A 57671-nucleotide genomic window follows, 5' to 3' on the forward strand; every position below is an offset into this window, starting at 1 on the left:
TGAGATGAAAAAGAACCAAGAAGTTCGAGGAAGCGAAGCTTTGAGGAGCGGAATGAAGTTTAATCCTTCATGAGCACCGGAAAAGCAAAGCTGACGAAGAAATTCGCCGGTTAATTTTTATCGAGTAGTTTGGTGATGATGGCGAAGAGGTCACACCCGTTCCCATTCCGAACACGGAAGTTAAGCTCTTCAGCGCCGATGGTAGTTGGGACTTTGTCCCTGTGAGAGTAGGACGTTGCCAAGCAAACAAACAAAAAAAGTAGCTAATTCTAGCTGCTTTTTTTTGTGTTATCTATTTTCGTGGAATTACGTTGTCAAAGTGTGAAATACACAAGAAAATCGTGAAATAATTAATTTTTTCGTGGAAATATCAATAAAAAGTTGGAATAACGTTTATTTTTGTGGAATTACTAAAAGTGGAAAGAAACTTCTTCTGATACAAGGCAGGATTAGACCGCAGATAACTTAATCTCAAGCTGAACAGCGATAAAATAGGTCTCAAAACATCAAAAATGTAATAAATGTAGCTCATTTTGTTAGTAGATAGCAGATAGTTTAGGATTTAGGATAAAATCTAACTAATTACGCGCCAAGCATAACCTCTAAACAAATCTAAACCCCACACTCCCTAAGTCTATCGCAAACATCCTACACTAAAACCTATCTAGAAAAGCAACAACAACATACTAAGAAAGAATTTATTAAAATTACCGATTACTACACTAAAATGCCTAAAGCATCGTCTAGCCTAATGATGCTCTAAGCTTTTCTTTTTACCACAAATAATATAAACAGTAAACCAACCAAAAACACAGCCGTGAGAATAATCCATGTTGCATATGGTGATTGGGTCTGGTTATTTACTTCAACACTGTCACTTAGTGGTTGCTTACCTTCACCGAGTACTACTAAATCCGCTGAGGCCTGACTTAAATCCTTTGTTAATGAGCAGATACCCGTTCTAAGTTTTCCTCCATTTTCTGTCGCGTAAACTAAGTAACTGACGCCTTGCATGAATTCAAATCCACATGCTTCTGAATCCCTAGCCGTGTAAATTGTAATTTCAGACTTGTTTTCACCCTTCCAAATCTCACTCACTTTAAAGGTAACCTTATTTGGTTTGTAATCCGGTGAAGGATCTGTTTCAATGGAGAGTACTTCTCCTGAGAATACAGACTGTACTGATTTTAATTCTTCCTTAACCGGAAGAGAAGGTATACAGGAACAAGCATAGGCTGGAACTGGGTTTGTCAGAAAGACTAGTGCGAATAGGAGAACTAAAGTAGACAGAATTATAGTTAATCTCATAAAAATCACCCCTTCAATCCTATAGACGAGGGGTAGTCAAATTAGTTACAACTGTATCTCATTAATCTTCAATTTTTTTAATTTTGACTTTGTTTTTTTTGCCGTCAGCAGGAATCAGCTTGTGTAGGTGAATCATGAGAAGTCCGTGCTTGTAGCTTGCTTCCATGCGATCTTCTCTTACTTGATAGGGAAGTTCAATTTCACGTTTAAACTTTCCCTGAAAGATTCCCTCCTGTACGAGCTTAAATCCTTTAAAGTTCAGATTAATTTTTCCTTCAACTTCTAGTGTATTTTGGTTTACAAACAAGTCGATATCATCAAGTTGGTCAATACCTGGAATATTAATGACACATAGAAGCTCATTGTCTCCTTGATATAAGTTGTACTGGGTTAGGTGATTTTGAAAGATACCATCGAAGTTTTTCCAAAAATCGTCACCAAAAAAACCATGAAACTGATCTTTCCAGTTTGCAAAATCCTTTAAGTACGGATGATCATTTAGCATGACACACACCTCCTAGATATAGCATGCATGGTTGGGAGTTTACCTCCTCGAGAAATAGGTAAAACACACTTATATCATATGATTTTGTGATGGTTATGTGTCTATAAGTAGAAGCCTGTCCTGAGAGTGAAATCTTTGATACAATATGAGGAATACAAATGGGTATAGTATTAGTAATAGATTAGAGGTGAGTGGAATGTTAGAAAGCGGTATTATGATGATTGTGATTATATTATTAATTAATATAGTTTATGTTTCTTTTTTCACGATACGGATGATCTTAACATTAAAGGGACAGCGTTATTTAGCGGCCTTCCTTAGTATGATTGAGGTTGTCATATATGTTGTAGGTCTTGGTTTAGTATTAGAAAACTTAGATCAAATACAAAACCTAGTGGCCTATGCTGTTGGTTATGGAATTGGTGTTATTGTAGGGATGAAAATAGAAGAAAAGTTAGCCTTAGGTTATATAACGGTCAATGTCATTACAAAGGAATATCAAACGGAATTACCTAAGCGGCTTCGTGATAGAGGTTATGGGGTTACTACCTGGGAGGCGCATGGACTTGAAGGTGACCGAATGTCTATGCAAATTTTAACACCAAGAAAGTATGAGCTTTCGTTATACACGACGATTAAAGAGATTGATCCTGGTGCATTTATTATCTCTTATGAACCTAAGTCTATTTATGGAGGATTCTGGGTTAAGAATGTCAAGAAAGGAAAGTTGAAAAATGGATAAAAAACCATCAAAGAAAAAATTTCATGTTGGTGAAAATGAAACCATTGACCAATGCTTGGCAAGAATGGAGCAGGAAGGATACCAGCCAGTAAGGCGTATGGAAGAGCCTGTATTTCAAGAAACAGAAACAAACGGAATTAAAGATATACAACCGTTTGGAAGAATAATCGTTTTTGAAGGTAAATTCTCCGGAAAAACCGAACATTAATTGTGAACTTTATATTAATGTTCGAATTTTTAATTGCAACTTATGCTTTCAGCTGATATCATAAAGTAGGAAATTAAAATCACACATAAAAATGAATGATTAGCTTGCCTCATATAATTTTGGGATTATGGCCCATAAGTTTCTACCCAATAACCGTTATTTATTGGACTATGAGGGAAAGTGATACGGGGAGCTCCATTTAATTTGGAGTATGATAAGTGCCCAAGTAAATTGCTTTCTCGTTATAGGGAGGAATTTACTTTGGGCACTTTTTTTCGTCCATACAGGTAAAGGGGGATTATTAGTGAAGCCGATGGTTGGAGTCATTATGGGAAGTTCATCTGACTGGGAGACGATGAAACATGCTTGTGACATACTAGATGAGTTAGAAATTTCTTATGATAAGCAGGTTGTTTCCGCGCATCGTACGCCAGATTTAATGTTTGAATATGCAGATCAGGCAAGAGAAAGAGGCATAAATGTAATTATTGCTGGTGCTGGTGGAGCGGCGCATCTGCCTGGAATGGTAGCTGCAAAGACAACACTCCCAGTCATTGGAGTGCCCGTACAATCTAAAGCACTAAATGGTCTAGATTCATTATTATCTATTGTACAAATGCCAGGAGGCGTTCCTGTTGCTACAGTAGCAATTGGTAAAGCTGGAGCAACGAATGCTGGATTACTTGCTGGACAAATTTTAAGTATTTCTCATAAAGAAATCGCCATGCGACTTCAAGAACGAAGAGAAAAAATGAAGCAAATGGCATTAGAAATGAGTGAGCAACTTGTATAAGACAATAGTACCAGGAAGTACAATTGGTATCATTGGTGGGGGACAACTAGGGAGAATGATGGCTTTGTCAGCAAGAGAAATGGGGTATCGAATCGCGGTTTTAGATCCGACTCCTGATAGTCCTTGTGGACAAGTGGCAGACGTTGAAATTACGGCAGCCTATCATGATATTAATGCGATACAAAAGCTTGCCAGTGTAAGTGATGTTATTACTTATGAATTTGAAAATATAGATCACGATGCGTTAACGTGGTTACATGAACATACTTATTTGCCACAAGGTACAGAGTTATTACGGATTACACAGGACCGTGAAACTGAGAAAACATCCATTCAAACACTAGGGGTTCCAGTTGCTCCTTTTCAAATAGTTACGGAAGAAGCAGAGTTAGATCAAGCCGTACAGAGTATTGGCATTCCTTGTGTCGTTAAGACATGTAGAGGTGGTTACGACGGAAAAGGACAGCAGGTCATTAGAAATACTGAAGATGTAAAAGCGGCTTATCCATTACTACAAGCAGGAAAATGTATTGTGGAGGGCTGGGTACCATTTGAGAAAGAGTTATCTGTTATTATCTCAAGAAATCCAAATGGAGAAACAAAGACACTACCACTTGCTGAGAATATCCATGTGGATAATATTCTTCACCAAACGATTGTGCCAGCCAGGGTGAATCAAGAGGTAGTTGAACAGGCATATTCGGTTGCAAAGATCATTGCTGATGGACTGGGATTGATTGGGACACTGGCGGTTGAAATGTTCTTAGTAGGCGATGAGATCTTTGTAAATGAGCTTGCACCAAGGCCACATAATTCGGGACATTATTCAATTGAGGGCTGTGTTACTTCTCAATTTGAACAGCATATTCGAGCAGTATGTAATCTTCCTTTAGGAGATACAACATTATTAACGCCAACTGTTATGGTGAACTTGCTAGGAGAGCATGTAGAGCCAACTTTGGAACAATATGAGCTGATTTTATCAGGTAAAGTTCATTTATATGGAAAGAAAGAGGCAAAACTAAAAAGAAAAATGGGACATATCACCTTTTTAGGGGAAGATGTTGAAGAGATCTTACAGGATCTTTCAAAGTTAACGATATGGAATGAAAAAGCGGAGGTAAAAGGATGATTGAACGTTACACACGACCAGAAATGGGAGCTATTTGGACAGAGGAAAATCGTTATAATGCTTGGCTAGAGGTTGAGATTTTAGCATGTGAGGCTTGGGCTGAGCTCGGAGATATTCCTAAGGAGGATGTAGCGTTAATTCGTCAAAACGCATCATTTAGTATTCCTCGAATTTTAGAAATCGAAGAGGAAACAAGACATGATGTGGTGGCATTTACTCGTGCCGTTTCTGAAACACTTGGCGAAGAAAAGAAGTGGGTTCACTACGGTTTAACTTCTACTGATGTGGTAGATACGGCGTTATCATACCTGTTAAAACAAGCAAATGACATTTTAAAGCAAGATCTTTCTCGCTTTGTAGATATCTTAAAGGAAAAAGCACAAGAGCATAAGTACACAGTCATGATGGGTAGAACACATGGAGTACATGCAGAACCAACGACATTCGGATTAAAGCTTGCCCTTTGGTATGAGGAAATGAAGCGAAATGTGGAGCGTTTTGAAGCAGCTTCTAAGGGTATAGAATTCGGTAAGATTTCTGGTGCAGTTGGAACATATGCAAATATTGATCCATTTGTAGAGAAGTATGTTTGTGAAAAGCTTGGTTTACAGGCCGCACCAATTTCTACTCAAACGTTACAGCGTGACCGCCATGCACACTACGTTTCAACACTTGCTTTAATCGCAACATCTATTGAAAAGTTTGCAACAGAGATCCGTGGTCTTCAAAAGAGCGAGACGCGTGAAGTAGAGGAGTTCTTTGCAAAAGGTCAAAAAGGATCATCTGCTATGCCGCATAAGCGTAACCCAATTGGCTCAGAGAACATGACAGGTCTTGCAAGAGTCATTCGTGGACATATGCTAACAGCTTATGAAAATGTTTCTTTATGGCATGAGCGCGATATTTCTCATTCATCGGCAGAGCGCATTATCCTTCCTGATGCAACGATCGCATTAAACTACATGTTAAATCGCTTTGGTAATATCGTGAAAAACTTAACGGTGTTCCCAGAGAATATGAAGCGCAACATGGATCGCACGTTTGGATTAATTTATTCACAACGAGTGCTATTAGCTCTTATTGATACTGGAATGTCTCGTGAGGAAGCATATGACACGGTTCAACCTAAAGCAATGGAAGCTTGGGAAAAACAAACTTCCTTTAAAGAAATTGTAATGGCAGAAGAAAAGATTACGTCTAGATTGAGTCAGGAACAAATTGATGATTGCTTTGACTATAACTACCATCTGTCACAGGTAGATACTATTTTTGAGCGAGTTGGATTATAAGATATATTCAAAGGCTCTAACCAAAAGAGCCTTTTAAAAAAAGATTGTCTTCTACAAGGGGGATTTAGAGTGGAAAAACTAGGGTTGTTGTATGAAGGTAAAGCAAAGAGGATCTACCAAACGGAAGCTTCAGAGATTGTTTGGGTAGAGTACAAGGATAGTGCCACAGCCTTTAACGGTGAGAAAAAAGCGACCATTACAGGAAAAGGCAGACTAAATAATACGATTACTTGTCTATTATTTGACATGCTTCATGAAAAAGGAATCCCTACTCACCTAGTTAAAAAGCTTTCTGAAACAGAACAGCTTGTGAAAAAAGTAAGTATTATTCCTTTAGAAGTAGTGGTGCGAAATGTTGCTGCTGGCTCACTTGCTAAGCGTTTAGGATTTGAAGAAGGGCAAATACTTCCTTTTCCAATTATTGAGCTTTACTACAAAAATGACGACCTTGGTGATCCACTCATTAATGAGGACCATATTAAGGTGTTGAACCTTGCAACTGCTGAACAGGTGGCAGAATTAAAGGAAAAGGCACTTGGTGTAAACGAGGTGCTTGTCCCTTATTTTGATGAACGAAATGTGAGATTAATAGATTTTAAGCTTGAGTTTGGTGTAACAAGTGAAGGAACGATATTATTGGCAGATGAAATTTCTCCTGACACTTGTCGACTATGGGATAAGGATACAAATGAAAAGCTTGATAAAGATGTGTTCAGAAGGAATTTAGGAAATTTAACAGACGCATATGAAAAACTATTAGAGCGATTAGGGGGAGCATCACATGTATAAAGTTAAGGTATTCGTTACGTTAAGAGAAAGTGTTTTAGATCCACAAGGAACGGCCGTAAAGGGTTCACTTCATAGCTTGTCTTATACAGAAGTTCAAGATGTTCGTATTGGAAAGTTTCTAGAATTAACGATTGAGAAGAGTGAACGTTCTATTGATGAGCTTGTGAAAGAAATGTGTGAGCGTCTATTAACGAATACTGTAATTGAAGATTTCACCTATGAGGTGGAGGAGGTCGTGGCACAGTGAAATTTGCTGTAATTGTCTTCCCAGGATCAAACTGTGATGTGGATATGTTTCATGCGATTAAAGATGAGCTAGGTGAAGAAGTAGATTATGTTTGGCATGATACAGAATCACTAGATTCATATGATGCTATTCTCTTACCTGGTGGTTTTTCATATGGCGATTACTTACGTTGTGGAGCAATTGCGCGCTTCTCGAAAGTAATGGGAGCTGTGGTTAAGGCTGCTGAAGCTGGTAAGCCTGTAATGGGAGTTTGTAACGGATTTCAAATACTGTTAGAAGCTGGGTTATTACCTGGTGCTCTTAGAAGAAATAAAGATTTAAAGTTTATCTGTCAACCTGTCAATCTTGTAGTTGAAAATGTAGAGACTATGTTTACTTCTGGCTATGTAGCTAGTGAAGTGATTAGTATTCCAGTAGCTCATGGAGAAGGTAACTATTATTGTGATGAACAGACATTACAGAAGCTAGAAGAAGGAAACCAAATTGTGTTCCGTTATCAAGATGACTTAAACGGAAGTCTTTCTAATATTGCTGGAATTGTAAATGAAACAGGAAATGTATTAGGAATGATGCCTCACCCTGAAAGAGCGGTTGATTCACTTTTAGGTAGTGAAGATGGACTAAAGCTATTCCGATCGATTTTAAAGAACTGGAGGAACTCTCATGTCGTTACTGCTTGAACCAACATCAGAACAAATTAAAAGTGAAAAAATCTACCGTGAAATGGGACTGAGTGACGAAGAGTTTGCACTAGTTGAAGAGATTATTGGACGTTTACCTAATTATACAGAATTAGGACTATTCTCTGTTATGTGGTCTGAGCATTGTAGCTATAAAAATTCTAAGCCTGTGCTACGTAAATTCCCTACTAAGGGAGAGCGTGTTCTTCAAGGACCTGGTGAAGGTGCAGGAATTGTGGATATTGGTGATGAACAAGCGGTTGTGTTTAAGATGGAGAGTCATAATCATCCATCAGCGATTGAACCCTATCAAGGAGCGGCTACTGGTGTCGGTGGAATCATTCGTGATGTATTTTCAATGGGGGCACGTCCAGTTGCTCTATTAAACTCTTTACGTTTTGGAGAGTTGACAACGCCTCGTATGAGATATTTATTTGAAAATGTTGTAGCGGGTATTGCTGGATACGGAAACTGTGTTGGAATTCCAACGGTAGGGGGAGAAATTCAATTTGATCCTTCTTATGATGGAAACCCACTTGTTAACGCGATGTGTGTAGGGTTAATTGACCATAAGGATATTAAAAAAGGTGTAGCTACTGGTATTGGTAATACCGTTATGTATGTTGGAGCGAAAACGGGTCGTGACGGAATTCATGGCGCAACTTTTGCTTCTGAGGAGCTATCTGAGGAATCTGAAGCAAAGCGTCCGGCTGTTCAAGTAGGAGATCCGTTCATGGAAAAGCTTTTACTAGAGGCTAGTTTAGAGATTATCAAAAGTGACGCGCTTGTTGGAATTCAGGATATGGGTGCTGCTGGTCTAACATCGTCTTCAGCTGAGATGGCAAGTAAGGGTGGATCTGGTATTGAGATGAATCTTGATCTTATTCCTCAACGTGAAACAGGCATGACTGCATATGAGATGATGCTTTCTGAATCTCAAGAGCGTATGCTAATTGTGGTTCAAAAAGGTAGAGAACAAGAAATTCGAGATATCGTTGAAAAGTATGGGTTAGAAGCTGTAGCTGTTGGTGTTGTAACAGACGATAAGAGATTACGCCTTGTTCATAAAGGGGAAGTAGTGGCTGATGTTCCGGTTGATGCGTTAGCTGAGGACGCTCCAGTTTATCATAAGCCTTCAAAAGAGCCTGCTTATTATCGTGAGTTCCAAGCAATGGACAATGATATTCCTGCTGTTGACGATGTACAGGAAACATTAGTGAAGCTATTATCTCAGCCGACCATTGCAAGTAAGGAATGGGTTTATAATCAATACGATTATATGGTGAGAACAAATACAGTTGTATCACCGGGTTCTGATGCGGCAGTAGTTCGTATCCGTGGTACTAGAAAAGCATTAGCTATGACTACAGATTGTAATTCTCGTTATATTTACTTAGATCCAGAAGTAGGCGGTAAGATTGCTGTAGCAGAAGCAGCACGTAACGTTGTATGTTCTGGTGGAGAGCCAATCGCGATTACAGACTGTTTGAACTTTGGTAATCCAGAGAAGCCGGAGATCTTCTGGCAGCTAGAAAAAGCGGTAGATGGAATGAGTGCAGCATGTTCTAAATTAAATGCTCCTGTTATTAGTGGAAATGTATCTTTATATAACGAAACAAATGGTACGGCCATTTATCCAACGCCAACGGTTGGAATGGTTGGGTTAATTACGGATGTTGATCATATTACAACGCAAAGCTTTAAGCAAGCTGGCGATTTAATATATGTGATTGGTGATACATCAGCAGAGTTCGGTGGAAGTGAGCTTCAAAAGCTGACATATGGTCGTATTTTTGGTAAAGCACCTGAGTTAGATCTAGAAGTGGAAGCAGAGAGACAATCATCTTTATTAGGCGCAATCCGTGCTGGTCTTGTTAAGTCTGCTCATGACGTTTCTGAAGGTGGACTTGGAGTTGCGTTTGCAGAATCTTTAATGGGTACAGAACTAGGGGCTACTGTAGAGCTTACTGGTGATCCTACTGTTATGTTATTTAGTGAAACACAATCTCGTTTTGTTGTAACGGTAAGCCCAGAAAACCAAGCGCGTTTTGAAGAACTGGTATCTGCTACCCTAGTAGGAAATGTAACAAATGATGGAAAGCTTGTGGTTTCTGTGAATGAAGTAGTTTCCGTTCATACATCTATGGAAGTATTACAACAGGCTTGGAAAGGGGCGATCCCATGCTTGCTGAACTCAAAGGCTTAAATGAAGAATGTGGGATTTTTGGAATCTGGGGTCACCCAGATTCTGCCCAGATTACGTATTATGGTCTACACAGTCTGCAACACCGTGGACAAGAAGGTGCTGGGATTGTCGTAACAGATGGAGAGAAGCTAAAGACCATTAAGGGAACAGGCCTTGTTACTGAAGTGTTTAAGCAAGATGAAATGACGGATCTGTATGGTAAAGCGGCAATTGGTCATGTGCGCTATGCAACAGCTGGCGGTGGTGGTTATGAAAACGTACAGCCGTTATTATTCCGTTCACAAAGTGGAGGATTAGCACTTGCTCATAATGGGAATCTAGTAAATGCGAATGCATTAAAGCACCAGTTAGAAGGACAGGGAAGTATTTTTCAAACAACGTCTGATACAGAGGTACTAGCTCACCTTATTAAGCGTGGAGGCAATCTTCCTTTAAATGATCGTGTGAAGAATGCTTTGACGATGTTAAAGGGAGCTTATGCTTTTTTAGTTATGACAGAGGATGAGATGATGATTGCCCTTGATCCACTTGGGATGCGTCCACTTTCATTAGGCCGTTTAGGTGATGCCTATGTGGTAGCTTCTGAAACGTGTGCATTTGATGTTGTTGGAGCGACGTATGAGCGTGAAGTGGAGCCTGGGGAGTTAATCATTATTTCCGATGAAGGAATTCGTACGGAACGTTTTTCTGGCTTTCAAAGTCGTGCCATTTGTAGTATGGAATATATCTACTTTGCTCGTCCTGATAGTAATGTGGGCCGCATTAATGTTCACAGTGCGCGTAAGAACCTAGGAAGATGGCTAGCACTTGAAGCACCAGCAGAAGCAGATGTAGTTACAGGTGTACCAGACTCTAGTATTTCAGCAGCCATAGGGTATGCAGAAGCAATGGGCATTCCATATGAAATTGGATTAATTAAGAACCGTTATGTCGGACGTACCTTCATTCAACCTTCCCAATCTCTTCGTGAACAAGGGGTTAAGATGAAGCTATCACCAGTTCGCGGAATTGTGGAAGGAAAGCGTGTAGTCATGGTGGATGACTCCATCGTACGTGGAACGACCAGCCGTCGGATCGTGAACATGCTACGTCAAGCAGGGGCAACAGAAGTGCACGTTCGTATCAGTTCCCCTCCCATTAAGAATCCTTGCTATTACGGAATTGATACATCGACAAGAGAAGAACTCATTGCCTCTTCAAGATCAGTAGAAGAAATCCGTCAAATTATAGGCGCAGATTCTCTATCATTCATCAGTAATGAGGGCTTACTTAGTGCAATCGGACGTCCAGATATGGACGAAAATAGAGGGCAATGCATGGCATGCTTTACAGGCAAATACCCGACAGAAATCTTCCCAGACACGGTGCATCCGCACGAAAAGTGCTAGTTGTAGTGGTTTAGCACTTTAAAGCATTGGGGGCCAGGCCCCCAATGCTTTAAAGTGATAGAGGATTTAGTGAAGAGACAAGTAAAGAGACAAGTAAAGAGACTTAACATAAAAAAACAAAGTAAAGCGACGGGTACGTCGCTTTATGGCTATTGGGGGATGACGATGGCGAACTCGTATAAGGAAGCTGGAGTTGACATAGAAGCAGGTTATGAAGCAGTAGCACGGATGAAGAAGCATGTGGAGCGGACAAAGCGCAATGGTGTGTTAAGCAGCATCGGCGGGTTTGGCGGGATGTTTGATTTGTCTAGTTTAAACCTTAAGGAACCCGTTCTCGTTTCTGGTACTGATGGGGTGGGTACGAAGTTAATGCTTGCCTTTATGATGGATCAGCATGATACGATCGGTATTGATGCCGTAGCGATGTGTGTGAATGATATTGTTGTTCAAGGGGCAGAGCCTTTATTTTTCCTTGACTACATCGCATGTGGGAAGGCACTTCCTGAGAAGATTGAAGCGATTGTGAAGGGAATATCTGATGGCTGTGAGCAGGCCGGATGTGCGCTTGTTGGTGGAGAGACGGCTGAAATGCCAGGAATGTATGATATCGAAGAATATGATCTAGCGGGCTTTGCTGTAGGGGCTGTAGAAAAATCGAATATCGTGACAGGTGCTACTATAAAACAGGGCGATTGTTTGATTGGTTTGACTAGTAACGGACTTCATAGTAACGGATTTTCGCTAGTAAGAAGAATTCTACTTGAGAAGGCTGGTTTCCAGTTAGATCAAGAAGTAGAAGGTCTTGAAGGCCCACTCGGTAAGGAATTATTAAAGCCTACTCGTATTTATGTAAAGCCACTTCTACACGTGATGAAAAAGTTCCAGATTAAAGGAATGGCTCATATTACAGGTGGTGGTTTTATTGAAAACATCCCGAGAATGCTACCTGAAAACCTAGGGGCGGAAATTGATCATGGTTCATGGCCTATTCCTGCTATCTTTAGTGTATTACAGCGTGAAGGAGAACTTTCTCAGGAAGAGATGTTCAATATCTTCAACATGGGTATCGGTATGGTGTTAGCTGTAGACGAAGAGGATCTCATTTCCGTTATTCGTGAGCTAGAAAGTCAAGGAGAACAACCTTTTATCATAGGTCGCGTTAAAGAAGGAACAGGTGTTACATTCGGTGGGGGCACGCTAGAATGAGCCGAATAGCTATTTTTGCTTCAGGCTCTGGTAGTAATTTTCAAGCAATTGTTGATGCTACAAAAGCTGGAACCCTTCAAGCTAAAGTGTCACTCTTAGTTTGTGACAAGCAAGAAGCGAAGGTAGTCGACCGAGCTAAGAAAGCAAGCATTCCTTCTTTTGTCGCAACTCCTCAATCGTTTCATTCAAAATCGCTATACGAGGAAGCCATCCTAGAAAAACTACAGGAACATCAAGTGGAGTGGATTATATTGGCCGGCTATATGCGCTTAATTGGGGAGACTCTTTTACGAGCGTACGAAGGCAAAATCGTAAATATACATCCCTCTCTTTTACCAGCTTTCCAAGGCAAGGATGCAATCGGGCAAGCGCTTCAGGCTGGAGTTAAAGAAACAGGGGTAACCGTTCATTTTGTAGATGAAGGGATGGACACAGGGCCCATTATTGCAAAAGAACAGGTTCACATAGACGAACAGGAAACACACGAAAGTTTACAAAAAAAAATTCAAGCAGTTGAACATGTTTTATATCCAAAAACAATTCAGGCATTGCTAACCGGAGGTAATCATACATGACGATTAAAAGAGCACTCATTAGTGTATCTGATAAAGCGGGCTTAGTTCCTTTTGTTAAGAGCTTAGTTGAACAAGGAGTAGAAATTATTTCTACAGGAGGTACGAGTAAGCTATTAGAACAGAATGGGGTTAAAGTGATTGGCATCCAAGAGGTAACTAACTTTCCAGAAATGCTAGATGGACGTGTAAAAACACTTCATCCTATGATCCATGGTGGTCTTTTAGGTGTACGTGATAATGAAGAACATACACAAACAATGGATGCACATGGAATTGTACCAATTGATTTAGTCGTGGTGAACTTATATCCATTTAAAGAAACGATTCAAAAGACAGATGTGACGTATGCGGATGCGATTGAAAATATTGATATCGGTGGTCCTTCTATGCTTCGTTCAGCTGCGAAAAATCACCGTTTTGTTACAGTGGTGGTAGATCCGTCTGATTATGAGGTAGTACTTCATGAGCTTTCAAGTAAAAATGAAGTAACGTTTGAAACGAAGCAACGACTTGCAGCTAAAGTTTTCCGTCACACGGCTGCTTATGATGCGCTAATTGCAGATTATTTAACAAAACAGGTGGGAGAAGAAGCTCCTGAATCCTTAACGGTAACATTCGAAAAGAAGCAGGACTTACGTTATGGAGAAAATCCACATCAAAAGGCTGCGTTTTACCAAAATTCTTTACCAGTTCAGGGGTCTATCTCTTCCGCTACACAATTGCATGGTAAAGAATTATCATATAACAATATTAATGATGCTGATGCAGCCCTAACCATTGTGAAAGAGTTTAAAGACCCTGCAGTTGTAGCTGTTAAGCATATGAATCCGTGTGGAGTAGGAGTCGGAGAAACAGTTTTAGCTGCCTACCAAAAGGCATTTGAGGCAGACCCAATCTCTATCTTCGGTGGCATTGTGGCTGCGAATCGACCAATTGATGCAGATACTGCTTTGCTTTTAAAAGAAGTGTTCTTAGAAATTATTATTGCCCCTGCGTTTACAAAAGAGGCACTTGAAATATTAACAGCAAAGAAAAACCTTCGTTTACTACAAGTGGATGTGGACGCAAACCAAAGTATTGAGAAGCGTTTAACAACTGTAAGTGGTGGTGTACTCATACAGGAGAATGATCATCTTTCATTCGATGATGCAACGATTACGGTACCAACAAAGCGTCAACCAACTGAAAAAGAATGGAAGGATTTAAAGCTAGCTTGGCAAGTTGTGAAGCATGTAAAATCAAATGCTATCGTTTTAGCAAAAGATGATATGACAATCGGAGTCGGTGCTGGTCAGATGAACCGAGTGGGAGCAGCTACGATTGCGATTGAACAGGCTGGTGAAAAAGCAACTGGTTCGGCATTAGGTTCTGATGCATTTTTCCCAATGGATGATACAGTGGAAGCTGCTGCAAAAGCGGGCGTAACAGCCATTATTCAACCAGGAGGATCCATTCGTGACGAGGATTCTATTAAAAAAGCGGATGAATACGGTATTACAATGGTATTTACAGGGGTTCGACACTTTAAACATTAAAGGAGAGGTCTTTAGATGAACGTACTAGTAATCGGACGTGGTGGAAGAGAGCATGCCATAGCATGGAAGGCTGCTAAAAGCCCTCTTGTTAACGAAGTGTTTGTAGCTCCCGGAAACCCAGGGATGACAAATGTAGCAACATTAGTGCCTATTAGTGAGACAGATCACGATGCTTTAGTTGCTTTTGCAAAAGAAAATGCAGTTGCGTTAACGATTATTGGACCAGAAGGCCCTTTGGTAAATGGAATTGTAGACCGTTTTGAACAAGAGCAATTACAAGTATTCGGACCTAGGAAGGCAGCAGCTGCGATTGAGGGAAGTAAAGGTTTTGCAAAAGATTTAATGAAAAAGTATGATATACCAACGGCAGCGTATGAAGTGTTTACCGACTATGAAAAAGCAAAAGCATATATTGAAAAGAACGGTGCCCCTATTGTTATAAAAGCTGATGGATTGGCAGCAGGGAAAGGCGTAGTCGTTGCGATGACAAACGAAGAGGCCTTATCAAGCCTTGAATCTATGATGGTGAACGAGAAATTTGGTCATGCGAGTAGCCAGGTTGTGATTGAGGAGTATTTAGAAGGTGAAGAGTTCTCGTTAATGGCTTTTGTTAAGGGTGATAAAGTATATCCGCTTGTTATCGCTCAAGACCATAAAAGAGCATTTGACGGAGATCAAGGTCCCAATACAGGCGGTATGGGTGCCTATTCCCCAGTTCCACAAATCAGTGAAGAGGTCGTTCAGCGTTCTGTTGAAACCGTCTTGAAACCAACGGCAAATGGAATGATTAAAGAAGGGTCTTCCTTTACAGGCATATTATATGCGGGATTAATGCTTACAGTTGACGGACCTAAGGTCATTGAGTTTAACGCACGATTTGGAGATCCGGAAACGCAAGTTGTCTTATCTAGATTGAAGAGTGACTTAGTTGAAAACGTACTAGATATACTAGTAGACAAAGAACCAGCGATGGAGTGGACAGAAGAGGCGGTAGTAGGTGTCGTAGTTGCAGCTAAAGGATATCCAGAGGAGTATGAGAAAGGACATCCTATTAATGGTCTAGAACATGTGACAAAAGCTGATGTATTTCATGCGGGAACCGCTCTTTCAGGAGAGCAGCTCGTAACAGATGGCGGTCGTGTGCTGTTACTAGCATCTTCTGGGAAAACGATAAAAGAGGCGCAAGATGCCGTATACTTAGAGCTTCAACACGTTCATACAGATCACTTGTTTTATCGAAAGGATATTGGAGCGAAGGCTATCGTGCACGTTTCCGTTTAATAAAAGCATAACTGATTGCAATAATTCCACCAATAATGGTGATTAAGACAAAGGACATGTCTGTGACATATTCCATAAACATAGAATCACTCCTTGTTATACCCCCTTGCTAGTGAGCAAGGGGATTTTTTTGGCTCTTTTCTAGAACTTTGTAAAAGTCAGGTTCTATACAGATACAACAACTAAACGAAAGCTGCTCTATTTATGTTGGATTACCAACAAATTGTTCTGTATCGTCTTCTTTATCACTTTGTTGAACTTGGTATTGCTGAAAAAGATAGGTAACTGGACAGAAGCGAACAATTCCTTCTCCTATCTTCATAGCTGAAATAAGAGCGACGAGCAAATAGCTTTCACAGTAAGGTCTTTTTGCTAAACGAGCTGTTGACCAAGCGAGCATTGTGAACCCACATGTTAGCCTGATTAATGCATTTATTATCCCAATATTAGGTTTCATTTTTTCACCTCAAATTATTTACATTTCTTTCTACCTTCTTTAATGCTTTACTCTGTCAAATATGGTAGGATGGTATCAAGAGAAATGTAGAAAGGAGGAAAGTGGATGAACGATCACCGATATCGCTGGAGAAATCTTCAATTACGCAGACATCTTGATGTCATAGATGGTAAGTATCCACCGACGCTGGTATTAAAGAATGCCACCTTTCTTCACTCAGGTCTAAAGCAATGGCTTAAGGCCAATATATGGGTATATGAAGACCGGATCGTGTACATAGGTGACTTAATGCCTAAACAAGAGCTCAAAACTGATATAATTGACTGTTCGGAGCTATATTTAGTTCCAGGATATATAGAACCGCATTCACATCCATTTCAAGTTTATAATCCCCATTCTATTGCTCAGTATTCATCACAGTTTGGGACGACTACACTAATAAACGATAACTTAGTTTTATTTTCAGAGCTTTCCAAAAAGAAAGCGTTTACTTTAATGGATGAGTTTCAAGAGTTACCCCAGACCATTTTCTGGTGGTGCCGTTTTGACTCACAATCGGAGCTTGCTAATGAAGAAGAATTATTTTCTTCTCAGAATATAAAAGCATGGTTAGAAAGAGACGATGTGCTACAAGGTGGAGAGTTAACAGGTTGGCCAAGATTGCTTGACGGGGACGATATGATGCTTCACTGGATGCAAGAGGCCAAGCATTATAAAAAACATATAGAAGGTCATTTTCCTGGAGCCTCAGAACGCACGTTAATGAAGCTGAAGTTGTTAGGAGCAGATTCTGATCATGAATCAATTTCTGGAAAAGATATCTATAACCGTTTAATGCACGGTTACCAAGTAACGCTTCGTTACTCTTCCATCCGACCTGATTTACCATATTTACTAGAGGAAATGAAGGCATTACAATTGCAAAGCTATGACTCACTTATGTTTACAACAGATGGGTCGACACCATCTTTCCATGAACAGGGTTTTATCGATTGTATGATTAAACTAGCCATTGATCACGGTATCCCTCTAATTGATGCCTATCATATGGGATCTTATAATGTGGCAAAGTACTATCATCTAGATCACTATATGGGTCATATTGCGACAGGTAGAGTGGCCAATATTAATTTCTTAACCAAACAGGATGACCCTAAGCCTGTTCATGTCATGGCAAAAGGGAAATGGTTAAGACGTGATCATCAGCCTATTTACGAGAATTCCTCTTATTCATGGGAAAATAGCGGATTTAAACAGTTGTCTATTGATTGGGAGTTAACAAATGATGACCTTCAATACTCAATGGCACTCGGCATGAAAATGGAAAATGCCGTTATTATGAAACCATATTCTATCCAGTTTGACACTTCTGTTGATGAATTGTCAGAAGAACATGATGAAAGCTTTCTTCTACTCGTAGATCAAAATGGAAAATGGAGAATAAATACGCTCATTAAGGGATTTGCTAAAGGAATACATGGGTTGGCAAGCTCTTACTCCAGTACAGGAGATTTTATCGTGATTGGAAAGCGTAAAGATGATATGCTACTCGCTTTTAAACGTATGAAAGAGCTTGGCGGGGGAATTGTGCTTGTTGAACATGGTCAAGTTATCTTTGAACTTGCTCTTCCACTTGCAGGAAGAATGTCTAAGTTACCTTTAGAAGAGTTAATTCCACTAGAGAAGCAGTTTAAGATTTTGATGAAAGAAAGAGGCTACTTATACTTAGACCCAGTCTATAGTTTATTATTCCTTTCCTCCACTCATCTTCCTTACATTCGAGTAACACCAATGGGGATCTACGATGTGATGAAGAAAATGGTACTCTTTCCTACTATAATGCGTTAAAATAAAAAAGTATATTCTTCCTTCTTATTAGGGAATCTAGAAAAAAATGAAAAAGGTTGTGTCACAATGAATCGAATCATTTTTCTGATTTCAGTCGTGTTTGTTTTACTGATATCAGTTGGTTGTACTAAGGAAGAAGCGGAGCCGGTAAGTGGAGAAACGGATGTAATAGAAGAGTCAGTTGAGAATGAAGTGGAGGAAGAGGTAGAAGAGGCACCTGCTAACACCTATCCTTTAACAGGTATCGGGACAGATGATCTAGTAGATCAGCGAACTGTGGCGGTTATGGTCAATAATGACCCAAAAGCAAGGCCGCAATCGGGTCTTCATAAAGCAGACATTGTTTTTGAAGTGCTAGCTGAGGGTAATATCACTAGATTCTTAGCCATCTTTCAAAGCGAAACACCAGAGAAAATCGGTCCTGTCCGAAGTGCTCGGGATTACTATATTGAGTTAAGTAAAGGTTACGACGCTTTTTATGTAGCCCATGGTTATAGTCCAGATGCAGAACAAATGCTACGCGCTGGAGAAGTGGATAGTATTAATGGAATGGCATATGATGGTATCCTTTTTAAGAGAGCGAAATTTAGAAAAGCCCCTCATAACTCGTATATTACCTTTGAAAATATCATGAAGGGCGCAACTGAAAATAATTACGCCACCACCCATGATATTAAACCATTGCTTTTTAAAGATGCGAACGAACTCGATTCTATTTCTGGTGAAGCTGCAGAGGCGGTAAAAGTCGCTTACTCAAAAGCCAATTTCACCATTGTAGATTATAAGTATGATACAGAAAAACAAAAGTACTATCGTTACGCAGGAAATGAGCTGACAGAAGACTTAGATTCAAAAGAACCGGTTTTACTAGATAATATATTCGTAGTGGAAACAACTCATCAGGTGCTAGATAGCGCTGGTCGTAGAGAGGTTGACCTTACTTCTGGTGGAGACGCCTACCTAATTCAGCGTGGTACTTTACAAGAGGTACAATGGAAGAATGTAGATGGACGTATCCTTCCCTATCTTCAAAATGAGCCTGTCGAATTCGTTCCAGGTAAAACATGGGTCAATATCGTTGAAACTTTAGAAGATGTCACATTTTCTGGAGCCACGAATTAATAAAGGCTCTTTTCTAAAACTTAGCTGCTTTTCAATCTCATATTCAGCAATTTTTCCATATTCAATATGATTAAACTGATTTCTAAAAGGTTAGAAAAGAGCAACTCTCTAGATTTAAAGCGGTGACTTTGTACTAACAAGTAAAAATTCGGCTTTTGGGATTTTTACGAAAACAGCCTTAACAAAATGGGCTTTTGAGATTATTAAATAAGCCATTATTTCTTAATGATAAGGGGTAAACTACATGCAAATTGAAAAACTACGCGGAAAAGAATTGGATCAACTATTTCGTTCGATTCTCTCCCTACAAGACTTAGAAGAGTGCTATCGATTTTTTGATGACCTTTGTACAGTTAACGAAATTCAATCGTTAGCTCAGCGTCTTGAAGTAGCTAGAATGTTACGAGAAGGGTTCACGTATCATAAGATTGAAACAGAAACGGGAGCAAGTACAGCAACTATTTCCCGTGTAAAGCGTTGCTTAAACTACGGTAATGACGCATACCAAATGGCATTAGATCGAGTGTATGAGAAAGAACAAAAATAAGAATAGTAAAGGCATAGAGTCATGGACTCTATGCCTTGTTTTTTGTTCTCTATGTAAATGGATAGACGAAATAGAGTTGGATTTTACCCACAATAGAGTAGCACTGTTTTTTTACTATAATGTTTGTTACACAAGTAATACGCGAAATTTGTAACTATTTGTTTAGGTTAAACCTATAAAAACAGCTTCATACTAATTAAAGGTAGTAAATTTAGACAGGAGAAATCATATGGATAAACGATATGTAAAAGTAAATAAAGTTATTGAATATGACGGTGAAGGTGGGATGTTTTTATCCGACAGTGTCAACCATAACCAAGAAATTTATTTTACATTAGATGATCATGGGCAACTTGATGAGATCTCAATCTTTCTAACCAACCGCGTATTTAATCTACTAATCAACAAAGAAGAAATGAAGCATATAGAAGAGCAAATTAACGTGAAGAAATGGGAAGCTATTCCCTTTACTTTCAAACAAGTAGAAAAAATCATCTGGGATAACTATCCCGTCATTAAAAGGGTTCACTTCTCCATCTGCGAAAGTAATCTATTACTAACCGCTCACTATAAAGATTGGAAACTACATACAATTACCGCACCATTTCATAATACATTTACGAACCAACAAGAACATACCTTCCTCGCACTAAGCGAAGTGACTTTCTTAAAGGTCGACGAGAAAATAAAAGAAGAAATGGTGAAATCACAATCTAAAATAATTTAACACTGTAAAGGATCGGGGGCCTGGCCCCCGATCCTTTACAGTGTTAAAGAACTATGAACTATTTACATCCATACATCTGTACAAAAATAATTACCGGTAAAACCGGTCTGATTTGGAAAGGTGTTTTGTGATAGATTTTGTTATAATGTTACATGGAAATGAAATTTGGAGGCTCGTTCATGTACGATATTAAAGAGTGGAAGCATGTATTCAAGTTAGACCCTAATAAAGAGATTAGCGATGTTGATTTAGAGAGGGTATGTGAATCCGGAACAGATGCGGTCATGATTGGCGGCAGTGATGGGGTGACAGAGGACAATGTTCTGAACATGTTAGTACGTGTAAGGCGTTATTCCGTTCCCTGTATCCTTGAGGTTTCTACGGTTGATTCCATTACACCTGGTTATGATTTTTATTTTGTACCAACTGTGTTGAATAGTCGTGATCGGAAGTGGATTCTAGACCTTCACCACAAGGCATTACTAGAATTTGGGGATATTATGAATTGGGACGAGATTTATGCAGAGGGTTACTGTGTGTTAAATCCAGATTCTAAGGTTGCACAGTTAACTGATGCTCATACTTCTCTAAGTGAGGAAGAAGTCATTGCATATGCTAGAATGGCTGATAAATTATTACATTTACCTATTTTCTATTTAGAATTTAGTGGAATATATGGAGACCCAACTCTTGTGAGAAATGTGAATGCTGTTTTAGAAACGAGCAGACTGTTTTATGGTGGCGGTATTGAATCAATAGAACAGGCAAAAGAAATGGCAGAAGCAGCAGATACGGTAGTTGTAGGCAATCTTATCTATACAGATATGGACCAAGCAATCAAAACAGTACGTGCGGTGAAAGAGCGCGCATAGATTTTTATTGATATATATAGTAAACTTAAAATAAGAACAATTGTTCGTTTTTAATATACGTAGGCGGTGAGAACATGCAATTTTTATCAAATAAGCTTTTATCAGGATTAAATCCCTCGCAGCAGGAAGCCGTTAAGGCAACAGACGGACCACTTCTCATTATGGCAGGTGCCGGTAGTGGTAAAACAAGAGTGCTAACCCATCGTATTGCGTATTTGATGGCAGAAAAGGAAGTAGCACCATGGAATATACTTGCGATTACATTTACAAACAAGGCAGCTCGTGAAATGAAGGATCGTGTGGCGAAGATTGTGGGTGGAGCCGCTGAGGAAATTTGGATTTCTACTTTCCACTCTATGTGTGTGAGAATTCTTCGTCGTGACATCGATCGACTGGGCTATAATCGTAATTTCACTATTCTTGATACAACGGACCAGCTTTCTGTTATTAAAAATGTCCTCAAGGATCAAAATCTAGATCCGAAGAAGTTTGAACCTAGAAGCTTATTAGGCTCCATTAGTAGTGCGAAAAACGAGTTGGTTTCCGCAGAGGAATATTCGAAATCTGCTACAGGTCCATATGAATCTGTCGTGGCGAAAGTTTATGAAGAATATCAAAAGCGCCTGCGTAAAAACCAGGCATTAGATTTTGATGACCTAATTATGATCACCATCCAATTATTCATGCGTGTGCCGGAAGTATTAGAATTTTATCAACGTAAATTTCAATATATTCATGTTGATGAGTATCAAGATACCAATAGAGCACAGTATATGCTAGTTAAACAAATGGCGAGTCGTTTTCAAAACCTTTGTGTAGTTGGTGACTCCGACCAATCAATCTATCGCTGGCGTGGTGCGGATATTAGTAATATTTTATCTTTTGAGAAAGACTATCCAAGAGCGAAGGTTGTTCTATTAGAGCAGAACTATCGATCGTCTAAGTATATATTACAAGCGGCCAACCAAGTCATTGAAAACAACAAAAATCGTAAACCTAAAAAACTTTGGACTGAAAATCCTGAAGGTAGCAAGATTGTATACTACCGTGGATCGACGGAACAAGAAGAGTGCTATTATGTTGCCGGGATGATTAAGCAGCTATTAAATGAAGGAAAGAAAAGCTCGGACTTTGCCATTCTATATCGGACGAATGCACAATCCCGTGTCATGGAGGAAGTACTTCTAAAATCCAATATTAACTACAATATTGTTGGCGGAACCAAGTTCTATGACAGAAAAGAAATTAAGGATATCTTAGCATACCTACGTCTCATCGCTAATCCTGATGACGATATTAGTTTAGCTCGTATCATTAATGTTCCTAAACGTGGAATTGGAGCAACCTCTCTAGATAAACTGGCAAACTATGCGACGCTGCATGATATGTCTATCTATGAAGCACTTCAGATGGTAGAGTTAGTAGGACTTAGTGGTAAAATTACGAATGCACTAGTTGAATTTCGTGATCAGTTGAGAAACTGGGTTCAAATGCAGGAATTCCTTTCTGTTACCGAACTCGTAGAAGAAGTGTTAGAAAAAACAGGCTATCGCGATATGCTAAAGAATGAAAAGACACTTGAAGCGCAAAGTCGATTAGAAAACATCGATGAATTCTTATCAGTTACAAAAAACTTTGAAGAAAAGAACGAAGATAAGAGTCTGGTTGCATTTTTAACGGATTTAGCGCTAGTCGCTGATATTGATCAGCTTGATGAGCCAGAATTAAAAGAACAAGGTACAGTTGTACTAATGACTTTGCATGCTGCAAAAGGTCTAGAGTTCCCAGTCGTTTTCCTAATGGGAATGGAAGAAGGCGTATTCCCTCATAGTAGGTCTCTATTTGAAGATGAAGAGATGGAAGAAGAACGACGCCTTGCGTATGTAGGAATTACTCGTGCTGAAGAAAAGCTATTTATCACAAATGCAGAAATGAGAACACTTTTCGGACGTACTAACATGAATCCTGTATCACGCTTTATTTCAGAAATTCCTGAAGAAATTCTAGAAAATGCGAATGAAGCAAAGGTAAAGCAGTCTCCATTCTCGAGTGTATCAAAGCCGACAGAGCGTCGCGCTCCTGTTATGAGACCAGTGGCTACTTCAACCGGTGGGGAATCAATCGGTTGGCAAGTAGGAGATAAGGCTCAACATAAGAAATGGGGTACTGGTACGGTTGTAAGTGTAAAAGGAGAAGGAGAGTCAAAGGAATTAGATATTGCCTTCCCAAGTCCAACAGGCATAAAGCGATTATTAGCTAAATTTGCTCCTATTGAAAAAGTGTAAGTTTGTTTTTGACAGCCGCCTTGTCTTATGACTTGGCGCTGTCCTAGTTTATAAAAGGCTCTATTCTAAAGCCTGGTAAAAAAAGAGCAACACAATAGATTACTTTGGATCATATGAAACCGTATTATAAAAGGAGATGAATGATGCCGGTGGAAGTACAAGCTAGGGTAGAAGAACTCCGCAGTTTATTACATAAATGGAACCATGAGTATCATGTATTAGATCAGCCATCTGTATCTGATGCAGAATATGATCAGGCACTAAACGAATTAATCCGTCTTGAGGAAGAGAACCCACATCTACAAACGGAAGATTCTCCTTCACAAAGAGTAGGTGGTGCGCCATTAGCAGTATTTGAAAAAGTAGAACATACAACACCTATGCTAAGTCTAGGGAATGCCTTTAATGAAGAAGATTTACGTGATTTTGACAGACGTGTTAGACAAGCCGTTGGAGACAATGTTTCCTATGTTTGTGAATTGAAGATAGACGGGCTTGCTGTTTCGTTACGTTACGAGAATGGGCTGTTTGTTCAGGGAGCTACTCGAGGAGATGGTTCCATTGGTGAGGATATAACACAAAATTTAAAAACGATTAAATCCATTCCACTGCGTCTTACAAAATCTGCTTCCATAGAGGTCCGTGGTGAGGCTTATATGCCGAAGCAATCATTCAATGCTCTTAATGAACAAAAGGAAGAGTTAGGTGAAGAACCTTTTGCTAATCCAAGAAACGCAGCAGCGGGTTCATTAAGACAACTTGATCCAAAGCTTGCAGCGAAACGTAACTTAGATATATTTGTATATGGTATTGCTAATCCTGGGACAACAGGCATAGCTAGCCACAGTGAGGGTCTAGACTTATTAGATGAGTTGGGTTTTAAGACAAACAATGAGCGAAGAACATATAGCGGAATAGAAGAGGTCATTGAGTATATTTCAGGTTGGGTAGAAAGAAGACCTGGGTTAGCTTACGAAATTGATGGTATTGTAATCAAGGTAGATTCATTTGAACAGCAAGATGAATTAGGATTTACCGCTAAGAGTCCGAGATGGGCCGTAGCCTATAAGTTCCCTGCTGAAGAAGTTGTCACTAAGTTAATCGACATTGAATTGAATGTAGGTCGAACAGGTGTGGTGACACCAACCGCTATTTTGGAGCCAGTAAGAGTTGCGGGAACAGTGGTGAAAAGAGCATCTTTACATAATGAGGATTTAATTCGGGAAAAGGATATTAAGCTCGGTGACTATGTGATCGTGAAAAAAGCTGGAGATATTATTCCAGAAGTAGTGGGCGTTCTTTTAGAAAAAAGAACCGGAGAAGAGAAGGACTTCCATATGCCAACTCATTGTCCAGAGTGTGGAAGTGAGTTAATTCGATTGAATGAGGAAGTCGCTTTACGTTGTATAAACCCGGAATGTCCTGCGCAAATTCGTGAGGGCTTAATTCATTTTGTTTCTAGAAATGCAATGAATATTGATGGTTTAGGGGAAAGAGTGATTGCACAACTATTCCAAGAAAAGCTTATTTCTAATGTGGCGGATCTTTATCGTCTCACGAAAGAACAGTTGGTTGAACTAGAGCGAATGGGAGAAAAGTCTGCTTCAAATTTAATTGAGGCAATTAGTACTTCTAAAAATAATTCATTAGAAAAGTTGTTGTTCGGACTAGGCATACGTCATGTTGGTGCAAAAGCCGCGAAAACATTGGCTCAACAATTTGAAACAATAGATAGGCTTAAAGAAGCGACAGTGGAAGAACTTGTTGCTATCAATGAAATAGGGGACAAAATGGCAGAAGCGGTCGTCACTTACTTTGAAAAGCCAGAGGTTATTACGTTAGTAGCTGAACTAAAGGAACTAGGTGTGAACACAACGTATATTGGACCGAAGCCGGTTAATGTAGAGGATATTGATTCTTACTTTGCAGGTAAAACGGTTGTACTAACAGGTAAGCTTGAAATCTTAACCCGAAATGAAGCAAAGGATAGGATTGAACAGCTAGGTGGTAAAGTGTCAGGCAGTGTAAGTAAAAACACAGATCTGTTAATTGCCGGTGAAGCAGCAGGCTCAAAGCTGGATCAGGCTAATAAACATGGTGTTGAAATATGGAATGAAGAGAGATTGATTCAAGAGCTGAACAAGTAAGGGGTGACAAGGTTGAGGAGACTTGGGGCGTTATGTTTAACAGGCATTCTTTTCTTAAGCGGATGTGTGCCTAATTTTGAAAAGGATGAGGAGATTGTTCAGGACAATGTGGAAACACAAGAAACAGCCATTGTACCGAACTTTCAAATATCAGAGCAATATTACAGAACGGTTCTACCATTTAAGGCAAGTGAATCTAGGGGATTGGTTGTAAATAGAATTAGTAACCGTTTGGATATTGATGAGTTCGAAACGGGGCTCATGAGACTTTCACAGGGTACATTTTCATCGGATAACTATTTGTTCCAAGATGGACAATATTTAGATAAAGAGACCATTACTAGTTGGTTACAAAGGAAGCTAACGAATGAAGAGTTATCTCAACTAAAGGAAGAAGAGCGCGAGGAAGAGAATGCAGGCCTAAATCCAGCGCCGGTTAAGACTGGTACGCTTAAAGAACAGAACGAAGCAAGTCCAATCTATTTATCCCATTTGCTTGAACAAAATTACTTAAAGAAAGATAATGAGGGGAAAGCAGAATTGGGTGGTATTTCAATAGGTTTGGCTCTAAATTCTGTGCACTACTATAACCAAGAGGATGGCTATCCAAGAGAATATGAAATAGATGATGCTGAGATCGAACAACAAGGTAAATTGATGGCGGATATTATTATTAATAGAATCCGTTCTGTCGAGGGGTTAGAGGATATCCCTGTTGTCGTTGCATTATTTAAACAAGAGGCCAAAAATTCTGTAGTGCCCGGAAGCTTTTTTGCCCTAGCTGAAGTTAGTGGGAAATCAAATAAAGTAGATAAGTGGTCTGTTGTCAGAGAAGACTATTATTTGCTTCCATCTACAGATGCTCAAAAAGATTATCGAGACGATAACACTCGTATGCTGAATTTTAAAGCAGATATAGATGAATATTTCCCTAATTATACAGGTGTCATTGGTAGAGGTTTTTACCGAGATGAACAGCTGACAGAATTAACGATTGATATACCGATGCAATTTTATGGGAAGGCAGAAGTCGTTGGATTTACTCAATATTTAACAGGCTTAATCATGGAGCATTTCCCAAACTATATTTCAGTAAAATGCTATATTACTTCTATTGATGGACCAGAAGCTATGATTATTCGAGAGATTAATGAAGAAGAACCCTATGTTCATATCTATCAATAATTTTTTAGGTGAAAAGGGTTTGAAATCATAGAACATCTTCGTTAGAATAAGGGAGAAGTAGGAAGCGTCAAGATGAGATGAAAATCTGATCTTGATTTTTGCTGTTTTTACTTGATAAAAGGGAGGCAGAAATCGATGGTAGTACCTTACAAACATGAACCATTTACGGATTTTTCAGTAGAAGCAAACAGAAAAGCGCTTGAAGCAGGTCTGGCTACTGTTGAAACTTATTTAGGGAAAGATTATGATCTTGTAATTGGTGGAGAGCGTATCTCTACTGAACAAAAGATTGTATCTGTAAATCCAGCTAACAGAGCAGAAGTAATTGGAAGAGTCTCAAAAGCTGACCGCGAATTAGCAGAAAAGGCAATGAAGGTTGCTGACGAAACTTTCAATACTTGGCGTAAAGTGAAGCCGGAAGTACGTGCGGATATCTTATTCCGTTCAGCTGCTATTATGCGTCGTCGCAAGCATGAATTCTCTGCAATTTTAGTTAAAGAAGCTGGTAAGCCATGGAACGAAGCAGATGTAGAAACAGCAGAAGCAATCGATTTCTTGGAATACTATGGCCGTCAAATGCTGAAGTTAAAAGATGGTGTTCCAGTAGAAAGCCGTCCAATTGAATATAACCGCTTTAATTATATTCCACTAGGAGTAGGGGTTATTATTTCGCCATGGAATTTCCCATTTGCTATTATGGCGGGAATGACAACAGCCGCTTTAGTTGCTGGAAATACAGTATTATTAAAGCCTGCAAGCACAACGCCAGTTGTTGCAGCTAAATTTATGGAAGTATTAGAAGAAGCAGGATTACCTGCAGGGGTTGTTAACTATATCCCTGGTAGCGGAGCTGAAGTTGGTGACTATTTAGTAGATCATCCACGCACTCGCTTTATTAGTTTTACAGGTTCTCGTGACGTTGGTCTACGCATTTACGAACGCGCTTCCAAATTGAACGAAGGTCAAATTTGGCTAAAGCGTGTTATTGCTGAAATGGGTGGAAAAGATACAATTGTTGTTGATAAAGAAGCAGATCTTGAATTAGCTGCTAAATCTATCGTTGCATCTGCATTCGGATTCTCTGGTCAAAAATGCTCGGCATGTTCACGTGCTGTCGTATTAGAAGAAGTATATGACCAAGTATTAAACCGTGCAATTGAGCTAACAAAGGAACTAACAATGTCTGAAGCAACATCTGCTTCTGTCAATATGGGTCCTGTTATTGATCAAGGTGCATATGACAAGATTATGAGCTATGTTGAGATTGGAAAGCAAGAAGGTAAGCTAGTTCATGGTGGAGAAGGAGACGATTCAAAAGGCTGGTTCATCCAACCTACGATCTTCGCAGACGTAGCAGAAGATGCTCGCCTGATGAAAGAAGAAATCTTCGGACCAGTTGTAGCATTCTCAAAAGCTCGTGACTTCGATCACGCAATTGAAATCGCAAACAACACAGAATACGGCTTAACAGGTGCTGTCATCTCTAATAATCGTGCTAACATCGAAAAAGCACGTGAAGACTTCCACGTAGGTAACCTATACTTCAACCGTGGATGTACAGGTGCAATCGTTGGATACCAACCATTCGGTGGATTCAACATGTCAGGAACAGACTCAAAAGCAGGTGGCCCTGACTACCTAGTTCTTCACATGCAAGCTAAAACAACATCAGAAATGCTATAAATCAAAACACAGTAAATCATAGAAGGTGCTATAAAACAGACCCTTCTATGATCAACTGTTCTACCTTATACATGAAACCCCACTATAGCTGCTATAGTGGGGTTTTTAACGCTTTAAAGGAATGGGGGGCAGGCCCCCATTCCTTTAAAGTGGTGAAGAAAATGTGGAGGGAGGGATGTTCATTTGGTAAGTTTTGTTTTATGATGAGGGAAAGTATTGTGATGAGAGTCAGTTATGGAGTTGAGAGGGATGGAAGTATTTTTATTGTTAGTTGGGCTTGGGATGGTGTCTTCGTTTATCGGAACACTTGCAGGTGGTGGGGGAATCATTACGTTGCCAGCTATGATGTTGATCGGAATTCCAATTCAATATGGAATTGCCACAAATAAGTTTTCATCGGGTATTGCTTCGTTTACGAGTATTCTATACATACTTAAAAACAAGATCTTTACACTAAAGGCCCTAATACCAGTGATTGTTATATCGGTTGTAGGAGGCATGGTTGGGGCTATTGCGACAACGAGTGTGTCCGAGCGATTTATGAATATTGCTGCTTTGGTACTCTTAGTATTTGCTCTCTTTGTTACGATACGAAATAAGAAGTGGGTAGAAGAACTTAAAGATTCTGGGCCGAATCAATCGCCAAGTTTTTTATCCAAGCTTACTCCTTTTTTTATTGGTATCTATGATGGTGGATTTGGTCCTGGGTCTGCAACTTTTTCTATTATTCATTACATGAGAGAGCGGTATTCCTATGTCCAATCTGCTCAGCTCTCTAGAGTATTAAACTTTGGAAGCTGTGTGGGGGCTTTCATCGTGTTTTACCAAACCGGCTATATAAATTGGAATTATGCCATTGCTCTTGCGATTGGCTCTGCACTAGGAACTCAACTCGGACTGGTTGCCTTACCAAAAGTTCCACTTAAAATTGCCAGAACTCTTCTTATTTCTATTATTTTTATGTTAATAGGACAGGTAGTAGTGAAAACCATATAGTCATACAAAAGGAGAAGCATTTATAAAGGCTTCTTTTTTTTAGCTATTTAACAACATTCCAAATCACTCTAAAAATGATATCGTGGTAAAAAGTTATTCCTGCTTAAAATAGCTAAAAAATTGTGACAAATTACGGAAAATTTAAAATTAATTTTATAAATTTTGGTGAATAGATATCATGAAAATCAGGAATGAGCCCTATTGTAGCGTCTAACATTATGTATATTTATACATAATAAATCGATAAAAATAAACTGTGTTTTTTGCAAAGTGAAAATATATGTTATATTAGACAATGTAACTTTTCCAGATTTGTAGCCATTTTGAAATAAAAAGGTTTTGAAATGGATGTTACTGGGTAATGAATACAGGTGCATATGGTTGCATACGAATGATAGTGGAGGTGATATGCTTGTCAATTTCAGGTGCAACATTATTTTGGTTATTTGTACCTATGTTAGCCACGGTTGTCTTATCAATCGGATCTTACTTTAAAGAGGGGAGAGAGTAGATGGAAACCGCAACGTTTATAACTTTCATCGTTTATCTAATTGGTATGCTTGTAATAGGTATTGCAGCATACAGAATTACTAGTAATCTGTCAGACTATGTTTTAGGTGGAAGAAGATTAGGACCAGGAGTAGCAGCATTAAGTGCAGGTGCTTCAGATATGAGTAGTTGGTTACTACTAGGATTACCGGGTGCCGTATACGCATCAGGAGGAATGAATCAAATTTGGATAGCAGTTGGTTTAACAATTGGTGCTTACTTAAATTGGCAATTCGTTGCAAAACGACTTCGTACTTACACAGAAAAAGCCAATGATTCTATTACGATTCCAGACTTTTTAGAAAATCGTTTCCGTGATCAAACAAAGCTGTTACGTGTGATTTCAGCAATAGTCATCCTATTATTCTTCACGTTCTACACAGCTTCCGGTATGGTAGGTGGAGCGAAGTTATTTGAAGCTTCATTTGGATTATCGTACTCTGCCGCACTTTGGATTGGTGCTATTGTCATCATTTCCTATACCTTCTTGGGTGGATTTTTAGCGGTAAGTTGGACAGATTTCATTCAGGGTATTTTAATGTTCTTAGCTCTAATTATCGTTCCAATTGTAGCTATTAACCAGCTTGGTGGTTGGGGTGAAACAGTAGAGCAAGTTGGAAGCATTGACCCGACATATTTAGATGCATTCTCAGGAATGACAGCATTAGGAATTATTTCTTTATTAGCATGGGGATTAGGATACTTTGGTCAACCTCATATCATTACACGTTTTATGGCAATTAAATCAGTGAAGGATGTTCCAAAAGCCCGGTTGATTGGTATGGTTTGGATGGTGTTTGGACTATTTGGAGCGATCTTCACAGGTTTTGCAGGAATTGCATACTTCTCAAATGGTGGATTACCAGACGGGGAGCAAGTATTTATTCAGTTTACACAGGTTGTCTTTAATCCATGGGTAGCAGGAATCTTACTTGCTGCAATTCTAGCAGCGATTATGAGTACAATTGATTCACAATTACTAGTTTCTTCATCTGCAGTAGCAGAAGATATCTATCGCTCTGTCTTTAGAAAAGATGCAAGTGATAAAGAGCTAGTATGGTTAAGTCGTGCTGCTGTAATCGTAATTGCGCTAATCGCAATTGGATTAGCTAGTAACCCGGATAGTTCCGTGTTATCTCTCGTTAGTTATGCTTGGGGTGGCTTTGGTGCAGCATTTGGACCAGTTATCATCTTATCACTATTCTGGAAACGTATGACTGGTAAAGGAGCCCTTGCTGGGATGGTTGTTGGTGCTTTAACAGTTGTTATCTGGAAAAAACTATCAACACCTGTCTTAAATGAGGCTGGTGAAATTATTAAGGAAGCAATCATTCCATTTAGCCTTTATGAAATCGTACCTGGTTTTATCTTGGCATGGGTTGCTATCATGATTGTTAGTTTAATTGATCGTGAGCCAGAACAAGAAATTCTAGATGAATTTGATGAAGCAACTGCTTAATCATAGAAAGAGGATTGTGCTTATAGCACAATCCTCTTTTTAATGCCCATTCTGTAAAATACTGAAGGGTAGTCAAGTTACAACCATACTTCGTTTTACTCCACTAAATCTTTCTTCTTATCTATAGGAATAAAATCTAAAATCTCCTTCGTTTCAAAGCTATCAACAAGGCGGTTTAACCACTCATAGTATTCCAGCGCTTTTTCAAGCTTTAAATGGTCAATTTGGGCAAGCTCTCGTATTTCTTCAGATGTATCTGGATTACTAAGAACCTCCTGTAATTCAGCGATAGATTTTTCAATGGCAGTAATATTCATCGTGATCCCAGTACGCCATTTAATCGTAAAGAAGTCAAAAAATGATTGATACCAATCTTCTTCGACGGCATACAAATCCTTTCGAACACCCTTCACCCAAACCTTTTCCACCATATTTAAATCAAGTAAACTTCGAACCGAAGTACTCATACTTGTTTTACTCATTCCGAGTTCTTCTTTCATTTCATCAAGTGTAAGCGGTTTATCAGAAAAGAAAAGAAGTCCGTATAATCGTCCAATGGAAGGGGTTACTCCGTACAAATTCATGTTTTGCGCGACGGCATCTATAACTCTTGTTCTTGATCTTTCTAATATTTCCTTGTCTTTCAACTATCTCACATCCTATATTAGGTGTTTTCGTTAGTAATATGTATAGACTACCGATTCATCTATCAAATGTAAAGTTATCTTTCATGAAGGAATAGGGAGGATAAAAGAGGATTTGTAAGTATATTTATTGTGTAGTACGTTCAGTAATTTCTGTACGTACTATATAAACAATAAACACGGAATATGCTGTTTGAACTAAATGAATAATCAGACTATAATGAAAAAGTCCTAGAGCGACAGATTAAATGAGGTGAAAGAATGGAAGAAAATCATATAAAAATCAAAGTCAGTGATGTGACCAAGATTTTTGGAAAGTCATCAAAAAAGGCTTTGCAGTTAATGAAGGAAGGTAAATCCAAGGAACATATTCTGAAGGAAACCGGTTCTACAGTTGGGGTGAATCGAGCATCCTTTGAAGTAAAAGCTGGTGAAATTTTTGTTATCATGGGTTTATCAGGAAGTGGGAAATCAACTTTAGTAAGACTTCTTAATCGTCTAATTGAACCGACAATTGGTCGTGTAGAAATTGATGGTAAAGACGTCGTGAAGATGAATAAGGAAGAACTAAGGGAAGTAAGAAGAAAGAAAATAAGTATGGTCTTTCAAAAATTTGCCCTGTTTCCTCATAAGACAGTATTAGAAAACACGGAGTATGGTTTGGAAATTCAAGGTGTAGAAAAGGCTGTAAGAAATAAAAAAGCACTAGAAGCACTAGAGTTGGTAGGACTTAAGGGATATGAAAATCAGTACCCTAGTCAATTAAGTGGTGGAATGCAGCAACGTGTAGGACTAGCGAGAGCACTAGCAAATGATCCTGATGTTCTTTTAATGGATGAAGCATTTAGCGCATTGGATCCGTTAATTCGAAAAGATATGCAGGATGAGTTGCTAGAATTACAATCTACCATGGAGAAAACCATTGTCTTCATTACGCATGATTTAGATGAAGCCCTTCGGATTGGTGACCGGATTGCCTTGATGAAGGATGGAAATATCGTGCAAATCGGAACACCTGAAGAGATATTAATGACACCTTCTAATGAATATGTTGAGAGATTCGTAGAGGACGTTGATCTTTCAAAGGTACTGACCGCACAACATGTTATGAAGCGAGCGGAGACCGTACAAGTCGATAAAGGTCCTCGAGTGGCTCTTAAGTTAATGAAGGATTTAGGTATTTCTTCTATATATGTTGTAGATAAACAACAAAAACTGTTAGGTGCGATTACAGCTAAAGATGCTTCAAAAGCAGCTGAAGGTAATCAAACATTAGAGACATTTATTGAAAGGGATATTACTGCAGTTGAAACAGATACGTTATTAATTGATCTATTTGATAAAGTCTCTTCTGCAAATATACCTGTAGCAGTAACCGATGATAAGAACCGATTAAAAGGAATTTTAATAAGAGGTGCTGTAATCGGAGCGCTTGCTGGAAATGATCAATATATAAATGGTGCTAGTGAACCAGTTTTCTCTGAAGCTAAGGAGGTGATGTAAAGTGGAAGGAATTTTACCAAAGCTTCCCTTAGCAGATTGGATTGATTTGTTGGTTGATTGGATGACGGCTACCTTTGGTGACTTGTTTGATGGAATCTCTGAAGGGGTTGAATTCTTCGTTGAAGGTATCGTAGCGGGGTTAGGTTTTATCCCTCCTATCCTATTAATAATTCTTGTAAGTTTACTAGCTTGGAAGGTTTGTAATAAACAAATTGCCTTATTTGGATTTTTAGGGCTATTACTTATTGATAATTTAGGTTACTGGGAAGGTATGCTAGAAACATTGGCTTTAGTTTTAACAGCAGTGTTGATCTCTGTGGTCATTGGAATACCAGTTGGAATTTGGGCTTCACAAAGTGAAAGAGCAAGACAGGTTGTTACACCGATACTGGATTTCATGCAGACGATGCCAGCATTCGTATACTTATTACCAGCTATTTTCTTCTTTAGTATTGGTGTAGTACCAGGGGTAGTAGCATCGGTTATTTTTGCGATGCCACCAACGATTCGCTTAACCGTACTTGGTATTAAACAGGTACCGGCAGATTTAATAGAAGCAACAGAAGCATTTGGCTCTACAACCAAACAAAAATTAATAAAGGTTCAATTACCTTTAGCAATGCCTACAATCATGGCAGGTATTAACCAAAGTATCATGCTTGCTTTATCAATGGTTGTTATTGCATCTATGGTTGGAGCACCAGGACTCGGTACAGAGGTTTATCGTGCCGTTACGCAAATTAAAACAGGTGTCGGGTTTGAGGCTGGTCTTGCAATAGTGGTAATCGCTATTTTACTAGATCGCATCACTCAAAATATAGGAAAGAAAAAACAAGGGGGAACTGTATAATGTTTAAGAAATTAGTAGGAGTTACATCCGCACTAGCATTAACATTAGGACTAGCTGCGTGTGGAGGAACTGAAACAGGTGGATCATCAGATTCAGAAGGCTCAGCTTCATCAGTAGGTGAACAGCTAGACTATGAAATTGTAGGTATTGACCCAGGTGCAGGACTAATGAAAATTACCATTGAACAAGTTTTACCTGAGTATGGTCTTGATGATTGGGAAGTAATAGAAGGTTCAGGAGCAGCGATGACAGCTGCATTAAAAAAGGCATATGACAAAGAGGAGCCTATCATTGTAACAGGTTGGAGTCCTCACTGGAAATTTGCTAGCTATGATTTAAAATATCTTGAGGATCCAAAAGGTATCTATGGTGGAGCAGAAGATGTAAACACAATTGTTCGCCAAGGATTGAAAGAAGATCATCCTGATGCGCATAAGCTTCTTGATCAATTTAACTGGGAGCCAGCACATATCGAGACAGTTATGAACTTAATCCAAGACGGTAGCGAACCAGCTGAAGCGGCAGCACAGTTTGTGAGTGAAAATGAAGAGTTAGTAAGCACTTGGACTGAAGGTGTTAATGAGGCTAACGGGGAAGAAATTAAAATCCTATACGTAGCATGGGATGACGTAATTGCAAGCTCTCATGTTGTGGAACATGCACTAGAGAGTGTTGGATATGAAGTAGAATTAGTTCAAGTTGACGCTGGTCCAATGTGGGCAGGTGTGGCAGACGGTAGTGGTGACGTTACAGTAGGTGCTTGGTTACCCACAACTCACGCAGACTACTATGCTGAATACGAAGGCAAGTTTGAAGACCTTGGTCCAAACTTAACTGGAACGAAACTAGGTTTAGTCGTACCAGCTTACATGGACATCGATTCCATTGAAGATCTAAAATAGTTACAAAAAGTTGAATAAGCTTGATTAACTGAGAAGGCAGCTGACAAAAAAATCAGCTGCCATTTTCTATGTTGTATGGACTTTAACACGTTAGAGCATCGGGGGCCAGGCCCCCGATGCTCTAAAGTGTTAAAGTGAATGCCTGCGATTAGTTGATTAAAGCTAGAAATCTCTGGTATTATCAGTATATTGTTAGTGTACCGATATTCGGAGGTGAAGGGTAAATGTCACGTATTTCTAAGGATCAAGTGATGCACGTAGCTAATTTAGCTCGTTTAGCAGTCACAGAAGAAGAGGCAGAACTGTTTCAGAAGCAATTAGATGCGATTATTACATTTGCAGAGCAATTAAATGAATTAAACACAGATGATGTAGCACCTACCTCACATGTACTTGAGATGAAGAATGTACTGAGGGAGGACAAGCCTGGAAAAGGACTTCCTGTAGAGGAAGTTATGAAGAATGCACCTGATCATAAAGATGGACAAGTTCGCGTTCCAGCGATTCTGGAGTAAGGGAGGGAAAAGTATGTCATTGTTTGACCATAAGATATCTGAGTTACATAGTAAATTACATAAGAAAGAAATCAGTGCTACAGACCTCGTTGATGAATCGTATAAGCGAATTCATGCTGTTGAGGATAAAGTTAAAGCGTTTTTGACTTTAAATGAGGAAACGGCTCGTGCTCAAGCTAAAGAAATAGATGACCAGCTCGGAAATAAAAATGAGTTCGGACTGTTGTTCGGACTTCCCATTGGGGTAAAGGACAATATCGTCACAAAAGGACTTCGCACTACATGTGCTAGTCAAATCCTTGCAAACTTTGATCCTATATATGACGCTACAGTTGTGGAAAAGCTACATGCAGCCGAAGCGATTACAATTGGAAAGCTTAATATGGATGAATTTGCGATGGGTTCCTCAAATGAAAACTCAAGTTTTGTAGCGACAAGAAACCCTTGGAATACCGATTATGTCCCAGGAGGTTCTAGTGGAGGTTCGGCTGCAGCTGTTGCGGCAGGTGAAGTACTATTCTCTCTTGGCTCTGACACGGGTGGATCTATACGACAACCAGCAGCCTATTGTGGAGTCGTTGGTCTGAAGCCTACATACGGAAGAGTTTCTCGTTATGGTCTAGTTGCCTTTGCTTCTTCTTTAGACCAGATTGGACCAATCACGAATACGGTTGAGGACAATGCGTACTTATTACAAGCAATATCAGGACAAGATCCGATGGATTCAACTTCCGCCAACGTGGAAGTACCAGATTTCTTATCCTCTTTAACAGGAGATGTAAAAGGTTTAAAAATCGCTGTTCCTAAGGAATACCTTGGTGAAGGTGTACAAGATTACGTTCGCCAGTCAGTCCTAGATGCACTGAAAGTACTAGAAGGTCTTGGTGCAACATGGGAAGAAGTATCCCTTCCACATTCCAAATATGCCCTAGCGACTTATTACCTACTATCTTCATCAGAAGCATCTGCGAACCTAGCACGTTTTGACGGAGTACGTTACGGAGTTCGTTCTGATAACGCCAGAAATCTACTTGAGCTTTACAAACAAACAAGAAGCGAAGGCTTCGGTGATGAAGTAAAACGCCGTATCATGCTTGGGACCTTCGCATTAAGCTCAGGTTATTACGATGCTTACTATATTAAAGCTCAAAAGGTCCGTACTTTAATTAAACAGGACTTTGAGGACATTTTTGAAAAATATGATGTCATTATTGGTCCGACAGCACCTTCACACGCGTTTAAGCTTGGTGAAAAGACAAAAGACCCGATGACCATGTATGCAAACGATATTTTAACCATTCCGGTAAACCTCGCAGGAGTACCTGGAATCTCTGTGCCGTGCGGATTCTCTGATGGACTACCACTTGGTTTACAGATCATTGGTAAGCATTTTGACGAATCAACCATATACCGAGTTGCTCATGCGTTTGAACAGGCAACCGACCATCATAAACAAAGACCTAATCTATAAGGGGGGATAGACAATGAACTTTGAAACAATAATTGGACTTGAAGTCCATGTCGAGCTAAAAACGGACTCAAAGATCTTTTCTAACAGTCCGAACCATTTTGGAGCGGCCCCTAATACACAAACAAGTGTTATTGATTTAGGGTATCCTGGTGTTTTACCGGTTTTAAACAAACGAGCAGTTGAATATGCAATGAAAGCGGCGATGGCATTAAACTGTGAAGTCGCAACACATACGAAGTTTGACCGTAAAAACTATTTTTATCCTGACAATCCAAAAGCATATCAAATCTCTCAATTTGATCAGCCTATTGGTCAAAACGGGTGGATTGAAATTGAAGTAAATGGTGAAAAAAAGAGAATTGGCATTACCCGTCTTCATTTAGAAGAAGATGCAGGAAAGCTAACTCACACGGGTGACGGCTATTCACTAGTTGATTTCAATCGTCAAGGCACACCACTAGTGGAGATCGTTTCAGAACCAGATATTCGTACACCTGAAGAGGCTTATGCGTATCTAGAAAAGTTAAAATCCATTATTCAATACACTGGCGTTTCCGATTGTAAGATGGAGGAGGGTTCCCTTCGTTGTGATGCGAATATCTCCTTACGTCCAATTGGGCAGGAAAAGTTCGGAACAAAGACGGAGCTGAAAAACTTAAATTCATTTGCTTTTGTCCAAAAGGGTCTTGAATTTGAAGAGAAACGTCAGGAGAAGGTTTTGCTTTCTGGTGGAGTAATTGAACAAGAAACACGCCGCTATGACGAATCAAAGAAAGAAACGATTTTAATGCGTGTAAAAGAGGGATCCGATGATTATCGATACTTCCCAGAGCCAGATCTCGTTCCGCTATATATTGATGAAGAATGGAAAGAGCGCATTCGAGCAGAAATTCCAGAACTTCCAGATGCACGTAAAAAGCGTTATGTAGAAGAGTTTGGATTACCAATCTATGATGCTAATGTTTTAACCGTGACAAAGGAAATGTCTGATTTCTTTGAAGCAACCGTTAAAAGCGGAGCAGATCCGAAGTTAGCTACAAACTGGTTAATGGGTGATGTATCAGCCTACTTAAATTCTGCTGGTAAAGAACTTGATGAGATTGCGTTAACACCAGAAAGTTTAGCGAAAACGGTAAGCCTCATTCAAGATGGAACCCTTTCCTCTAAGCTAGCGAAAAAAGTATTCCAAGAGCTTCTAGAAAAAGGTGGAGATCCTGAACAAATTGTTAAAGAGAAGGGGCTAGTCCAAATCTCTGATGAGGGCACACTTCGTAAAATCGTGACGGAAACACTTGATGCAAATCCTCAATCAATAGATGATTTCAAAAGTGGGAAGGAACGAGCGATTGGCTTCCTAGTTGGTCAAATTATGAAAGCAACAAAAGGCCAGGCAAATCCACCATTAGTAAATAAAATATTGCTAGAAGAGATTAAACTTAGATAACAATATCAAGCAGTTAAAAAGCACTCTACAAGGAGTGCTTTTTAATGCTTAGTTGAAGAGATATGATCGATCTCTTTAAAAGATAAGGTATAGACTGATTTTTCATCATCGTTATAAAGCTGGATATATTTTTCATTCATATCATATGCTAATAGTCTTCCATAAAGTCGGACACGTCCTTTTTTTACTTTCATTAAATCAACGTATATGAGTTCATTTGAAAGAATCCAAGCGTTAAAATTTCTCTCCCAAGTCTCCATTAATTTTCCCCCATTACCATTTAAAGATTTTCTTAGTATGCTGAGTAGCCTTGCAATTTATAATCCATCATAGAAAATAGAGCATACTGACCATGTGAAAAAATTGGATATGTATAAATTTTCCGGTATAATAGAAAAGGCTTATTTCAAATACATATGGTATAAGGCCTAAATCCTAAGAATATACTCTCAAAAAAAGTGTGTGTACTAGTTTTAAAAAGAGAACGACATTCCCATAAATATAAATAACAGGATGATGAAAAATGAAACGTGCGAGAATAATCTATAATCCAACTTCAGGAAGAGAGCTTTTCAAAAAGCATTTACCAGAAGTGTTACAAAAGTTAGAGCAAGCTGGCTTTGAAACATCTTGTCATGCTACCACAGGGGCTGGTGATGCAACGAGAGCAGCTAGCCTAGCAGTTGAGCGCAGGTTTGATGTGGTGATTGCAGCGGGTGGAGATGGAACCATTAATGAAGTAGTCAATGGGCTTGCTGAACAGGAGTACCGACCAACATTAGGTATTATTCCAGTAGGGACAACCAATGACTTTGCCCGTGCCATCGGGGTACCCAGAACGATTGAAGAAGCAACGAACATCATTTGTGAAGGTGAAACGCTTCCGATAGACATCGGGAAAGTAAATGGTCAATTCTTTATAAATATAGCAGGTGGTGGAAGATTAACGGAATTGACGTATGAAGTGCCAAGTAAGTTAAAAACGGTACTTGGCCAGCTTGCCTATTATTTAAAAGGAATGGAAATTCTACCGTCCATTCGTCCAACTCAGGTTGAAATTGAATATGACGGAAAGGTTTTTGAAGGAGACATCATGTTGTTTCTAGTATGTAACACAAATTCAGTCGGTGGATTTGAGAAACTTGCTCCTGCAGCCAATTTTAGTGATGGGATGTTTGACTTAATTATTCTAAAAAAAGCGAATCTAGCTGATTTTGTAAAAATTGCGAGCCTCGCCTTAAAAGGGGAACACTTAACGGATCCTCATATCATCTATACAAAAGCAAACCGAATTAAGGTGAGTACGACCGATAAAATGCAGTTAAACTTAGACGGTGAATATGGTGGAGTCGTACCAAGTGAATTTATTAATTACTATCAACATTTAAATGTATTCGTAGCAAAAGAAAAAGTGACGCAGATATACGGTTAACTAAAACAGATCCAGACGGGTCTGTTTTTTTTGTTATCCAGCAACAACTATTGATTTCTAATGACCATCTTACTCACCTCTGCATATTTTACTATGAGGTGAAAAGTGTGGTACATGAGGGATTGTTTTTATATGGGAATCTCATTTTGACGGTTATGTTATTTATGTATATTTTTAGAATTCGGAGGCTGATTGGTTTTCAGCTGGGGATGAATATATCGATGATTGCTGGAGGTATGGTTGCCATTACAACGGGTGTATTGTTGATTGCACAGTTTCCGTTACAGTTTGCACCTGTGACGATTGTTACTGCCATTTTAGGAATGGTGGTTGGAGGAGTGTTCGGAGCGCTTTTTGACTATCAAACGATGCTTACGGGTTGGGCAAACGGACTAATGATGGGATTAATGGCGCCAATGGTAGGGGCTGTTACGGATGGGTCTAGTTTATTCTTGTGGTTTATGGAACTGGCGTTAATTGTAGCATATAGTTTTGTTGCGATTTCAGCCAGAGGAACATAAAGGGTGTGAACCAATGGTTATTTTACTAACGTTCGTGCAGCTTCTAGTTATCTTTCATACGTATTATTCCTTATCCCAACGTAAGGAATTATTTGATGACCGCTTTGGAAAAAATTATACGTTCGCTTCTACAGGTGTTAGTAGTTTCTTTCTAGCTATGATGCTCATATTTCTTATCCCTGGGACTTCCTTTATGGTCATTGCAGCAGTGATAGTCGGAGTCTTGCTAGGTGCATTATTTGGTTCTTTATATAAGATGCAAACGATACTTCTAGGGATTTGGAACGGAGGAATTGGAGGATTAATGGGAAGTATGTTGGGATTAGTGGTATTAGATCCTTCGTTATGTGGGTTACCAGGGACAGCTGCCCGAGATATCGCAAATAATATAATCCTTTTCTCTATATTTGGGACGATCATTCTATTTACCACCATGTGGTTGGTTAGGTTTTCACTTCGCGTGTAAGGAGGGACATGATGAAAAAATGGATATGGGTCATGCTGGTAGTGGCTGGATCGGTACTGGTCTACTTCTTATGGCCAAATGATGAAAAACTGCCAGCATTGAAAAGTATAGAACCCTTTCAGGTAGAGACAATGGAAGGTGACACCTATGATTTTAATAATAATAAAGTAAAAATCGTGGCTTTCTTTTATACAAACTGCCCTGATATATGCCCTTTAACGTTTGTGGATCTAAAGCAATTACAGGAGCAGTTAAAAGAAAAAGGGACATTCGCTGAAAAGATCGAGTTTGTAACTGTCACCCTAGATCCAGAGTTTGATACGAAGGAAAGATTAGTACAATATGCAAACGCATTTGACGTAGATCCTACGGGCTGGAAGGTAGTCAGAACTTCTCTAGAACAGACAGACGATATTGCAACCGATTTTCAAATGAGTTTTAAGAAAGAAGATAACTTTATTGTCCACCGGACTACCATGTATCTAGTTGACGCTGACCATAAAATTCGTGCCTTATACGATATGGCTGATCCAGATGAAAAGGTAGACCTTAATCAGATTATGATGGATTTAACAGAACTTGTTGAGTAAGGCTTTTCGTATAAAAGAGACTTGAGTAAATAGCTTTCACTACCCTATCTATGATAAAATGACGGCAGTCATCTAATAAAAAGGCTGTTACTAAAATGGAATAACGGATAAGTACAGAGCCTCTAAAAAGGAAGAAGTATATGTCAAAGGGTATAACACCAATAGAAAAAAATGAATTATATCAGGTTACCTTTCAAGATTTAACACATGATGGTGCAGGTGTGGCGAAGGTAGAGGGATTTCCTATATTTGTCGCAGGCGCACTTCCAGGTGAAAAAGGAACCATTAAAATAGTTAAAGTAAAAAAAGGCTATGCCTTTGGTCGGTTAATGGAGCTTGAAACAAGAAGCGATGATCGCGTGGAGCCTGCATGTCCTATTTATAAACATTGTGGAGGCTGTCAACTTCAGCACATGAGTTATGAAGGACAACTAGAAGCTAAACACAAGCAGGTCGTTGAGGTACTCGCAAGAATTGGTCAGATTCAGGATGTACCTGTGCATCCTGTCATGGGGATGGACGAGCCGTGGCGCTATCGAAACAAAGCACAGGTACCAGTGGGAGAACAAGAAGGTGGCTTAGTAGCCGGTTTTTATCAGCAACGCTCTCATGACATTATTGATATGGAAGAATGCCTCATTCAAGAGCAAATTAATGATGATCTTGTTCAGGCCGCGAAAAGAATCTGTGACACACACGGCGTTCGTGCCTATAACGAAGAGCGACATAGCGGGAACTTGCGTCATATCATGGTGCGCTATGGTCAGGTAACGGGCGAAGCCATGGTGGTGCTTGTTACGAAAGAGGATAAGCTACCGAATCAGGATCAAATTGTCGACGAGATTAGGAAGATTTCACCTAGTATAAAATCAATCGTGCAAAACGTAAACAGTAAGAAGACAAATGTCATCATGGGGGATCATACAAAGGTCCTCTGGGGCGAAGAGTATATCTATGACTATATTGGTGACATCAAGTTTGCCATCTCAGCTAGATCGTTTTACCAGGTCAATCCGAAACAAACAAAAGTATTATATGATCAAGCATTGAAATATGCAGAGCTTAATGGCAGTGAGACCGTCATCGATGCCTACTGTGGTATTGGGACCATCTCACTATTCCTTGCTCAGAAAGCCAAGCATGTGTATGGAGTAGAAATTGTACCGGAAGCCATCTCAGATGCAAAGCGAAATGCTAAAATCAATAGTATGCAAAACGTGGAATTTGCAGTTGGAGAGGCAGAGAAAGTCATCCCATGGTGGTATGCTCAAGGAGTTCGAGCGGATGTACTCGTGGTAGATCCTCCACGTAAGGGCTGTGATGAAGCATTACTACAGACAATTATTAAAATGAAGCCAAAGAAGGTTGTATACGTATCCTGTAATCCAGCTACACTTGCCCGTGATTTACGAGTACTAGAGGACGGCGGATATAAGACGACAGAAGTGCAGCCAGTGGATATGTTTCCACATACGACACATGTGGAGTGCGTAGCATTGCTAAAACTAAAGGGGCATGAGTAGCTTAAGCCCTTTCATGCTGTTGGGGTTTTTAAAATTAAAGTGTATTTTAATAGAGCCTCTTCAAACACCTCAATATTACTAATGAATTTGTGATAGATTTGATTTTAGAAGGCACGGAAGCTAATACATACTCCCCTAAAGGGACAGATGAAAAAAATCTGTTTCCTTTGGGGGAGTATTTTGTATGGCTAGAAGAGAATCTTCTAAAGAAGAAAAGTATGAAATTTTAATAGCATACGAAAAAGGAGAATTAACATTAAGGAATTTTTCCAAATACATTAGAAGAGCTGGCATTTCTCTAGCTGCATACTATAAGTGGTCAAACGAACATCTTCTGCCATGAACTTGAGAATGAAGGAACTTTAAAAGAGATGAAAGCTCTTCACATAATAAGTAATCAGGTATAGATCAAGGACTTTCGTTTTTTTGATTAAATAAGCTATAGCTATAAAAATAAGAAATAAATATATTTTCTATTTAATAATAAGAATTCCCCCCCCCTTAAATACCCACAAGCTTTCGTATAGAATAGTAGAAAGATTGATAAAGGCAAACCCATTGAAAAATGGTGACGCAAAGCTAGAGGGACTAACGGGTTATACCCTATGTCAGCCAGCTGCCGATCGCTCGTACGGAGTGGCTTTTATCAACCTTCAAAAAAGTATAAAAGGGAGAGAGAAGCTTGAACAAGAATTTTAAATCTTTACTGTCTGCAGGAGTTTTTACAGGAGCACTATTATTTGGAACATCGGCTTATGCGAATGAGGATACAACCGCTACTACGGAAAAAGTTATTGAACTACCAGTAGAGGTGCCATTAGTAACACCAGGGGTTACTCCAGATAGTTTCTTTTATTTCTTTGATCAAATGAGTGAAAATATCCAGTTATTATTCACAACAGATTCCCAGAAGGAATCAGAGTTATTATTACAGTTTGCTCAAGAACGTTTATCTGAATCTAGTCAAATGGCTGTAGATTCAAAGGATCAATACATCACCAGTTTAATAGATTCGTATTTAGCTACTTTACAGGAAGCTCAGGAAAAGGTATCAGAGGTTGTTATTGATGAAGAAATTGATCAACAAGTAAAAGAAGACCTGACAACTGAATTAGAAAATGCAACAACAGTTGATCCAGCTGTTGAAAATGTATTAGATGAGCAGCAATTAGCGGTTTTAACTGATAAGAAGCAGGAAGCATTCCTTGTAGCGAATATTGTGAAGGATTTAGATGCTGAAAAAGTAAAGGCTTTACGTGCTGAGGGTCTTGGATTTGGACAAATTGTTAAGGTCATTACTTTAGCTGAAGCGAGCGGAAAGACGGAAGCAGAAATTGTGGCATTGTTAAAGGATGAGAGCAAGGGCTTTGGTGAAATTGCTAAAGAACTAAATGTAGAGCCATCGGCAATTGTTAAAAAAGTAATCAATAAAAAAGAAGATTTAATAGAAGAAGCCTTTGAAAAAGCATTAGAATCAGGTGATCAAGCAGCAATTGAACAATTAACAAAAGCAATGGAAACGATTAATAAACAAAAAATAGAATATGAAATTGTAAAGGAATATGCTGAGCTTGAAAAGGAAACAGCTGAAAAGTTAACAAACATTCAAGAAAAGCTAGCAGCAGGAGAAATAACACAGGAAGAAGCTGACAAAAAGATTGCAAAGCTAAAGAGGAAAGCGGAAGAAGAATTAGCTGAATTAAAAGAGGAAGCTGAAGAGGAAGTAACCGAACTAGAAGAGGAAATGAGCGAAGAGCTTGAAGAAGATGAAGAAAAGCATGAAGATGATGAAGATTTAGAGGAAGAACAGGAGAAAAAAGCTGAAGCTGTAAAGAAAAAGGAAGAAGAGCAAGCTAAAAAAGACCGCGAAAGACAAAAAGAATTAACTGAAAAACAAAAGAAAGAAGCATTAGAAAAAGAGCGTAAAAGACAAAAAGAATTAGAGGAAAAGAAGAAACAGGAAGAAGAAGCAAAAAAGAAAGCTGAAGAAGAACGTAAAAAGCAAGAAGAACAAGAAGATCAGACTGAAGATGAAGAAGACCAAGAAGACCAAGAAAACCAAGAAGACCAAGAAGACCAGGAAGATGAAGAACAGGACGAAGACGAAGAGTAATATTCAAAGGAGCCCTTTTAAAGGGCTCCTTACCATTTAGGTTTCTCTCTGTATAAGAAAGGTCCTTGGAATGAAATGACATTAAATAGTCCTTTACCCCTGTGAGAATAAAATAGTATGCTAAAATTGTCGAATTTTTTTGTAAATTAGGGGTGAACACCATGCAAGAGGAAACACTAGCTGATTTAATATCTGAAGCGGTCAATGGTTATGAATTAGCTAGAGAAAAGCTAATCCGACACTATAAGCCATATATTCTAAATGCAGTCGGTCACATTACTGGGCGATATATTACCTGGAGTGATGAGGAGGCAAGTGTGGGCTTGTTAGCATTCAACCGTGCCATTGATACATTTAATGCTAACAGCGGTAGAACATTTTTGAACTATGCTTACCTATTAATTAAAAGGGATCTAATAGATTTTTTTCGGAAAGAAAAGAAGAACGTGAATCTTCATATAAAGGTGTCGGGAGTCGAAGCTACCTCTTCGATTGAGATAATAAAATCAATGGAGTCCTATCGAGAGGTAGTAGAAGCAACAGATTTAGTTGAGGAAATCTTAGAATTTAGTGAGATTTTAAGTCAATTTGGGATTGACTTCGAAGACCTTGAAAAGTATACACCTAAACATAGAGATACGCGAGCTAGTTTAATAGAAATGGCTCAGCATTTCTTAAGCTTTCCGGATCTAATAGACCAATTTATTAAGAAGAAGCGTATTCCTGTCACATCATTTATACAACGAACAAACTATAGCCTGAAGACAATTGAACGGCATCGTAATTACCTTGTAACCATTATAATTGTAGGTTTGCATCCTGAATGGAGGCGCTTATCACAATATATTCAAATTCCAATGGGAAGTGTACGAGTATGATAAAAAAGAAAAAATATAAAGGAATCGTTATTAAGGTAACTCCAGAATATATCGTGTTGATGTGTCAGGAAGGGTCCTTTAAAAATGTCCCCCGTTCTGTCTCAGACTTTCCTAAAATAGGTCAACCTTTTACTTATAAGGAAGAATGGTCGGGACTTTCAAAATGGCATTATTTATCTATGGTTTCTGTTCTATTTTTATCTATTATTGGATTTGCTTATTTTACTTTTAGTCAGACCGAAGAAGCCTATGTCTTGGTACTCGACATTAATCCTAGTATAGAAATTTACGCGGATGAGGATTTATCGATTATGAGACTACAAGGGTTAAATCAGGATGGTAAAAAAATAATTCATTCCTTAGATCCTAATGTTAAAAAAGTAAATCAGTTGGTTTCAGAAATTGTGAATCAATCAGTCAAACAGAACTTTTTGAAAAAGACGGACAAAGGGTTAGTCTCAATTAGCGTCATCCCACTTAACGAAAAAGTAGTGCAGGTACCTCAGGGCATTCAACTTGCTGTTGAAAATTCCTTGCAGGTACACAAAATTGATGCAAAAGTTAGTGTGAGATCGGAAACGATACAGGTGCTTCATAAGGCACAGGAATTAGAGCTTTCTATTAATAAATTTCGTTTATATGAAGAGTTAAAAGCAGAAGGAATTACTATAGAATTAGATGTGTTACGTAAACAAACAATTCTACAAATAAACCAGCTCAAGGATGCTGATTTAAAAGAGCGATTAAAGCAAGCTAAAGAAATAAGTTCTCCAGATACTAAAGCAAAGAATACCGAAGTTAAGGCACGTCAGCAAGAGTCCTCAGAGAGTGGGGCAATAAATAAGAAAGAAGAAACTAAGATAACTGACCATAAGAAAGTAATAGATGAAAACAAGGAAAAAAGTAAAAAGCAAGAACCTCAAAGGAAAAACAATAATGCTGTTAATAAAACTGAAGATGAAGATAGGGAAGAAGAAAAAGACGATATTGAGGAAGTAGAAGAAATAGAAAGCGATGAAGATTCTAGAGATGACATTGAAAAAACTGAAGAAAATGAGACAGATGACGTCCCAGATAAAGACGCAGAAGAAAACTCAGAAGAAAAATCAGAAGAAAAATCAGAAGAAAAATCAGAAGAAAAATCAGAAGAAAACGATGAACTAGAGGATACTGATAAGGATTAAACGTAGGATAAGGTGGATATTTGTTAGACCTTATTATTATCTTCTATCTAGTTAATTTCATTAATACATAAAATATTAATGAAGGATTATTCACTATAAAACTGTAAATTATTGATTCTCCAATAAAACATTACATCCCAAAGGAAAAGTAAAGTGTACACACCACTCACCACACTATCTGAGATCACTATCTAAGCCACGTTGAGGTAGTATCGCAGATGACTTTAAAAGAAGAACCAGGCTCCTGTTAAAAGGGGAATCTGCAACGTTTCAATTAGAGGAGGGGCACTCCGGTAATCTATTACCGGAGTGCCATTTTTTTCATATAGACTGAGTTAATCGGTAGGATGTAAAATTTCAGTTATTAGATATTCATAATTATACTCTTAGTCATTCCGTTTTCAATTCCTACTATATACCAAAAATAGCTTCTCGCTCTGAAGGTCTCATCCTAATTTTGTCATATATGTTCTGCAGGATTTAGCTCATGTTGCAAACCCCTTCAACCCTCTAAAACTATTACGAAAAATGTGTCACTTAGAGGAGGTAATTATCAATTTAATAGGTTCTATGAGTTATTGACCTTTTGAAAGGCGGTATGCTAGAATCTTATATGAAAATGATTATTGTTATCAATAGAAGCTATTGTGTTCCATTGAAAACTAACATTGACTCTAGTAAACCAGACAGAAATAGGGATTAGTTACCGTGAATTTTAGGAGTAGTCTTTTCAAGATGTGGTTGCTGGAGGAAGGTAATTATATTTGTAAGTAATATTTTATACAGATGCGAATATTGAAAGGGTGTAAATGGATGAGAAATATAGATAAATATAAAAATGCATTTATTAATGCGCTGGACTTGGAAGAAAATGATGTAAGCGAAGATATAGCACTTGGAGTTACAAGAGAATGGGATTCGATTGGACATATGGCACTCATTTCCGAGATGGAGGATGTTTTTAATGTCTCAATAGATTCAGAGTGGATTACAGAGTTCAACTCTTACTTATCCGGAATTGAGCTATTGAAGCGCTTAGGAGTGGACTTTATTAATGAATAGTTTCAAAAAACTTGAGGAGTTTGGGAACCGGACCGCTGTATATGCTAATCGAAATTATACTTACTCTGAGATGTTAGAAATTGCTGACGATATCTGTGGTCATGTAGGTGAAAGAACCCTCGTTTTTTGTTTATGTTCCAATAATAAAGAGTCTTTATTTGGCTACGTGGGCTTTATCAGAGGTGGTGTAGTACCTGTACTTTTGGACGCATCGATCCATATTGATATGTTACGCAAACTGATTAACATATATAAGCCTACTTACATTTGGGCAAGTAGTGAAAATCAAGATCTATTAGAAGTAATGGAATGTTCATTTGTGTTTGGAGATTACACATTATATAAATGTCTGACCTATTTCCAACATAATTTACACGAACACCTTGCGCTCCTTTTAACAACCTCTGGAAGTACAGGGAGCCCCAAATTTGTTCGTTTAAGTTATGAAAACATTTTTAGTAACGCTGAATCAATAGTAAAGTACCTTAACATTAATGAAGACGATAAACCTATCACAACACTTCCAATGAACTACTCCTATGGGCTCTCTATCATAAATAGTCATTTCATATGTGGAGCAACGATTATTGTAACGAATGATTCTATTATGAAAAAAGAGTTTTGGGACTTATGTAGAGAACACCAAGTAACAACTTTTGGAGGAGTTCCTTTCGTGTATGAGATGCTTGATAGATTGAAGTTTGAGGAGATCAATCTTCCGAGTTTAAAAAAATTAACTCAAGCAGGTGGAAAATTAAGCTCAACTCTATCTTCCAAATTTGCAAAAATATGCTATGAAAAAGGAATCCAATTCTTTTCCATGTATGGCCAAACTGAAGCAACAGCGAGGATGGCCTATTTACCATGTGAAAAAAATCTTGATAAAGTCGGAAGTATTGGTATTGCCATACCAGGTGGAGAGCTGATGCTACAAGATGATGATGGTAACCATATTACAACGCCTAATGTTAAGGGCGAATTAATATACAAAGGAGCAAATGTATCTTTGGGGTATGCTGAGTCGTTATTCGATCTTTCGAAAAAAGATGAGAACAACGGGATCTTGCGTACAGGTGATCAAGCTTTCTTTGATCAGGATGGATATTTTTTTATATCTGGCCGAATCAAAAGAATGATTAAAATCTATGGAAACCGTATCAGCCTTGATGAAGTTGAAGGACTTTTACAGGAGCATGATCATGATTGTATCTGCGCTGGCACGGATGACCAGATGTATATTTATACATTAAATGATGATGATGTTCAAATAAAAAAAATAATTAAGGAAAAATTAAACTTAAAAGGCTTTAAGATTATGAGAATTGAAGAAATACCACGTAATCATTTTGGAAAGATCCTCTATAGTGAGTTACCTACATGTAAATAATCTGTAGTCGCCTGTAAGAGTAACAGGAAATGTGATACACGTGACTAATCTTAAATACTAAAGATCTGAAACTTAGGTTGTTTCCTTCTAGGAGGAACATTGAAATAACGTGAGTCCTACATTAAAACATTATTTATTCGTTCTTAAGGGTTCGTTACACATTTCAGTGTTTCATGCAAATTGGACAACTTTAGGTTTTTTTGAATCGTCTTATGAAAATCTTAAGTTTATTTTTATTAGGTGATTGTATGGCTTTTATATCAATTGAGTTTCTCCTATTTTTTGCAATAATCGTTTTTACTTATTATTTAATCCCCCATCGATTCAGATGGATTCTTTTAATAGTAGCAAGTTACGTTTTTTATGCAATCATAAGTATCCAGTTTATACCGTTACTACTTGCAAGCACAGCTTTAACTTATTTTACTGGAATTTTCATTGAAAAACAGGAGACAAAAAAACAGAAGAAAAACGTCATGCTCGTTGGTATTTCTCTGCTATTGTTTTTTCTTGGTTGGTTTAAATATTTTAACTTTGTAAATGAATCGATTCGAGCAGTTGCGAATTACTTTAATTGGAATTATTCCGTGCCATACCAGGAAATAGTATTGCCATTGGCGATTTCTTTTTATACTTTTCAGGCAGTAAGTTACCTTGTGGATATCTATTATGGAAAACAAAAAGCAGAAAGACATTACGGCTATTTTTCTATTTATTTTGCATTTTTTCCACAATTGGTAGCTGGGCCGATTGAACGTGCTAAGAAATTGCTTCCACAATTGAAAGCTGAACATCGTTTAAATCATGAGAATATAAGTTATGGGATGAAGCGAATTGCATGGGGGTTTTTTAAGAAAACATTAATTGCAGATCGTCTTGCTCCAATAGTATCTAGTGTATTCGATAGCCCTAACCCGACTGGTTCCCAAATTGTCCTAGCTACTATATTGTTCTCAATACAATTGTTCGCTGATTTTTCTGCGTGTAGTGACATTGCCATCGGATGTGCGAGAATGCTAGGGATCAACTTGACAGAAAACTTTAAGCAACCGCACTTTGCGGTTTCGATATCGGATTTTTGGAATAGATGGCATATAACGCTATCTACATGGCTAAGGGACTATATCTTTTACCCATTGTGTAAAGGTAAAAAGAAAAGAAGTGAAGTTTATGTAGCAATTGTCATTACTTTTTTAGTAAGTGGCATTTGGCATGGAGCCGCTTGGACTTTTGTTTTGTGGGGTCTAATTCATGGGTTTTATCGAGTGTTTGGAGATTATACAAAACATCATCGTGAAAAAGTAGCTTCATTCATTTATTTGGATAGAAATCCAGTGCTACATAAATGGGTGAAAATCGCAATAACCTTCCTTCTAGTTTGCTTTTCTAGAGTTTTTTTTCGATCAGGTTCTGTCACAGAAGCTTTTGAAAATGCACAACTTTTCTTAACCATTAGCTCTTGGAGTCCATTGGGAATTGTTAAAGCATTGGAAATTTTTTCATTACTAGATTTAGTGATTTTTATTTTATTTTTTATCATTTTCCAACTTTTTCAGTATATTGAAAGAAAAAATGTCTCCACATGGAAATTGCTATCGCAGCGCCCGATATTTGCTAGATTTGCCTTTTATATTTTTATCCTTCTATCAGTTCTTGTATTCGGTGTTTCGGGTGAAGGGTTTATTTATGGCGGATTTTAATACAAATTCCATGGGAATTTAGTCGCTTTCTATTCCAGCCATTTATATCATTTTAGAAGGCTCTTTTCTAACATTTTGTTGCTTTTCAAGCTCATATTTCTAAAAACCTACCCTTTTTTGTTCGTAAAACCGAAGTGGTCATTGTTAGAAAAGAGCAACTCTCTATATTTAAAGCACTGGACACTGTACTACCGAGTAAAAATCCGGCTTTTGGGATTTTTACGTAAGCAACAATTTTTACGAAAACAGCCTTTTAGAAAAAGTAACACTGTGTTGAAAGGATTTGCTATGGGACGTTTATTCATTAAGATCACAATGACCATTACTGTTGTTATATTACTGTTTGTGCCAGTAAATAAATTTGTAAAAGATTCTTATGATTACAACATAAGCGGTGCAATACTGGCTTTTAAGAAACATCCATATCCAGTTGATATCATCAATCTTGGTGCATCTCATTCAATGTACGGCTATTATTTTAAGCCTACTGGATTATCTCATCTGGACTTAGCACTTCCTGCTCAGACGATTGAATACGATTTTAAATTGTTAAGAGAGTATGGCAAGTACCTTAAACCAGGTGGAGTAGTAATTGTTTCCATCTCTCAAATTACTTTCGCCAATTCTGAGACCAAGAATATAGGAAACTATTATAAGATTTTAGATCGTAACGAGATCGAACCGTTTCGTTTACTAGATTATTACAGTTACTTGTATGTACCTGGTATAAATAGTGGGAGTTTTAACTCTGCGCTCTCGGGGAAATTGAAGAAATTTAGATGGGATGCTCACCAACCTTGGGCAAATGACGGTAAAAACTACTCGGGAAGAAAGTATGAGAAAGTAGAAGCCCAATACAGAGAAGCAGTTGAAAACAATAACATTGAACGAAACATGAAGCAGTTAAAAGAGATTGTAGATTATTGTCATGAGAAAGGCTACCAAGTCATATTAACCATGGAGCCTGTGCATAAGTCTTATCTAGAATATTTCGATGAGGAAGTCATGGATAGACTCGTGTTTCAGTATTTAAAAGATCTTAAATTAGATGTCCCATTTCTAAATTATATGAGTGATTCAAGATTCGTAAACAATAAGGAATTTTTCATTGATCCAGATCATTTAAACAGAGAAGGAAGAAAAAAGTATTCCTGGATTGTATATGAGGATCTCAAAAAATTGGGCTATGCCATTTATGAGTGATATGAATTTATTCTTGGTAACATTAACCTAGATAGGAACACCTGCCCAAGCAGGTGTTTTTTTGATGTGTCAGGCATGGTAACTTCTAGTGACTTAAGATATGATTATAATAATCTTTATTATTTGAAAGTTTACGATATTTAATGGGAATAATGATAATACTTAAGGCTGTTTTCGTATAGATTGTTTTCAATACTAGATTAATTCTTTTCTAAATGATAAGTATGGTATTTATCGTTGTAAGTGAGTTTCATTTTTCAGAAAAGGTAGTTAGAAAGCAACAAAGTTTTAGAAAGGAGCCTATTATAAAAGACTTATAGAGGAATCTAAATTATTAAAAGGCACAATAACCTACATAACCATGTGAAAAAAAGGCGAATTTTTTTGGAGGATCGCAATGATTGTCAATGATTTAAACGCCATAGAGATTTTAGATAGAATTACAGATGGTATTTTTTCGCTAAATAGAGATTGGAACTTTACTCATGTGAATAAAGAGGCAAGTAGATTGTTGTTTCGTAATCGAGAAGATCTTTTGGGGAAAAATGTTTGGATTGAGTTTCCTGAAGCCGTTGAATTAGCGTTCTTTGAGATGTATAACAAGGCAATGAAGGATCAAGCTCCAGTAGCGTTCGATGCTTATTTTCTGCCACTACATACATGGTTTGATGTAAAAGCCTATCCATCTGAGAGTGGACTTACCGTTTTGTTCAAAGATATTACCGAGAAAAAACAAGAGGCTCTGAAGTCAGAACAACACTATAAATCATTATTTGAACAGCATCCTGATGCCGTTTATTCCTTTGATTGTGAAGGGAATTATTTAAGTGTGAATAAAGGGTTTGAAAAGCTGGTTGGATATAAACATAAAGAGATTCTTAATTCAACATATGAAAGGCTAGTGGATGAAAAGTACCTAACAATAACAAATGACCATTTTAAAAAAGCAGCAAATGGCGTCACTCAAAATTACGATACAGTAGTTATTCATAAAGAAGGTCATAAGGTACCTATCAATGTAACAAATATCCCGATTGTTGTAGATGGTAAGATTGTAGGGGTGTACGGAATTGCAAAGGATATTACCTTACAAAAACATTCTGAAGAAGTACTCGTAAGGTCCGAGAAGCTCTCTGTAGTTGGACAGTTATCTGCTTCTATCGCACATGAAATTCGTAATCCACTCACTTCTTTAAAAGGTTTTATGCAGTTGTTGAAGAGCTCATTAGTAGAAGTACCGTCCTATTATGATATTATGACAGATGAAATTTCTCGAATAGAAAGTATTACGAGTGAACTACTTATGCATGCAAAGCCACAGGCACATTCTTTTAAAGAAGAAGATGTCCTTGAGATTACGGACCAGGTAGTGGTTTTACTGACTTCTGAAGCACTGATGAGCAATGTTGAAATCATAACCAATTACGATTCCATACCACCTATTAACTGTATAAGTAACCAAATTAAACAAGTCTTAATAAATGTAATAAAAAATGCAATTGAAGCTATGCCTAAAGGAGGGCAACTACAGATTGCAGTTAAAAAGATGTCTGAAGAAGAAATCTGTATAAGAATAGCAGACCAAGGGTGCGGAATTCCTCAAGAATTTCTTGAAGAAATAGGAATGCCATTCTACACAACAAAAGAAAAAGGTACAGGGCTCGGCATGATGACAACCTATAAAATTGTTGAAACTCATGGTGGAAAGATCAATATATCTAGTGAAGAGAATAAAGGAACAACTGTTGAAGTGTATCTCCCTGTGAACTACCAAGGTAACGATTCAATTGTTGCGTAGAAGAAAATTTTCAAAAGAATGAGTGTCAATTAACACTCATTTTTTATTATGTAGTAAAGTAAGCAAAAAGGGAGAGTTTCTATGAGAGTAGTTGGAATTGACCTATCAGGGCCTAGCAATCATAAAGATACAGTTCTTACGGTATTTGAACAAAAGGAATCTCATCTACATTTTATTAAGTGGAAGAGTAATGTAAGTGATCAGGAGATATTAACAGAAATTTATGAGCAAGGTCAACTAGATGAGGTTGTAATTGGAATCGACGCGCCACTTTCTTATGAAGACGGGGGCGGAGATAGGGAAGGTGACCGTCTGCTAAGAAAGTTTATTGTATCGTTAGGAATGAAACCGGGATCAATCATGCCACCTACCTTAAATAAAATGGTATATTTAACATTAAGAGGGATTAAGCTTAGTAGAGAAATAGAGAGCTTAAACACCACATACCCAATTTCTATAGTGGAAGTACATCCAGGTGCCGTTATTGGATCTAGACTATTAAAACAAGAACTGGAATATGCTTTGAACTATAAGCATGAACAAGCAAAGCTGGCTAGAGAATTTATTCGGGATTGGTTGGCTGAGCAGGAACTAAGACAGCTTCCTATTGAGATAGATGCCAAAAGCCATTCTATTGATGCATGTGCAGCTGCATTGGGTGCTTGGCATTGGAAGGATCTATCATATAAGCCTAAGTGGATATATCCAGCTCATCCTCCTCTTCATCCCTATGATTATTGCTGCTGATAAGACTAATTTTTAAATTTGGATGCACCCATTTAAATAAGGGTGTTTTTTATTTGAAAAAGGGTGGATATAGTCTTCAGATAAGAAACATTGAACAAGCTCAATTACCTTTACTACTACTAAATATGGTATATGCAACCTAGAAATCTACATATGTATATATAAGATTACATACCTAATACAAGGCAGGTGCATCCATGGATCAATCACCAAGAACGAACAAAAAAGTGGACGGTAATAGTAAAAATGAGCAACTTGAGCAATATCGAATTAAAAATACAGGTAAGAATATAACAACGAACGAGGGATTAAAGGTTGCAAATAATCATGCGACTCTTAAGGCAGGAGAACGTGGTCCTGTGTTAATGCAGGATTTTCATTTTTTTCAAAAACAAATGCACTTTGATACTGAACGGATTCCAGAGAGAGTGGTTCATGCAAGGGGATCTGGGGCACACGGTGAATTTCAATTATATAAGTCAATGAGAAAGTATACGAAGGCTGGATTTTTACAAGAGCCAGGTTCGACCGTGCCAGTATTTGCTCGGTTCTCTACGGTACAAGGTGGAAGAGGGTCAAAAGATACCGCAAGAGATATCCGTGGGTTCGCTGTGAAATTCTATACGGATGAAGGTAATTATGATTTGTTAGGACTTCAATTTCCGATATTTGTTCTTCATGATGCGTTTAAGTTTGTCGACTCTCAGCATGCACTTAAGCCAGAACCACATCATGAAATGCCGACTGCATCTGCTGCCCACGATAATTTCTGGGATTTTGTTGCAAATAACCAAGAGTCTGCTCATTTCGTAATGTGGGCCATGTCAGATCGAGCGATTCCAAGAAGCTATCGTATGATGGAAGGATTCGCGATTAATACGTTTCGGTTTGTGAATGAAGAAGGAAAAGCGAACTTTGTGAAGTTCCACTGGAAACCTATTCTAGGTGTCCACTCACTCTTAATGGAAGAAGCCCAATATATTGGGGGTATAGATCCTGATTACCATAGACGAGATTTATGGAACGCCATTGATCGAGGGGCGTACCCAGTTTTTGAATTAGGCGTACAAATGATTGCTGAAGAAGATCAATATAAGCATGATTTTGATGTTCTAGATCCTACGAAAGTGTGGCCTGAAGAAATTGTACCGGTAGAAATAATCGGGAAGATGACATTAAATAAAAATGTTGATAACTTCTTTGCTGAAACAGAACAAGTAGCATTTGATGTAACGAACCTAGTGCCAGGCATTGACTTTACGGATGATCCGATTTTACAGGGAAGAACCTTTACTTATAAAATTTCACAACAACATAGACTGGGTGGCTCCAACTATCAAGAGATTCCTATTAACCAATCAATCTGTCCTTTTCACAATAATCAACGCCAAGGCTTCAAAAGACATCGAATTGATGTAGATCAAGTTAACTATTTTGAGAACTCAATCGCTAATAATACACCAGGACCAACTAGACCAGAGGAAGGTGGGTATGTCCATTATCCTGAAAAGGTAGAAGGGTATAAGGTGAAGGCGATCAGTGATTCGTTCAAAGACTTCTTTTCCCATGCACGATTATTTTGGAACAGTCTATCTCCAGTGGAGAAGCAGCACGTGATAGAAGCATTTAGCTTTGAACTTGCCAAAGTAGAAAGTGTATCTGTGCGTCAACAAGTGGTTGATATGTATGTAAATGTTGATAAAGAGATGGCAACCACGATTGCTGAAAATGTTGGAGTGAATCCGCCAACAGGACAGCATGTTCCTGTTACAGCCTCATCACCTGCACTTAGTCAAGCAAATACCCCGAGTTATCCATACTCTTTAAATGTGGGCGTCATCATAGGAAATGGGTTTAACGGGAAAGAGGTAAGAGGCGTAATGGAGGCGCTCAAGCAGAATGGTGTGTTTGTCCATGTTGTCAGTGAGAAGCTTGGTACGGTGGAAGGTGAAGATGGTACGACCATTAAGGTGGATA

General features: G+C 38.4%; 53 protein-coding genes, 1 rRNA gene and 2 riboswitches (1 of these 56 running past the window's edge). Of the genes, 48 read left to right on the top strand and 6 right to left on the bottom strand.

Features of this window, described 5'->3' with window-relative positions:
- The first annotated feature begins 128 nt into the window (after positions 1–128).
- Positions 129–244, top strand: a 5S ribosomal RNA gene (gene rrf / locus LT143_RS10195).
- 515 nt (positions 245–759) lie between these two features.
- Here rrf and LT143_RS10200 read toward each other — a convergent pair.
- Together LT143_RS10200 and LT143_RS10205 are read right to left on the bottom strand one after the other, a co-directional pair.
- Entirely contained in the window at positions 760–1308 is a 549-nt protein-coding gene (locus tag LT143_RS10200) for a hypothetical protein (RefSeq protein WP_246942875.1), read from the bottom strand.
- Between the two features lie 61 nt (positions 1309–1369).
- A complete protein-coding gene (locus LT143_RS10205) occupies positions 1370–1813 on the bottom strand; it encodes an Hsp20/alpha crystallin family protein (RefSeq protein ID WP_246942876.1) in 444 nt (147 codons plus the stop codon).
- 196 nt (positions 1814–2009) lie between these two features.
- Between LT143_RS10205 and LT143_RS10210 the strand changes: the two genes are divergently transcribed.
- The 14 genes from LT143_RS10210 to purD all read left to right on the top strand — a co-directional run bounded on the left by LT143_RS10210 (position 2010) and on the right by purD (position 15884).
- On the top strand, positions 2010–2555 hold the full coding sequence (locus LT143_RS10210; RefSeq protein ID WP_246943097.1) for a DUF2179 domain-containing protein: 546 nt from the start codon (positions 2010–2012) through the stop codon (positions 2553–2555).
- On the top strand, positions 2548–2763 hold the full coding sequence (locus tag LT143_RS10215) for an NETI motif-containing protein (RefSeq protein WP_246942877.1): 216 nt from the start codon (positions 2548–2550) through the stop codon (positions 2761–2763). The genes LT143_RS10210 and LT143_RS10215 overlap by 8 nt, the downstream gene beginning before the upstream one ends.
- A gap of 89 nt (positions 2764–2852) precedes the next feature.
- Positions 2853–2954, top strand: a riboswitch (purine riboswitch).
- A gap of 113 nt (positions 2955–3067) precedes the next feature.
- On the top strand, positions 3068–3556 hold the full coding sequence (gene purE, locus LT143_RS10220; RefSeq protein WP_246942878.1) for a 5-(carboxyamino)imidazole ribonucleotide mutase: 489 nt from the start codon (positions 3068–3070) through the stop codon (positions 3554–3556).
- Positions 3540–4688 (top strand): 5-(carboxyamino)imidazole ribonucleotide synthase, encoded by a 1149-nt coding sequence (gene purK / locus LT143_RS10225; RefSeq protein WP_246942879.1) that lies wholly within the window; start codon positions 3540–3542, stop codon positions 4686–4688. The genes purE and purK overlap by 17 nt, the downstream gene beginning before the upstream one ends.
- On the top strand, positions 4685–5977 hold the full coding sequence (purB, locus tag LT143_RS10230; RefSeq protein WP_246942880.1) for an adenylosuccinate lyase: 1293 nt from the start codon (positions 4685–4687) through the stop codon (positions 5975–5977). Before purK ends, purB begins: the two co-directional genes overlap by 4 nt.
- 69 nt (positions 5978–6046) lie before the next feature.
- Positions 6047–6766, top strand: coding sequence for a phosphoribosylaminoimidazolesuccinocarboxamide synthase (gene purC / locus LT143_RS10235; protein ID WP_246942881.1), 720 nt, complete (start codon positions 6047–6049; stop codon positions 6764–6766).
- Positions 6759–7013: a phosphoribosylformylglycinamidine synthase subunit PurS gene (gene purS / locus LT143_RS10240; protein ID WP_246942882.1), complete on the top strand. Its 255-nt coding sequence runs from the start codon at positions 6759–6761 to the stop codon at positions 7011–7013. Before purC ends, purS begins: the two co-directional genes overlap by 8 nt.
- The gene (gene purQ / locus LT143_RS10245; protein ID WP_246942883.1) at positions 7010–7693 is read left to right on the top strand and encodes a phosphoribosylformylglycinamidine synthase subunit PurQ; all 684 of its coding nucleotides are present in this window, start codon (positions 7010–7012) and stop codon (positions 7691–7693) included. The genes purS and purQ overlap by 4 nt, the downstream gene beginning before the upstream one ends.
- Complete coding sequence (gene purL, locus LT143_RS10250; RefSeq protein ID WP_246942884.1) at positions 7677–9899, top strand: phosphoribosylformylglycinamidine synthase subunit PurL; 2223 nt, start codon at positions 7677–7679, stop codon at positions 9897–9899. Before purQ ends, purL begins: the two co-directional genes overlap by 17 nt.
- Positions 9875–11287, top strand: coding sequence for an amidophosphoribosyltransferase (purF, locus tag LT143_RS10255; RefSeq protein ID WP_246942885.1), 1413 nt, complete (start codon positions 9875–9877; stop codon positions 11285–11287). Before purL ends, purF begins: the two co-directional genes overlap by 25 nt.
- Before the next feature lie 165 nt (positions 11288–11452).
- A complete protein-coding gene (gene purM, locus LT143_RS10260; protein ID WP_246942886.1) occupies positions 11453–12493 on the top strand; it encodes a phosphoribosylformylglycinamidine cyclo-ligase in 1041 nt (346 codons plus the stop codon).
- Positions 12490–13068, top strand: coding sequence for a phosphoribosylglycinamide formyltransferase (gene purN / locus LT143_RS10265; RefSeq protein ID WP_246942887.1), 579 nt, complete (start codon positions 12490–12492; stop codon positions 13066–13068). Before purM ends, purN begins: the two co-directional genes overlap by 4 nt.
- Positions 13065–14603 carry a bifunctional phosphoribosylaminoimidazolecarboxamide formyltransferase/IMP cyclohydrolase gene (gene purH / locus LT143_RS10270; protein ID WP_246942888.1) on the top strand — a complete coding sequence of 513 codons (1539 nt, stop codon included), beginning with the start codon at positions 13065–13067 and terminating at the stop codon, positions 14601–14603. Before purN ends, purH begins: the two co-directional genes overlap by 4 nt.
- A 15-nt stretch (positions 14604–14618) precedes the next feature.
- Positions 14619–15884: a phosphoribosylamine--glycine ligase gene (gene purD, locus LT143_RS10275; RefSeq protein ID WP_246942889.1), complete on the top strand. Its 1266-nt coding sequence runs from the start codon at positions 14619–14621 to the stop codon at positions 15882–15884.
- Here purD and LT143_RS20570 read toward each other — a convergent pair.
- Together LT143_RS20570 and LT143_RS10280 are read right to left on the bottom strand one after the other, a co-directional pair.
- On the bottom strand, positions 15862–15966 hold the full coding sequence (locus LT143_RS20570) for an EYxxD motif small membrane protein (protein WP_336296597.1): 105 nt from the start codon (positions 15964–15966) through the stop codon (positions 15862–15864). The genes purD and LT143_RS20570 overlap by 23 nt on opposite strands.
- Before the next feature lie 120 nt (positions 15967–16086).
- A complete protein-coding gene (locus tag LT143_RS10280) occupies positions 16087–16341 on the bottom strand; it encodes a YgaP family membrane protein (protein ID WP_246942890.1) in 255 nt (84 codons plus the stop codon).
- A gap of 105 nt (positions 16342–16446) precedes the next feature.
- Here LT143_RS10280 and LT143_RS10285 point away from each other — a divergent pair, with 105 nt between their 5' ends.
- From LT143_RS10285 to putP, 11 genes are all read left to right on the top strand, one after another.
- A complete protein-coding gene (locus LT143_RS10285; protein ID WP_246942891.1) occupies positions 16447–18189 on the top strand; it encodes an adenine deaminase C-terminal domain-containing protein in 1743 nt (580 codons plus the stop codon).
- A gap of 66 nt (positions 18190–18255) precedes the next feature.
- Complete coding sequence (locus LT143_RS10290; RefSeq protein WP_246942892.1) at positions 18256–19311, top strand: DUF3048 domain-containing protein; 1056 nt, start codon at positions 18256–18258, stop codon at positions 19309–19311.
- A 244-nt stretch (positions 19312–19555) separates the two neighbouring features.
- Positions 19556–19858, top strand: a complete 303-nt coding sequence (locus tag LT143_RS10295; RefSeq protein WP_246942893.1) for a YerC/YecD family TrpR-related protein — start codon at positions 19556–19558, stop codon at positions 19856–19858.
- 229 nt (positions 19859–20087) lie between these two features.
- The gene (locus LT143_RS10300) at positions 20088–20585 is read left to right on the top strand and encodes a hypothetical protein (protein ID WP_246942894.1); all 498 of its coding nucleotides are present in this window, start codon (positions 20088–20090) and stop codon (positions 20583–20585) included.
- Positions 20586–20764: 179 nt separating this feature from the next.
- Positions 20765–21457: a heptaprenylglyceryl phosphate synthase gene (gene pcrB, locus LT143_RS10305; RefSeq protein WP_246942895.1), complete on the top strand. Its 693-nt coding sequence runs from the start codon at positions 20765–20767 to the stop codon at positions 21455–21457.
- 74 nt (positions 21458–21531) lie between these two features.
- Positions 21532–23742, top strand: coding sequence for a DNA helicase PcrA (gene pcrA / locus LT143_RS10310; RefSeq protein WP_246942896.1), 2211 nt, complete (start codon positions 21532–21534; stop codon positions 23740–23742).
- Between the two features lie 143 nt (positions 23743–23885).
- On the top strand, positions 23886–25889 hold the full coding sequence (gene ligA / locus LT143_RS10315) for an NAD-dependent DNA ligase LigA (RefSeq protein ID WP_246942897.1): 2004 nt from the start codon (positions 23886–23888) through the stop codon (positions 25887–25889).
- A gap of 12 nt (positions 25890–25901) precedes the next feature.
- On the top strand, positions 25902–27074 hold the full coding sequence (locus LT143_RS10320) for a CamS family sex pheromone protein (protein ID WP_246942898.1): 1173 nt from the start codon (positions 25902–25904) through the stop codon (positions 27072–27074).
- A 135-nt stretch (positions 27075–27209) separates the two neighbouring features.
- Positions 27210–28757 carry an L-glutamate gamma-semialdehyde dehydrogenase gene (pruA, locus tag LT143_RS10325; protein WP_246942899.1) on the top strand — a complete coding sequence of 516 codons (1548 nt, stop codon included), beginning with the start codon at positions 27210–27212 and terminating at the stop codon, positions 28755–28757.
- 249 nt (positions 28758–29006) lie between these two features.
- Positions 29007–29753: a sulfite exporter TauE/SafE family protein gene (locus LT143_RS10330; RefSeq protein ID WP_246942900.1), complete on the top strand. Its 747-nt coding sequence runs from the start codon at positions 29007–29009 to the stop codon at positions 29751–29753.
- Positions 29754–30264: 511 nt separating this feature from the next.
- Complete coding sequence (gene putP, locus LT143_RS10335; RefSeq protein ID WP_246942901.1) at positions 30265–31761, top strand: sodium/proline symporter PutP; 1497 nt, start codon at positions 30265–30267, stop codon at positions 31759–31761.
- Positions 31762–31856: 95 nt separating this feature from the next.
- Here putP and LT143_RS10340 read toward each other — a convergent pair whose 3' ends face one another.
- Entirely contained in the window at positions 31857–32408 is a 552-nt protein-coding gene (locus LT143_RS10340) for a GbsR/MarR family transcriptional regulator (RefSeq protein WP_246942902.1), read from the bottom strand.
- Between the two features lie 258 nt (positions 32409–32666).
- Between LT143_RS10340 and LT143_RS10345 the strand changes: the two genes are divergently transcribed.
- The 6 genes from LT143_RS10345 to gatB all read left to right on the top strand — a co-directional run bounded on the left by LT143_RS10345 (position 32667) and on the right by gatB (position 39090).
- Positions 32667–33908 (top strand): quaternary amine ABC transporter ATP-binding protein, encoded by a 1242-nt coding sequence (locus tag LT143_RS10345; RefSeq protein WP_246942903.1) that lies wholly within the window; start codon positions 32667–32669, stop codon positions 33906–33908.
- 61 nt (positions 33909–33969) lie between these two features.
- Positions 33970–34758, top strand: a complete 789-nt coding sequence (locus tag LT143_RS10350; protein ID WP_246943098.1) for an ABC transporter permease — start codon at positions 33970–33972, stop codon at positions 34756–34758.
- On the top strand, positions 34758–35660 hold the full coding sequence (locus LT143_RS10355; RefSeq protein ID WP_246942904.1) for a glycine betaine ABC transporter substrate-binding protein: 903 nt from the start codon (positions 34758–34760) through the stop codon (positions 35658–35660). Before LT143_RS10350 ends, LT143_RS10355 begins: the two co-directional genes overlap by 1 nt.
- A gap of 224 nt (positions 35661–35884) precedes the next feature.
- Positions 35885–36175: an Asp-tRNA(Asn)/Glu-tRNA(Gln) amidotransferase subunit GatC gene (gene gatC / locus LT143_RS10360; protein ID WP_246942905.1), complete on the top strand. Its 291-nt coding sequence runs from the start codon at positions 35885–35887 to the stop codon at positions 36173–36175.
- Between the two features lie 13 nt (positions 36176–36188).
- Complete coding sequence (gene gatA, locus LT143_RS10365) at positions 36189–37646, top strand: Asp-tRNA(Asn)/Glu-tRNA(Gln) amidotransferase subunit GatA (RefSeq protein ID WP_246942906.1); 1458 nt, start codon at positions 36189–36191, stop codon at positions 37644–37646.
- 13 nt (positions 37647–37659) lie between these two features.
- On the top strand, positions 37660–39090 hold the full coding sequence (gene gatB, locus LT143_RS10370) for an Asp-tRNA(Asn)/Glu-tRNA(Gln) amidotransferase subunit GatB (RefSeq protein ID WP_246942907.1): 1431 nt from the start codon (positions 37660–37662) through the stop codon (positions 39088–39090).
- 41 nt (positions 39091–39131) lie between these two features.
- On the opposite strand, the gene LT143_RS10375 is transcribed toward gatB, so the two are convergent.
- Entirely contained in the window at positions 39132–39350 is a 219-nt protein-coding gene (locus LT143_RS10375; RefSeq protein ID WP_246942908.1) for a hypothetical protein, read from the bottom strand.
- Between the two features lie 263 nt (positions 39351–39613).
- On the opposite strand from LT143_RS10375, the gene LT143_RS10380 reads away from it, so the two are divergent.
- The 16 genes from LT143_RS10380 to LT143_RS10455 form a co-directional block, all read left to right on the top strand.
- Positions 39614–40522 carry a diacylglycerol kinase gene (locus LT143_RS10380; protein ID WP_246942909.1) on the top strand — a complete coding sequence of 303 codons (909 nt, stop codon included), beginning with the start codon at positions 39614–39616 and terminating at the stop codon, positions 40520–40522.
- Between the two features lie 209 nt (positions 40523–40731).
- Positions 40732–41043 carry a hypothetical protein gene (locus LT143_RS10385; RefSeq protein ID WP_246942910.1) on the top strand — a complete coding sequence of 104 codons (312 nt, stop codon included), beginning with the start codon at positions 40732–40734 and terminating at the stop codon, positions 41041–41043.
- A gap of 13 nt (positions 41044–41056) precedes the next feature.
- On the top strand, positions 41057–41509 hold the full coding sequence (locus LT143_RS10390) for a hypothetical protein (protein WP_246942911.1): 453 nt from the start codon (positions 41057–41059) through the stop codon (positions 41507–41509).
- Between the two features lie 11 nt (positions 41510–41520).
- Positions 41521–42099 (top strand): SCO family protein, encoded by a 579-nt coding sequence (locus LT143_RS10395; RefSeq protein ID WP_246942912.1) that lies wholly within the window; start codon positions 41521–41523, stop codon positions 42097–42099.
- 140 nt (positions 42100–42239) lie between these two features.
- Positions 42240–43622, top strand: coding sequence for a 23S rRNA (uracil(1939)-C(5))-methyltransferase RlmD (gene rlmD, locus LT143_RS10400; RefSeq protein WP_246942913.1), 1383 nt, complete (start codon positions 42240–42242; stop codon positions 43620–43622).
- A 184-nt stretch (positions 43623–43806) separates the two neighbouring features.
- Positions 43807–43965 carry a hypothetical protein gene (locus tag LT143_RS10405; RefSeq protein ID WP_246942914.1) on the top strand — a complete coding sequence of 53 codons (159 nt, stop codon included), beginning with the start codon at positions 43807–43809 and terminating at the stop codon, positions 43963–43965.
- A 195-nt stretch (positions 43966–44160) separates the two neighbouring features.
- Positions 44161–44246: riboswitch (cyclic di-GMP riboswitch) on the top strand.
- A gap of 58 nt (positions 44247–44304) precedes the next feature.
- Positions 44305–45735 (top strand): DUF5667 domain-containing protein, encoded by a 1431-nt coding sequence (locus tag LT143_RS10410; protein WP_246942915.1) that lies wholly within the window; start codon positions 44305–44307, stop codon positions 45733–45735.
- A 161-nt stretch (positions 45736–45896) separates the two neighbouring features.
- Entirely contained in the window at positions 45897–46613 is a 717-nt protein-coding gene (gene sigI / locus LT143_RS10415) for an RNA polymerase sigma-I factor (RefSeq protein WP_246942916.1), read from the top strand.
- Positions 46610–47797, top strand: a complete 1188-nt coding sequence (locus tag LT143_RS10420) for an anti-sigma-I factor RsgI family protein (RefSeq protein ID WP_246942917.1) — start codon at positions 46610–46612, stop codon at positions 47795–47797. Before sigI ends, LT143_RS10420 begins: the two co-directional genes overlap by 4 nt.
- A gap of 813 nt (positions 47798–48610) precedes the next feature.
- Positions 48611–48859, top strand: a complete 249-nt coding sequence (locus LT143_RS10425; protein ID WP_246942918.1) for an acyl carrier protein — start codon at positions 48611–48613, stop codon at positions 48857–48859.
- Positions 48852–50246: an AMP-binding protein gene (locus LT143_RS10430; protein ID WP_246942919.1), complete on the top strand. Its 1395-nt coding sequence runs from the start codon at positions 48852–48854 to the stop codon at positions 50244–50246. The genes LT143_RS10425 and LT143_RS10430 overlap by 8 nt, the downstream gene beginning before the upstream one ends.
- 248 nt (positions 50247–50494) lie before the next feature.
- Positions 50495–51946: an MBOAT family O-acyltransferase gene (locus tag LT143_RS10435; RefSeq protein ID WP_246942920.1), complete on the top strand. Its 1452-nt coding sequence runs from the start codon at positions 50495–50497 to the stop codon at positions 51944–51946.
- 288 nt (positions 51947–52234) lie between these two features.
- The gene (locus tag LT143_RS10440) at positions 52235–53149 is read left to right on the top strand and encodes a hypothetical protein (protein ID WP_246942921.1); all 915 of its coding nucleotides are present in this window, start codon (positions 52235–52237) and stop codon (positions 53147–53149) included.
- A gap of 397 nt (positions 53150–53546) precedes the next feature.
- Entirely contained in the window at positions 53547–54947 is a 1401-nt protein-coding gene (locus LT143_RS10445; protein ID WP_246942922.1) for a PAS domain S-box protein, read from the top strand.
- Between the two features lie 81 nt (positions 54948–55028).
- Entirely contained in the window at positions 55029–55694 is a 666-nt protein-coding gene (locus LT143_RS10450) for a DUF429 domain-containing protein (protein WP_246942923.1), read from the top strand.
- A gap of 197 nt (positions 55695–55891) precedes the next feature.
- A protein-coding gene (locus LT143_RS10455) for a catalase (RefSeq protein WP_246942924.1) crosses the window boundary here: on the top strand, positions 55892–57671 show its 5' portion. The gene runs 278 nt beyond the window's last position; only the first 1780 of its 2058 coding nucleotides appear in the window; it begins with the start codon at positions 55892–55894; its stop codon lies off the right edge, out of view.

Origin of the sequence: Bacillus pinisoli (assembly GCF_023036475.1) — a bacterium.
In the GTDB taxonomy this organism is placed as follows: Bacteria; Bacillota; Bacilli; order Bacillales; family SA4; genus Bacillus_BS; species Bacillus_BS pinisoli.

Coding starts and splice junctions, on each gene's coding strand:
- LT143_RS10385 (WP_246942910.1), top strand. CDS start 40,732: ATGAATATATCGATGATTGCTGGAGGTATGGTTGCCATTACAACGGGT.
- gatA (WP_246942906.1), top strand. CDS start 36,189: ATGTCATTGTTTGACCATAAGATATCTGAGTTACATAGTAAATTACAT.
- purN (WP_246942887.1), top strand. CDS start 12,490: ATGAGCCGAATAGCTATTTTTGCTTCAGGCTCTGGTAGTAATTTTCAA.
- LT143_RS10215 (WP_246942877.1), top strand. CDS start 2,548: ATGGATAAAAAACCATCAAAGAAAAAATTTCATGTTGGTGAAAATGAA.
- LT143_RS10430 (WP_246942919.1), top strand. CDS start 48,852: ATGAATAGTTTCAAAAAACTTGAGGAGTTTGGGAACCGGACCGCTGTA.
- LT143_RS10450 (WP_246942923.1), top strand. CDS start 55,029: ATGAGAGTAGTTGGAATTGACCTATCAGGGCCTAGCAATCATAAAGAT.
- gatB (WP_246942907.1), top strand. CDS start 37,660: ATGAACTTTGAAACAATAATTGGACTTGAAGTCCATGTCGAGCTAAAA.
- LT143_RS10345 (WP_246942903.1), top strand. CDS start 32,667: ATGGAAGAAAATCATATAAAAATCAAAGTCAGTGATGTGACCAAGATT.
- LT143_RS10390 (WP_246942911.1), top strand. CDS start 41,057: ATGGTTATTTTACTAACGTTCGTGCAGCTTCTAGTTATCTTTCATACG.
- pcrA (WP_246942896.1), top strand. CDS start 21,532: ATGCAATTTTTATCAAATAAGCTTTTATCAGGATTAAATCCCTCGCAG.
- LT143_RS10200 (WP_246942875.1), bottom strand. CDS start 1,308: ATGAGATTAACTATAATTCTGTCTACTTTAGTTCTCCTATTCGCACTA.
- LT143_RS10355 (WP_246942904.1), top strand. CDS start 34,758: ATGTTTAAGAAATTAGTAGGAGTTACATCCGCACTAGCATTAACATTA.
- ligA (WP_246942897.1), top strand. CDS start 23,886: ATGCCGGTGGAAGTACAAGCTAGGGTAGAAGAACTCCGCAGTTTATTA.
- rlmD (WP_246942913.1), top strand. CDS start 42,240: ATGTCAAAGGGTATAACACCAATAGAAAAAAATGAATTATATCAGGTT.
- LT143_RS10280 (WP_246942890.1), bottom strand. CDS start 16,341: ATGAAACCTAATATTGGGATAATAAATGCATTAATCAGGCTAACATGT.
- LT143_RS10435 (WP_246942920.1), top strand. CDS start 50,495: ATGGCTTTTATATCAATTGAGTTTCTCCTATTTTTTGCAATAATCGTT.
- sigI (WP_246942916.1), top strand. CDS start 45,897: ATGCAAGAGGAAACACTAGCTGATTTAATATCTGAAGCGGTCAATGGT.
- purL (WP_246942884.1), top strand. CDS start 7,677: ATGTCGTTACTGCTTGAACCAACATCAGAACAAATTAAAAGTGAAAAA.
- LT143_RS10350 (WP_246943098.1), top strand. CDS start 33,970: ATGACGGCTACCTTTGGTGACTTGTTTGATGGAATCTCTGAAGGGGTT.
- gatC (WP_246942905.1), top strand. CDS start 35,885: ATGTCACGTATTTCTAAGGATCAAGTGATGCACGTAGCTAATTTAGCT.
- LT143_RS10300 (WP_246942894.1), top strand. CDS start 20,088: ATGGATAAACGATATGTAAAAGTAAATAAAGTTATTGAATATGACGGT.
- purH (WP_246942888.1), top strand. CDS start 13,065: ATGACGATTAAAAGAGCACTCATTAGTGTATCTGATAAAGCGGGCTTA.
- purS (WP_246942882.1), top strand. CDS start 6,759: ATGTATAAAGTTAAGGTATTCGTTACGTTAAGAGAAAGTGTTTTAGAT.
- LT143_RS10440 (WP_246942921.1), top strand. CDS start 52,235: ATGGGACGTTTATTCATTAAGATCACAATGACCATTACTGTTGTTATA.
- LT143_RS10205 (WP_246942876.1), bottom strand. CDS start 1,813: ATGCTAAATGATCATCCGTACTTAAAGGATTTTGCAAACTGGAAAGAT.
- LT143_RS10445 (WP_246942922.1), top strand. CDS start 53,547: ATGATTGTCAATGATTTAAACGCCATAGAGATTTTAGATAGAATTACA.
- LT143_RS10420 (WP_246942917.1), top strand. CDS start 46,610: ATGATAAAAAAGAAAAAATATAAAGGAATCGTTATTAAGGTAACTCCA.
- LT143_RS20570 (WP_336296597.1), bottom strand. CDS start 15,966: ATGTTTATGGAATATGTCACAGACATGTCCTTTGTCTTAATCACCATT.
- LT143_RS10285 (WP_246942891.1), top strand. CDS start 16,447: ATGAACGATCACCGATATCGCTGGAGAAATCTTCAATTACGCAGACAT.
- LT143_RS10295 (WP_246942893.1), top strand. CDS start 19,556: ATGCAAATTGAAAAACTACGCGGAAAAGAATTGGATCAACTATTTCGT.
- purF (WP_246942885.1), top strand. CDS start 9,875: ATGCTTGCTGAACTCAAAGGCTTAAATGAAGAATGTGGGATTTTTGGA.
- LT143_RS10375 (WP_246942908.1), bottom strand. CDS start 39,350: ATGGAGACTTGGGAGAGAAATTTTAACGCTTGGATTCTTTCAAATGAA.
- LT143_RS10210 (WP_246943097.1), top strand. CDS start 2,010: ATGTTAGAAAGCGGTATTATGATGATTGTGATTATATTATTAATTAAT.
- pruA (WP_246942899.1), top strand. CDS start 27,210: ATGGTAGTACCTTACAAACATGAACCATTTACGGATTTTTCAGTAGAA.
- purD (WP_246942889.1), top strand. CDS start 14,619: ATGAACGTACTAGTAATCGGACGTGGTGGAAGAGAGCATGCCATAGCA.
- LT143_RS10425 (WP_246942918.1), top strand. CDS start 48,611: ATGAGAAATATAGATAAATATAAAAATGCATTTATTAATGCGCTGGAC.
- LT143_RS10330 (WP_246942900.1), top strand. CDS start 29,007: ATGGAAGTATTTTTATTGTTAGTTGGGCTTGGGATGGTGTCTTCGTTT.
- putP (WP_246942901.1), top strand. CDS start 30,265: ATGGAAACCGCAACGTTTATAACTTTCATCGTTTATCTAATTGGTATG.
- purB (WP_246942880.1), top strand. CDS start 4,685: ATGATTGAACGTTACACACGACCAGAAATGGGAGCTATTTGGACAGAG.
- pcrB (WP_246942895.1), top strand. CDS start 20,765: ATGTACGATATTAAAGAGTGGAAGCATGTATTCAAGTTAGACCCTAAT.
- LT143_RS10380 (WP_246942909.1), top strand. CDS start 39,614: ATGAAACGTGCGAGAATAATCTATAATCCAACTTCAGGAAGAGAGCTT.
- LT143_RS10395 (WP_246942912.1), top strand. CDS start 41,521: ATGAAAAAATGGATATGGGTCATGCTGGTAGTGGCTGGATCGGTACTG.
- purM (WP_246942886.1), top strand. CDS start 11,453: ATGGCGAACTCGTATAAGGAAGCTGGAGTTGACATAGAAGCAGGTTAT.
- LT143_RS10405 (WP_246942914.1), top strand. CDS start 43,807: ATGGCTAGAAGAGAATCTTCTAAAGAAGAAAAGTATGAAATTTTAATA.
- LT143_RS10290 (WP_246942892.1), top strand. CDS start 18,256: ATGAATCGAATCATTTTTCTGATTTCAGTCGTGTTTGTTTTACTGATA.